This is a genomic window from Paraglaciecola hydrolytica (genome assembly GCF_001565895.1).
GTDB classification, from domain to species: Bacteria; Pseudomonadota; Gammaproteobacteria; order Enterobacterales; family Alteromonadaceae; genus Paraglaciecola; species Paraglaciecola hydrolytica.
The window spans coordinates 1-57,671 of record NZ_LSNE01000010.1 but is presented as its reverse complement, the minus strand read 5'-3'; the positions used below and the strand labels follow the sequence as shown (position 1 = coordinate 57,671).

44 protein-coding genes and 4 tRNA genes (1 of these 48 running past the window's edge) are annotated in these 57,671 nt (G+C 43.4%); 26 read left to right on the top strand and 22 right to left on the bottom strand.

Annotated elements, in window-relative coordinates:
• The 7 genes from AX660_RS18345 to AX660_RS18315 all read right to left on the bottom strand — a co-directional run.
• Positions 1–18, bottom strand: partial view of a glycoside hydrolase family 28 protein gene (locus tag AX660_RS18345; protein ID WP_068380188.1) — the beginning only. 1,287 nt of this gene lie to the left of the window's left edge; 18 of the gene's 1,305 nt are visible here — the first part of the coding sequence; its start codon is at positions 16–18; its stop codon lies off the left edge, out of view.
• A gap of 23 nt (positions 19–41) precedes the next feature.
• Positions 42–356, bottom strand: a complete 315-nt coding sequence (gene rhaM / locus AX660_RS18340) for an L-rhamnose mutarotase (protein WP_068380185.1) — start codon at positions 354–356, stop codon at positions 42–44.
• 13 nt (positions 357–369) lie between these two features.
• Complete coding sequence (locus AX660_RS18335) at positions 370–2,508, bottom strand: beta-galactosidase (protein ID WP_082768998.1); 2,139 nt, start codon at positions 2,506–2,508, stop codon at positions 370–372.
• Between the two features lie 109 nt (positions 2,509–2,617).
• On the bottom strand, positions 2,618–5,596 hold the full coding sequence (locus AX660_RS18330) for a TonB-dependent receptor (RefSeq protein WP_068380182.1): 2,979 nt from the start codon (positions 5,594–5,596) through the stop codon (positions 2,618–2,620).
• A 450-nt stretch (positions 5,597–6,046) separates the two neighbouring features.
• Positions 6,047–7,762, bottom strand: coding sequence for a purine-cytosine permease family protein (locus AX660_RS18325; protein WP_068380179.1), 1,716 nt, complete (start codon positions 7,760–7,762; stop codon positions 6,047–6,049).
• A 20-nt stretch (positions 7,763–7,782) separates the two neighbouring features.
• On the bottom strand, positions 7,783–8,628 hold the full coding sequence (locus tag AX660_RS18320) for a sugar phosphate isomerase/epimerase family protein (RefSeq protein WP_082768997.1): 846 nt from the start codon (positions 8,626–8,628) through the stop codon (positions 7,783–7,785).
• 40 nt (positions 8,629–8,668) lie between these two features.
• Positions 8,669–10,213 (bottom strand): rhamnogalacturonan acetylesterase, encoded by a 1,545-nt coding sequence (locus AX660_RS18315; RefSeq protein ID WP_068380173.1) that lies wholly within the window; start codon positions 10,211–10,213, stop codon positions 8,669–8,671.
• Between the two features lie 382 nt (positions 10,214–10,595).
• Between AX660_RS18315 and AX660_RS18310 the strand changes: the two genes are divergently transcribed.
• A complete protein-coding gene (locus AX660_RS18310) occupies positions 10,596–11,675 on the top strand; it encodes a Fic family protein (RefSeq protein WP_068380164.1) in 1,080 nt (359 codons plus the stop codon).
• Between the two features lie 170 nt (positions 11,676–11,845).
• Here the strand turns inward: AX660_RS18310 and AX660_RS18305 are convergent, their stop codons facing one another.
• The 10 genes from AX660_RS18305 to AX660_RS18260 all read right to left on the bottom strand — a co-directional run bounded on the left by AX660_RS18305 (position 11,846) and on the right by AX660_RS18260 (position 28,926).
• Entirely contained in the window at positions 11,846–14,335 is a 2,490-nt protein-coding gene (locus tag AX660_RS18305) for a glycosyl hydrolase 115 family protein (protein ID WP_068380161.1), read from the bottom strand.
• A 2-nt stretch (positions 14,336–14,337) separates the two neighbouring features.
• Entirely contained in the window at positions 14,338–15,324 is a 987-nt protein-coding gene (locus tag AX660_RS18300; protein ID WP_068380158.1) for a glycoside hydrolase family 43 protein, read from the bottom strand.
• Between the two features lie 84 nt (positions 15,325–15,408).
• Complete coding sequence (gene rhaI / locus AX660_RS18295; protein WP_068380155.1) at positions 15,409–16,698, bottom strand: L-rhamnose catabolism isomerase; 1,290 nt, start codon at positions 16,696–16,698, stop codon at positions 15,409–15,411.
• Between the two features lie 26 nt (positions 16,699–16,724).
• A complete protein-coding gene (locus tag AX660_RS18290; RefSeq protein ID WP_068380152.1) occupies positions 16,725–18,917 on the bottom strand; it encodes a bifunctional rhamnulose-1-phosphate aldolase/short-chain dehydrogenase in 2,193 nt (730 codons plus the stop codon).
• A 671-nt stretch (positions 18,918–19,588) separates the two neighbouring features.
• Positions 19,589–20,374: a DeoR/GlpR family DNA-binding transcription regulator gene (locus AX660_RS18285; protein ID WP_068380151.1), complete on the bottom strand. Its 786-nt coding sequence runs from the start codon at positions 20,372–20,374 to the stop codon at positions 19,589–19,591.
• 263 nt (positions 20,375–20,637) lie between these two features.
• On the bottom strand, positions 20,638–22,080 hold the full coding sequence (locus AX660_RS18280) for an FGGY-family carbohydrate kinase (RefSeq protein ID WP_201027473.1): 1,443 nt from the start codon (positions 22,078–22,080) through the stop codon (positions 20,638–20,640).
• Between the two features lie 124 nt (positions 22,081–22,204).
• Positions 22,205–24,379, bottom strand: a complete 2,175-nt coding sequence (gene katG / locus AX660_RS18275; RefSeq protein WP_068380149.1) for a catalase/peroxidase HPI — start codon at positions 24,377–24,379, stop codon at positions 22,205–22,207.
• Between the two features lie 127 nt (positions 24,380–24,506).
• A complete protein-coding gene (locus AX660_RS18270) occupies positions 24,507–26,072 on the bottom strand; it encodes a tetratricopeptide repeat protein (protein ID WP_068380147.1) in 1,566 nt (521 codons plus the stop codon).
• Positions 26,073–26,251: 179 nt separating this feature from the next.
• Positions 26,252–26,593 (bottom strand): antibiotic biosynthesis monooxygenase family protein, encoded by a 342-nt coding sequence (locus tag AX660_RS18265; protein WP_068380145.1) that lies wholly within the window; start codon positions 26,591–26,593, stop codon positions 26,252–26,254.
• A 185-nt stretch (positions 26,594–26,778) separates the two neighbouring features.
• Positions 26,779–28,926, bottom strand: coding sequence for an alpha-glucuronidase family glycosyl hydrolase (locus AX660_RS18260; protein ID WP_235594786.1), 2,148 nt, complete (start codon positions 28,924–28,926; stop codon positions 26,779–26,781).
• Positions 28,927–29,141: 215 nt separating this feature from the next.
• Between AX660_RS18260 and AX660_RS18255 the strand changes: the two genes are divergently transcribed.
• The 3 genes from AX660_RS18255 to AX660_RS22885 all read left to right on the top strand — a co-directional run bounded on the left by AX660_RS18255 (position 29,142) and on the right by AX660_RS22885 (position 31,636).
• Complete coding sequence (locus tag AX660_RS18255) at positions 29,142–29,327, top strand: DUF2065 domain-containing protein (protein WP_068380141.1); 186 nt, start codon at positions 29,142–29,144, stop codon at positions 29,325–29,327.
• Between the two features lie 91 nt (positions 29,328–29,418).
• Positions 29,419–30,717, top strand: a complete 1,299-nt coding sequence (locus tag AX660_RS18250) for an adenylosuccinate synthase (RefSeq protein ID WP_068380138.1) — start codon at positions 29,419–29,421, stop codon at positions 30,715–30,717.
• 166 nt (positions 30,718–30,883) lie between these two features.
• Complete coding sequence (locus AX660_RS22885) at positions 30,884–31,636, top strand: substrate-binding periplasmic protein (RefSeq protein WP_082769000.1); 753 nt, start codon at positions 30,884–30,886, stop codon at positions 31,634–31,636.
• 73 nt (positions 31,637–31,709) lie between these two features.
• On the opposite strand, the gene AX660_RS18240 is transcribed toward AX660_RS22885, so the two are convergent.
• Positions 31,710–32,897, bottom strand: a complete 1,188-nt coding sequence (locus AX660_RS18240) for a BaiN/RdsA family NAD(P)/FAD-dependent oxidoreductase (protein ID WP_068380136.1) — start codon at positions 32,895–32,897, stop codon at positions 31,710–31,712.
• Positions 32,898–33,070: 173 nt separating this feature from the next.
• Here AX660_RS18240 and glpK point away from each other — a divergent pair, with 173 nt between their 5' ends.
• Positions 33,071–34,555 (top strand): glycerol kinase GlpK, encoded by a 1,485-nt coding sequence (gene glpK / locus AX660_RS18235; protein ID WP_082768996.1) that lies wholly within the window; start codon positions 33,071–33,073, stop codon positions 34,553–34,555.
• A 54-nt stretch (positions 34,556–34,609) separates the two neighbouring features.
• Here glpK and AX660_RS18230 read toward each other — a convergent pair whose 3' ends face one another.
• The 4 genes from AX660_RS18230 to AX660_RS18215 are packed head-to-tail and all read right to left on the bottom strand — an operon-like array spanning position 34,610 to position 38,127.
• Positions 34,610–35,227: a response regulator transcription factor gene (locus AX660_RS18230; protein WP_068380132.1), complete on the bottom strand. Its 618-nt coding sequence runs from the start codon at positions 35,225–35,227 to the stop codon at positions 34,610–34,612.
• A gap of 12 nt (positions 35,228–35,239) precedes the next feature.
• Entirely contained in the window at positions 35,240–36,370 is a 1,131-nt protein-coding gene (locus AX660_RS18225) for a sensor histidine kinase (RefSeq protein ID WP_068380130.1), read from the bottom strand.
• Positions 36,371–36,384: 14 nt separating this feature from the next.
• Entirely contained in the window at positions 36,385–37,173 is a 789-nt protein-coding gene (locus tag AX660_RS18220; protein WP_068380123.1) for an ABC transporter permease, read from the bottom strand.
• 3 nt (positions 37,174–37,176) lie between these two features.
• Positions 37,177–38,127 carry an ABC transporter ATP-binding protein gene (locus tag AX660_RS18215; protein WP_068380120.1) on the bottom strand — a complete coding sequence of 317 codons (951 nt, stop codon included), beginning with the start codon at positions 38,125–38,127 and terminating at the stop codon, positions 37,177–37,179.
• 271 nt (positions 38,128–38,398) lie between these two features.
• On the opposite strand from AX660_RS18215, the gene AX660_RS18210 reads away from it, so the two are divergent.
• The 21 genes from AX660_RS18210 to AX660_RS22880 form a co-directional block, all read left to right on the top strand.
• Positions 38,399–38,968 carry a gluconate 2-dehydrogenase subunit 3 family protein gene (locus tag AX660_RS18210; protein ID WP_068380118.1) on the top strand — a complete coding sequence of 190 codons (570 nt, stop codon included), beginning with the start codon at positions 38,399–38,401 and terminating at the stop codon, positions 38,966–38,968.
• Positions 38,956–40,659 carry a GMC oxidoreductase gene (locus tag AX660_RS18205; RefSeq protein WP_068380117.1) on the top strand — a complete coding sequence of 568 codons (1,704 nt, stop codon included), beginning with the start codon at positions 38,956–38,958 and terminating at the stop codon, positions 40,657–40,659. Before AX660_RS18210 ends, AX660_RS18205 begins: the two co-directional genes overlap by 13 nt.
• 813 nt (positions 40,660–41,472) lie before the next feature.
• The gene (locus AX660_RS18200) at positions 41,473–42,420 is read left to right on the top strand and encodes a hypothetical protein (protein WP_068380113.1); all 948 of its coding nucleotides are present in this window, start codon (positions 41,473–41,475) and stop codon (positions 42,418–42,420) included.
• A 137-nt stretch (positions 42,421–42,557) separates the two neighbouring features.
• Positions 42,558–43,640, top strand: a complete 1,083-nt coding sequence (locus AX660_RS18195) for a hypothetical protein (protein WP_131811830.1) — start codon at positions 42,558–42,560, stop codon at positions 43,638–43,640.
• A complete protein-coding gene (locus AX660_RS18190) occupies positions 43,630–44,799 on the top strand; it encodes a glycosyltransferase (RefSeq protein WP_068380106.1) in 1,170 nt (389 codons plus the stop codon). The genes AX660_RS18195 and AX660_RS18190 overlap by 11 nt, the downstream gene beginning before the upstream one ends.
• On the top strand, positions 44,799–45,947 hold the full coding sequence (locus AX660_RS18185; protein WP_068380103.1) for a glycosyltransferase: 1,149 nt from the start codon (positions 44,799–44,801) through the stop codon (positions 45,945–45,947). Before AX660_RS18190 ends, AX660_RS18185 begins: the two co-directional genes overlap by 1 nt.
• A 1-nt stretch (position 45,948) precedes the next feature.
• Complete coding sequence (locus AX660_RS18180; protein WP_068380101.1) at positions 45,949–46,563, top strand: sugar transferase; 615 nt, start codon at positions 45,949–45,951, stop codon at positions 46,561–46,563.
• Positions 46,556–47,188, top strand: a complete 633-nt coding sequence (locus AX660_RS18175; RefSeq protein ID WP_068380099.1) for an acetyltransferase — start codon at positions 46,556–46,558, stop codon at positions 47,186–47,188. The genes AX660_RS18180 and AX660_RS18175 overlap by 8 nt, the downstream gene beginning before the upstream one ends.
• A gap of 25 nt (positions 47,189–47,213) precedes the next feature.
• On the top strand, positions 47,214–48,389 hold the full coding sequence (locus AX660_RS18170) for a DegT/DnrJ/EryC1/StrS family aminotransferase (RefSeq protein WP_068380087.1): 1,176 nt from the start codon (positions 47,214–47,216) through the stop codon (positions 48,387–48,389).
• On the top strand, positions 48,389–50,242 hold the full coding sequence (locus AX660_RS18165; protein ID WP_068380079.1) for a polysaccharide biosynthesis protein: 1,854 nt from the start codon (positions 48,389–48,391) through the stop codon (positions 50,240–50,242). The genes AX660_RS18170 and AX660_RS18165 overlap by 1 nt, the downstream gene beginning before the upstream one ends.
• Before the next feature lie 135 nt (positions 50,243–50,377).
• On the top strand, positions 50,378–51,565 hold the full coding sequence (locus AX660_RS18160; RefSeq protein WP_068380076.1) for a hypothetical protein: 1,188 nt from the start codon (positions 50,378–50,380) through the stop codon (positions 51,563–51,565).
• Positions 51,547–52,071: a polysaccharide biosynthesis/export family protein gene (locus tag AX660_RS18155; protein WP_235594785.1), complete on the top strand. Its 525-nt coding sequence runs from the start codon at positions 51,547–51,549 to the stop codon at positions 52,069–52,071. The genes AX660_RS18160 and AX660_RS18155 overlap by 19 nt, the downstream gene beginning before the upstream one ends.
• Positions 52,072–52,073: 2 nt before the next feature.
• Positions 52,074–54,185, top strand: a complete 2,112-nt coding sequence (locus tag AX660_RS18150; RefSeq protein WP_068380073.1) for a GumC family protein — start codon at positions 52,074–52,076, stop codon at positions 54,183–54,185.
• 78 nt (positions 54,186–54,263) lie between these two features.
• Complete coding sequence (gene murB / locus AX660_RS18145) at positions 54,264–55,262, top strand: UDP-N-acetylmuramate dehydrogenase (RefSeq protein WP_082768995.1); 999 nt, start codon at positions 54,264–54,266, stop codon at positions 55,260–55,262.
• Between the two features lie 30 nt (positions 55,263–55,292).
• Positions 55,293–56,270 (top strand): bifunctional biotin--[acetyl-CoA-carboxylase] ligase/biotin operon repressor BirA, encoded by a 978-nt coding sequence (gene birA, locus AX660_RS18140; protein WP_235594784.1) that lies wholly within the window; start codon positions 55,293–55,295, stop codon positions 56,268–56,270.
• On the top strand, positions 56,254–56,973 hold the full coding sequence (locus AX660_RS18135; RefSeq protein WP_068380067.1) for a type III pantothenate kinase: 720 nt from the start codon (positions 56,254–56,256) through the stop codon (positions 56,971–56,973). Before birA ends, AX660_RS18135 begins: the two co-directional genes overlap by 17 nt.
• Before the next feature lie 159 nt (positions 56,974–57,132).
• A tRNA-Thr gene (locus tag AX660_RS18130) sits at positions 57,133–57,208 on the top strand.
• Positions 57,209–57,217: 9 nt separating this feature from the next.
• A tRNA-Tyr gene (locus tag AX660_RS18125) sits at positions 57,218–57,302 on the top strand.
• 33 nt (positions 57,303–57,335) lie between these two features.
• A tRNA-Gly gene (locus tag AX660_RS18120) sits at positions 57,336–57,409 on the top strand.
• Between the two features lie 12 nt (positions 57,410–57,421).
• Positions 57,422–57,497 (top strand) — tRNA-Thr (locus tag AX660_RS18115).
• 55 nt (positions 57,498–57,552) lie between these two features.
• On the top strand, positions 57,553–57,671 hold a 119-nt coding region (locus tag AX660_RS22880; protein ID WP_082768994.1), incomplete at its 3' end, for a GTP-binding protein.

Sequence of the window (57,671 nt, the reverse complement as noted above, 5' to 3'; positions counted from 1 at the left end):
GGTTTCTGTAGCAAGCATATTATGACCTTACAAACAGCCGCTTAGGCTAGATGAAACACGTGGTTTAAATCCACCGCCACAGGGCTATTATCGGGGTTGGCCTGCATAATATCGCCCATATAGGCCCACCAGCGTTTCATCACTGCTGTGGCGGGCAAGTCGTTCATGCTGTGATCATCTGTACGCCACAATACGCCAAATAATTGTAAGGTTTGTGGATGTAAAAAAATCGAATAGTCTTCTACACCCGCTCGTTTAAGTTCCTCAACCAACTCAGGCCAGATTTCATCATGGCGTTTTTTATATTCAGCTTCACAACCTGGATTGAGTTGCATCACAAAGGCAATTTTTTCCATGTATTGATGTCCTCTACACTTTGGGATAAATGGCACGCCAGTCATAAGCTGGGATGATAAGTTTACTCTCAGAAAGTTTTTTAGCACTTAGGGCATCTACCGAACCTGCGGGCACCTTAACACTGCCGCCCTCACCGTCCATATTAACGATGATCCAAAATGCCTTACCGTTTTTATCAACACGCGGCGCGACGATAGTGCCTTTACTAACTTCAAATTTACCAGGCACTCCCGCCAGCTCAATACAATGTGTTAATAAGGCATCCACCATGTTTTGAGCCTTGTCACCAAAGGGCTGGGCGCCTAGCACTACAACATGACCTTTGCCAATTTTACGCTGGGTAATAAACGCGCGTTCAGCCACTACACCATCATCAATTTGGCCAATAACTTGCGTGCCGCTTTTTGCTTGCATGGCGGCACACCAGCCACTTAATTCAGCAGTAATACCAAAGGCCGTGCCCTTGGATCCCGTATCGGTCAATGGCACTACAAACTCAGTGTTTACCCCGGCAAATTTATCCAGTAAACCTAATCCAGCAGTGGTTGGCACCGTGTGTTCTTTGTCACGTGTACCCGTCAATGGCCCTACTAACCACACGCCACCATTTTCGACAAAACTCAAAGTGCGCTGCAAAAAGTCTTCACTGACATAGGGCATGGCTGGGGTTATCAATACTTGCAAACCATCTAAGGCGGCATTTTCAAAACGCACGTCACGATGGTAACCAAGCTCCATAATATTAGCTTGCCACATTGCTATCACATCACGGTAACGACTCGGAAAGTCTTTACGTTTATCAAAACCTTCGGTTTCCATCATGGCTCGTGCATGATCCGAATAAGTAATAGCAATTTTGGCGTCTTGCACTTTGCTGTTAATTAACAAAGGCTCCAATTTTTTACGCGTCTCATTCACGTGTTGCACTTCGCTATAACCAACAGATGGCTGAAACCAAGCGCTCATGATGGCACTGTGGGGTAACTCTGCCCCCGTACGTTGTTGGCGCCACAACCAATAACTAAAACCTTCGCCACCCAAGCTATAAATCAACACAGACTCGGCAGCTAAAAAACCTTTGGGATGGGTAGTATGGTGATTTCCCAACCAGCCATTGTGCGCCACACTGGTTTCCATCAGCCAAAATGCTCGACCAGGTATGGCTGAGCGATAAAGATCAGAACGAAATACCAAGGCTGCCCACTGTTTACTGCTTGGATAGGCGTCAAAAGAGGCAAAATCCTGCGCTTCCATTGAGCGTTCGTGATGGATGTTAAACGCGGGGTTGTCATTATGGGTCACCGGCGCATCCGAATTTTGATGCAGAATGTCACTTTGTTCTTTCATAAAATCGGCAATGCTTTCACGGCAAAACATCTTATACGCTGTGATCAACGAAGCACTATGTAAAAACGGGGTTTTAACTGATGCCGGCACTTGCTCAAAGCTTTGATAATACTGGCTCCAGATATGCGTACCCCAGGCATCATTGAGTTTAGCAATAGTGCCAAAACGCTTTTTCAGCCATTGATGCCAGTTGTGAACCGCTGCCTCACTATAATCTTCTGCCACATGGGCTTTCATTTCGTTATCGATTTGCCAGCCGATGAGCGCGGGGTGTTTGCCAAAGCCTTTGGCCATTGCACGAATAATGGTAAAACAGGCCTTTCTGACTTCGGGATGTTCATAACTGGCATGCTGACGCGCGCCATGGCTCATGATCACGCCGTTTTCATCTTTAAAACAACGTTCTGGATGTCCATGTGTCAGCCAGATTGGCGGGGTCGCAGTCGGTGTGCACATAATCACACCAATGCCCGCGGCGTGAAATTTATCCATCACTTTAATAAAAAAATCGAGGGATATTTTACCTTGCTCAGGCTCAATACTCGACCAGCTGAATTCACCGATCCTGATCACATTAATGCCCAGTTTGAGCATTTCCTCAATGTCGCGTTCAATGTCTTGCTCAGGCCATAATTCAGGGTAATAACACACACCGTGAAACAGTTTTTTAATGCTGTGTGGCTGGCGTTGTTTAAAAGGTGTTTGTGCTGCAGACAACAGGGCAGAATGACCTGCCGCTCCCAAACCCAGGGTAGCGACACCTAAACCACTTAATTTAAACATCTCACGTCGGGTGATATTCATAATTTATTTCCTCGAGGATGGGTAAGTTTTACTAAAAGAAAAGAGTGGCATCTTTATCAGACCCACTCTTTAAAATGCGATGGTCATGACTGACCATCTTTTAACTTACTTAGAACTTGTAAGATACGCCGGCGGTAAATTCACGCCCCGCATATTGCAAGTCGGATAAGCGGCCAGGGCCAGCATTGAGGCTATATACTTCTTGAGTTAGGTTACGGCCTTCAAGATAAAACTTCATATTTTCCATGATGGTATAACTGAACTTAGCATCTAAGTAACCTGCATCATCCACAAAGGCAGGGTTGCCAGAACGGTCGTTAGCGTATTTCAAGTATTCACTACGGTAGTTGTAAGCAACCCGCAGACTCCAACTATCAGCTTCATAAAACGCGGCAATGTTATAGCTGTTTTTAGACTGCGTTGGGAAAGGCAACTCTTCACCGGTCAGTTGGTTGAATAAACCCACATCATCAGCCGACATACGGGTATAGTTAACCGTACCGCCTAGGTTGTTAAAGGGTTCAGGCAACATAGTAAAAAAGGTTGATGCTTGGAATTCAAAACCTTTGGTACTGACCCCTGTGCCGTTGATCTTTTGTCTCACGTCCCATAGACGGCCATCACCAAAGAAATCAATATTTTCACGCGTATCGGCATCAATAATCCAAGAGGTAATATCTTTTGCAAAAAAGGCACCAGAGACAATGGAGTTTTCATCTGGGTACCAGCTTAAAGCTAGATCGACTTGGTTAGCACGATAAGGGTTAAGGTCGGGGTTGCCAGCCGTACAATAATTAGGCTCATTATCAATCTGCGCTAAAGTATTTTTATAAACCGTACAGTTAGCATTAACGTTTAAATCACCAATTTTTGGACGTGCCATCACTTTTGCCGCACCAAAATACAAGACTAGTTCATCAGGAATAAAGGCTAAACTTAGGTTTAAACTAGGCAAGGTATCCGCATAATCTTCATTAATGGTTTTACGCCCTAGAAAGGCTTCTGGGTGATTAACATCTTCAATGCCAGCAATGGGTAAGCCGGTATTAGCATCAATGATCACATTGCCGTCAGCGTCAACTTGGTCAACAATAATTCGCTCTCTAACATCACCGTTAGCCGCCGTATCGGTTTGCACATAGCGCACACCAAAATTACCCCATAAAGGTAATCCCGCCAGTTCAGTTTCAAAGTTAGCTTGTATATAAACGGCTTTGGTTTTGACCTCAACATTATAATTACCGGTTTTAGCGTTCAAATCTTCACGAGTGGTATTGTCGGCTGAAACTGCTTGAATAGCGTCGATAAAGGCTTGAGTATCCACGGCCTCAAAGGTATTAATGGTATTTACACCAACATCATAACCATCAAAAAATACTGGGGTTTTAGTTGTGGTACCAGTAATCAAAGCGATTTGATCAGCCATAGTCCAAGGTTGGCCATTATAACTCGTACCTACATCACGAATAATGTTGTATTCAAAATCAGCATTTTCCAAACCTTCATTTCTAAGTTGAACACCAGCACGCAAGATAGTGAAAAAGTCAGAATCAGGAATGTAGGTAGCATCCAACTTCAGCATGTCTTCAGTGGCTTTATCGGTATGTGGAGAATATTTATAACGTGAGCGAGAGTTATAACTCGCAGGATCATTCAAATCAAAGGCATTAGAGGTGTCAGTTAAGTCTGCAGGGTTTCTAATATAGGCACTACTTAAATCAATATCCGGCGCACCTTCAGCGTTTAACGCAACTTTCATCCCCGCTACACCCGCAGCGACTATATGGGTATCACGTGAGTCGATATCCTGATCTGCCGTTGAGTGTGAAGCCAAACCAACCAATCTAAAGCCGTTATTACTGTACTCAAAACCTGTGTCGAATAATGTGGTTTCTTGATCCCAAGCAAAATTCAATACACGATTAGTTACGCTAGCATTAGCGGTTTCGAAATAACTCACGTTATGAGTTTCAGGATTAACAATGACCGAAGCTGGATTGATCCTAGCAGTAGACTGAGTTTCAAACTGTAAGTTGATATCCGTCGCTTCTTTATCACGTTTGTTATAGGTGTAACCCGCGTGGGCAGATAAATTATCGGTAAATTGATACTGCACAATGGCATTAGCACTGACTCGTTTTTCGTCACGGCCCCAGATACCATAACGAGGTAAATAAGGGTTAAAGTCTAACCACTGAGCTTCGCAAGTGGCTTTGTTCGAACTGGTAGCACAATCAGCTTTATTGTTTACTGACGCAAAATTAGGATCGACCACCGTTTTTTCCGCTGAGTTATCATAGTCAGCAAAACGCGCCCACTCAGTATTACGCAAAGCATGAATAACGTTGCTTTTATCCGAACCTGTCACGTTGAGTAATACGCCCAGATCTTCATTGATTTTACGTACACCAGTAATATTAAATTTTGGACTATTGTCACCGGTCAAATCGTTATAGGTATTCTCCAGTGACATGGACAGAAAATGCTCTTTAAACTCATTGGGTTTGCGGGTATTAACCTGAATAGTACCGCCAATACCACCCTCAGTAAGACGTGCCTCCGATCCTTTGATTACGTCCAGCGATTTAACTAACTCGGACGCCATATCACGAAAATCTACACCACGACTACCGCCCATGCCCAAAGCAGACACGTTGTTGACTTCAACTCTTAATAAATCAGGTTCAACACCACGAATACTGACAGAGCTACCTTCACCTATATCACGATCTAGCTGTACACCCGAAATACGTTGTAATGCTTCAGCGATGTTTTTATCGGGGAACTGACCAATATCTTCCGCCACCAGTGAATCCTGCATAGTTCCGGCTTGTTTTTTACGATCTAACGCGCTGCGTTGACTAAAACGTAAACCGGTAACTTCGATGACTTCGGTTTCTTCAGCATTTTGTGTCTCGCTAGCCGACGCAGTGCTAGCTTCTTGCGCATACACAGCAAGCGGCGAGAACAAACTTAACGTGGTGGTTGCAACTAATATTGACGCTATTCGGCGCGATAATATTTTAGGAGTGAAAAGTGGGACATCGCCTTTAATGTCTTTGGCTGTGTGTGAATTGATATGTGTCATTGTCGCCTCTGTGATGTTAGCAAGTTGCCTAAATTGTTACCTAGTAAATTTTTTTATTAATATTTTGTTTACAAGGCAAATGTTAAGCAGTTCTTTTTCCAAGGTCAATACATTTTAATCATATATAATCACATGCACTCATTGACGGTCATTCAAAGTTCAAATATTAATATTTCTGTCTAAGGGATAGTTTAAAAATGAAGATCTCTCAATATTTTTGCTAAAGATGCAAACGACAATCAGCGCCTATCTACCCAATTCACGGACAGGTAAAACTCTTACATACTAGGGCGTAAGAACGAAAAAAAAATGCTCAGACATAAGTTGTGTGGAGGCTTAATTATGGTAAGTAAAAAATTTAAAGCAGAACGACACTAAATTTTCATTTTCCCTAAACTTCAATCAAATTTATATTTTATGAACGAAGATCACCGCGTTTTTTGAATTAGATTAGCGCTTATCTTTGAGTGATATCCATGCCGTGGCAGAAACAAAATAGAGCAGACTAGGATAGATACAAAAAGTTTTGAAAGCGGCCAGTGCCATTATATAACCCTCACCAGCAAACCAAACTTGTAAGGCAAAATACATTATTGAGGCCAAGGACAGCAGCGCTAATAAGCCCAGCATCTGTTGCCCAATAAGACTGCCTTGTGATGGTGCGTGAGTTGTTTGTTTTGTCTGGGCACTTTTTTGATGTGCAGCCTCTTGTGCAGCTAATTCAATTTGATAGGCTACCGCTTGTTCAGCATAAGCTTGTTTGGCTCCCATCTTTGCCGCCAATACGATATACACCAACATCGAAAACAGATAAGTCGGAATAAACAAAAAGAACAAATGCAATAAACCACTTTGTTCAATAACAATGGCAAAAGCCACGCCGGCTATCCAGCTGATCAGTGCAGCTTTATTTAAGCTATTACCTTGATACTTTGACCACAGAGGGGTTAAACCCAAGCGTGCAAATAACCAATGCTCACTGACAATGATGGCGCCAACTGGTGCCAGCAATAAGCCCATATAACCAACAAAATTCAACAAACCGGTAAATACAAAAGGAAAGCAGGCAATGATGGCAGTGGCTATGCCTACCAAAGTCGTGACATAAGCCCTTGATTTGTTTGGCACCAGACTTTGGATTGCTAAACCCGCACGATAAATAGTCGGGTTAGATGTTGTCCAGCCAGCAATGATCACCGCCAATATGCCGGATAAACCTAAGGCAGCGTAGGCGATACCACCAGCGTCTAATGCGGCCATACTGGTATTCAAGGCAAGCATGGCTCCCGCGCCCATAATACCCGCACAGATCCACGCGATATAATGGCCAAAAAACATACCAAAAGCCGAAAAGTAGCCATAAGATTGGCGCTTAGCAAAACGTAGTATAGCCATATCCCCCAAAGAGCCATGCATGGCTAAATTGCATACCCAAGCAAAGGCAGCTATCTGCCAAAAGGTTAAAGAGGCACTGCCATCTGGTGTAGTTCCCGTCCAGATGTATTTGTCGGCTAAAGTCCAAAACTGCGCAAAACCGCTGAAACCCTGACCTTCGCCTAAGACACTTAAACTGGGCAAACTTACCATTCCGCCGGCTACAAACATCACCAATAACCAAGGGGAACAAACCGTGGCAAACTGGGCGCACTTTTTAAAACCCAATACCGCCACCGCTACCACTATTATCCCTACCAGTAGTGCTACACCAACAAAGGCTAAACTGGTGGGATACCACAGGGTTTGCGCAGGTACATCAAATAGAATACGTACTGCAGAGGCCGACACAGTGATCATCGCGCCGCCTAAAGCGCAAAAAAGTACAGCGCTGACCAGATTATAAATTTTGTTAAATCCAGGCCCCGCTACGCGACGCAAATATTCGTAAAGAGTCAAACGAGACTGCACCGAAATAGGTGCGGTGATCAGCGCCCATGTCAGCACAGCCATTAAATTACCAATGAGTAAACCTACCATTACGTCATAGGTACTGGCTCCCCACGCCACAAAAGCTGCACCAATGATAAATTCAGTGCCTGCTACGTGTTCACCGGCATAGGTACCAGCAAAATGCCGCCAGCCTAGTAACTTATGCTGGGGCACTCTCTCCTGCTCAAACTCATTTAACTGGCTAGATACTGATTTTTGCGCTGGCTTACTGGAATGCATGGTGGGTTCACTTTTGCTGATTATTGGCCACTGGCTGCGTTATGCACAAAAGCTAATACTTGGTCGATATTGTGAGGATTAGTATTTTCCAAAATGGTGTGCACGTAAGGTTTATATTGTTTGATGCGTTTAAACAAATGGGCGTGGTTCATCTCGCCTGTGCCAGAGGGCATATCGCCGGCTTTAGTTCCCCCTTCATTAACAAAATCTTTGCAGTGTATTGCTACTATTTTATTGCCGAATAATTCAAAAGCCTGATCGACTAACTCTTCTTGCCGATGACACTGATCGAGTGGGAAAAAATTAACGGGGTCATAAATAATCTGCACATTAGGTGAATCCACCAATTCCAGCATACGTTGCATTTTTTCAACCGTGTGCACGGTATGGTGGTGAGCCACACCTTCAATGCCCACTATGCTGCCGTATTTCTCAGCCGTACGTGCTAAACGTTTAACCGATTCAACGAGTTCGAGAAATGCTGCTTCACTTTGACTATCAGGATGATAGCTACAATCAGCATTACGCGAGCCGGTTTCTGTGCCAACAATGGCGCAGCCAAAATCTCGGGCAAAACGCAGATGTTCTTCAAAACGCTGCAAAGATTGCTCTTTTAATACGGGATCAGGGTGAATGGGATTGATATAACAACCCAGTACCGCAATATTAATGCCCTGTGCAGCAAACACATCCCTAACATGGTTCGCAAAACCGGGACTTAACTGCCCCGCCTGCTCTTTAATAACAGGGAAAGACTTAGCCAGTGCCAGTTGGATGCCACTCACACCATATTGACCAATAATTTCTGCTATTTCAGCCGGTGTACCCTGACCATAATCATGTGCTCTTAAACCAATATTTATCATTATTTATCCACTTATCTTAAAACTAAAATTCATCGACTTTTTATAGGTCGAGCGTCCACCTAAGCTGCTGCGCCACTATGCCAGCGCTTAGCTCTGCGCCTTCTTTACTAGTATGGGTATGAGCATCAGCAAACAAAGCATCAACTTTTTGCGCTCCTAAACTATCGTATTGGTCGGCCACTAAACGATGTAAATCGATAAACATGCTGCCACTTTGACGGGCGACTTGTTCTGCCCATTGCGGATAACTGTCTTGTGCACGGACGATTTGACTGCCCGCTTCATCCCAGGTTTTGCGCGGCACAGGTGAACAGATAATAGGGATAATTCCACGAGCACGAGCGTCGCCAATCATCTTGCGTAAATACCAGCCATAGCTATGTACGCTTTCATCCAGTCCGGTTAGCAAATTTTTGATATCCACTTGCTCCTCACCGACGCCCTTTATCGTGCCTCGAGCACGACTATCGTCGTTGAGCGGAGCAGCATCATTATGGCCAAATTGGATCAGCACATGGTCACCGGGTTTCATCATGCTTAGGGCGCGTTGCCAGTGGCCACCAGTGATAAAAGTGCGGCTACTCAACCCGCCAATGGCACGGTTCACCAAGTTAACTTTTTTACTATTGAGCTTGTCGCCAATAAAATCGCCCCAACCCCACTGACCGCCAGCACCGTCTCCGGCTCCATTACGCACAGTGGAATCACCCACCATAAAAATACTCGGTATTTCAGCATTATTAACAAAGGGTTGGCGTAACCAGGTCCAATCATTGGCAGCAACTTGCTGGCCTTTAGCCGAATACCATTGGGGATCGAGGGTTGGACGTAAACCTTTTAAACCGGCGATAATAGTCTGGGCGTGTAGCTGTGCACCTTCGCCATTAAAGTGGGTATGATCCTTGGTATAAAGTTGTGCGGTTTGTTCCATACCCATAGCTTCGAGTGTATCTGCCACCGGATTAGTGACATCAATAAAGGCCGTATCTAACTCCCAAGAAAGTTGATACATCCAGCCGCCATACTGACCCGAACCTCGCTCGATACCTTGGTTGTTCCAAATATTTCTAGCGGTCAGCGACAACAATACGGGTGTGGCATTTTTAGCTCTGACATCGGCCACCATTTTGCGAATGTAGTGGCCAAAGCTATAAACCGTTTCTTCTTGTTTGGTTAGCAAGTTATGGATATTCACGCTGTCGTCACCCAAGCCCGGAATCGTGCCACGGGCACGGCTATCATCATTGATCTTACTAGCATCGTTGTGGCCAAACTGGATAAACACTAAGTCGCCGGTTTGTACATCGTCTATCAACTTTTGCCATAAACCTTCGCTGATAAAAGTACGAGTACTACGACCACCACGGGCGCGGTTATCGACTTTCACTACACTGCTATCCAAAAAACTGTCCAGCACTGCAGCCCAGCCCTGATGGTCTGGCTGGTTATAACTGGCGGCAGTAGAGTCACCCGCCACAAAAACAGTATGGGGTTGCCAGTCTGATTTTGTCTGCTCAGCCCAAGATCCGTTTGTCATACTCAAAAAACTCAAGGCCAATATTAGTTTGGCGAGGAAATGCTGCATATTCTCTACTCTCGATAAGCCTGTTTATAAAAAGTACTCTACGTGTTGAGTCACCAGACTGGATGGAAACTCACATAAATGATTATTTTTGATTGTATATGAGTGAATATGCTAGTTCAACACTGTTATTACAATCTTGTTAATGAAGTAGCAAAAAGATAAATAAAATTTACACAACACTGCTTATGGTGTGTTTGATATGACAATGAAACGCGGGGCAAGCTATAGTCAATATCGCTTTTTCTATACATCAAAACTGTAACTTGTATAAAAAAAACCATTATCTATACATGAATTGGCAATATGTATAGATATCGCCGTTTTTTATACATATGATGCCTCTCATGTATAAAAATCATCAAAACCTTAGTGGATGTCAGCCATGAGTCAAACACCGCCAACCTTACCCTTGGCTAACATCGAGCAATTCGAAACTCGCGCTGTATTAAAAAAAACCGCCGAAGCCCACCGTTATCTGGCTGAACTTAAAGGCGTTGCGGCCACTATCCCCAATGAAGCCATCTTAATCAATACCCTTACATTACAAGAAGCAAAAGACAGCTCCGAAATTGAAAATATCGTCACCACCCACGACGAAATTTACAAGGCCGCTTTGGTCTCTGAGGCCATGGTAAATGCCGCAGCCAAAGAAGTGCAGGATTATTCCTACGCCCTTAGGGCGAGCTTTCAGACCGTGAGAAAACAAAAAATTATTCGACTACACGACATACTAGGTGTTCAGCAAAAATTAGAAAAAAACCGTGCGGATTTGCGCAAGCTGCCGGGTACCGACCTTAAAAATGCACGTACTGGTGAAATCATTTATACACCTCCACAAAATGCAGACGACATTGAGCGGCTGATGAGCAACTTAGTGGAGTACATCAATAATGATGAACTCTGTGAAGCCGATCCTTTAGTAAAAATGGCGATTATTCATCACCAGTTTGAAAGTATCCATCCTTTTTACGACGGTAATGGCCGCACGGGGCGGATCATCAATATTTTATATTTAGTCGCCAAAGACTTACTCGATTTGCCCGTGTTGTATTTAAGTCGCTACATTATTCAGCATAAAGCCGACTACTATCAGCAGCTTCAACAAGTGCGTGAAACTGGCCAATGGGAACCCTGGTTACTTTATATGCTTGAAGGTGTGGTACAAACTGCGCAATCAACTATCACATTAATTAAAGGCATCAAAACACTGATGCAAGACTACAAAAATAGAATGCGTGAGCAATTGCCCAAAATCTACCGGCAAGAACTGCTCAACAATATGTTTCGCCACCCCTATACCAAAATTGAATTTATTGTCGATGAACTAGGTATTAGCCGCATCACCGCCACCAAATACTTGGAGCAACTGGTCGATTGTGGTTTTTTACATAAAGAAAAAATCGGTCGCGCCAATTACTACATTAATCAGCCACTGTGTAATTTACTAATTAAACACGCGTAACCTTGAGTTAACTTATCTGCGTAAAATAACAAACGTAAATTAAGTTCAGGCCTTAGATTGATTATGTGAGCCGATTAAATTGAGTTATTCGGCTCATAAACCAGTTTGATTCGCGTATTTGTTGTACTGGCCTGATTACCCAGCCAGCTATTCTCCCTTTACAGCAAGCTTTAATGTGCAACGGGAATTTCATAAGCCGGGCTTTGACTAGCCGGATAAACCGCCAGTTGATCTAACACTATGCCGGTCTGATTCAGGCCTACGCGTATGTTATGCAGGCCTTTTTTGGTGGCCCTAAATTGAAAATTCACGATCTGAGCGTTGCGCAGTACGTTAGTTTTCCATTCTTCGCTTCTGCCCTGAGTATTGAGCTTGGCGCTACCTGACGTTTTACCGTTAATGGCAACGCTTACCTGATGCTGGTAGTCGTTGGCGTGGGTGGGTAAAAAGCGCAATTCGAGCTGATAATCGCCAGGCTCTTTAATATTGATATCGTATTCCAACCAGGGTTGTTGCTGGTCAAAATGCTGATTGACAAAAGGGCTTAAGGTTATGGCTGTCGCGCTGTAACCCAGCCCCTGCACCGACTGCCACTGATAATTCTGCTGTTGCGAGTGGCGACTGTATTGACTGGCGGCCCTATAGTGAGTGTGTGACTGCTCAATATCAGCCTCGCCAGTGCGTTTAACAAAATCAAATGTGGGAGGCTTAAACACAGGTAAATTACGTGGTGACATGGACATCATATGCTGCCACTTGCCCTGTTCGAGTTGATTATACTGCAGAGTAAGTTGCTCAATTTGTCCATAAGCCTGCAGCGCTTTATGTTTATACTCAACCTGCTGTGATGGGTGGTCACTGTTAGTAAATAGCTGCTGGTAGAGAAACTTGTTATTCATTGCTGCGGCCGCTTTTAGCGGATATTCCACCAACTGAAACCATGCGCTTCTGCGCTCGGCAGGAATCAGTTTGACCAAAGTATCGACTTGTTCAACTAAGGTGTTATAGGCGCTTATTCTGTTTATTGCTTCACTGTCACTAAAGTCACTGATTTGGGTTTGCGTTGTTGGCTCAGTCTGACTCCAGCCCATGTATTCGGGTTTACGTAACATGGCTAAACGATAATATTCGTTCATCACTGCGGCCACTTTTGTATCAACCTTGTGGCCAAACTCGCGAGCTGCCCACTGCTCAAGATGTTGAGTAATACTGTCAGCCTTAAGGCTATCAACATTCCAGGCTAAGTCTAAAAACAGCTCCATATTGTATTCGGCGGGTTTAATGTCACCGACGTTAGCTATCCACATTTTTTGCGCACCGTTGGCGTAGGCGCGGGACATCTCATACCAAATCAGGCTTGGCTGAGTGGTACTTAACCACAAATAATCATGAGGTCTGCCCCAGTAACTTAAATGATAATACACACCACCACCGCCAGAGCGTTGCAGCTCTTGGCCTTCACTTAAACGTCTGATGTAACCATAGTTGTCATCTGTCCACATCAACGTGACATCATCAGGTATCACTAGGCCGTGTTGATACAACTCCAACACTTCTTTGTAGGGGATCATCACTTGAGGAATGTCACTGATTTTTTGATTTAATGTTTGGCTCAGCATCTGCCTTTGGGTGGCGATAATCTGCTCTAACATGGCAACACTCTGCTCGATTGAGCTCGAACCTTCCATATGACTGTCATGCACTCCGCGCATACCTAAAGTCATGATACTTTCATTACTACCCAGCTCATCAACACGTGTTTGCCAATACGCATTGATCTTTTGGCTGTTAGTAAAGTAGTTATAATCCCCTAATTTCGTGTGATCCCACTCCCCCACATTATTACGCAACATTGGCTCAGCATGAGAGCTACCCAATACAATGTGGTAACGCTCAGCCATTTGCTGATTACCCGCGATGGTAAAAAATGCCTGAGTACTTGGGTGCATGGCAGGCCAAATAGTATTGGCTTTTAAACGCAGCAAGAGCTGAAATATTTTTTCGTAAGTATGAGGGCCAATATCGCCAACTTCTTTTTCAAACGTCTTGGCAGCCCATGGCTGTAATCCCCAGTCTTCGTCATTTAAAAAGATGCCACGATACTGCACCGAGGGAGACTGAAAACTATCGCCATCATTAAGAACTAAAATTAATTCTGTCTGAGTTAGGGGTTTTACATCTGCCCACCAGGTCCAAGGTGAAATGCCTAAACGTTCGGCCAGTTCAAAAACAGCGTAAACGGTGCCACGTACGTCACTGCCGGCCAAGACTAGATTATGTCCGTGAATACTAAGGGAGAAACTTTCCCAAGCAGCATCTAAGTGCTTATGGGTATCGGCGCTTAGCAGTGAAATATCCTGCATAAGAGCATCACTGAAATGACCAATATAGATACCTGAGCCTTGTTTGGTTTGAGTTTCAATCAACTCTGGGCGTGAGCCGGTAATGCCCTTAATATCATTACGTAATTCATCAACTGCCCATTTAATCAAGGGATCGCTGTTGTTATCGATATAGATTTTGCTGAGTTGCTGTTGCTGATAAATAACAAATTGCTGCGCTGAATTATCGACAGGCTCAGCAGCGAAGAGAGGATTTGCGACATAGGCGCTAAGCCATAAAACAACACTTAACCAAACCCTAGGACGATAACTAAACATGACTAATTCACCTGACGTTGAGTTGCGGTAGATAGTTGCATTAAAGATTGCACTCTGGAGGACGTCACCCGCAAAATTGAACCATGGCGACTGCCTTGTGGCATTTGCAATTGGGCTGAGACATCTTGCCAATTGCTAAAATCCTGAGTACGCATGACGCCATAATGATGTTCGGTATAAGCATCAAAATACACGTAATACCATTGGCCAATTTGCAATATTGTTGGGCCTTCCACCCATAAGTCCTGTGGTGAAAAGGGCTGCTCGGCTACTTGCCAAGGGCCAGCCATGGATTGACTAAACGCCACCTTAAGATTTTTGGCCGGTGGATAACGGGTTTCGTCTTTAACTATCATCACATAGCCGTTTGCACGTATCGCAATGGTCGCGTCTATCACGTTAAAATCGGGCTGATAATATAAAAATGTGTCGCTGTAATTTGAGAAGTCTTGAGTGGTGGTGGCGTAAATTCGGTGATCCCAGCCTTTATCCGCAGTTTTTTCAGTTTCAGGATATTTGCCTGCCAGAGTCGATGCCCAGTAAATCAGATATTGCTGTTTGTCGGCATCCCAGGTTATCTCTGGCGCCCAAGCATTCCGTGCCTCAGCAAAAGGTGCCATCACTTCGAGGTACTCTTGCTCAGACCAATTGATCAAATCTTTCGAATGAGCAATGCCAATGCCTTTGTCCTGCCAGCCGGTAGTCCACACCATATGAAATACATTGTCTGGCCCTAGAATAATGCAAGGGTCGCGCATCAGTTTGCCGCCAATCTCTGGCGTCAGCACACTCTTATCCTGATTCAAAGGCAGCCAGCTTAAACCGTCCTGACTAGCGGCCAAATGCAAACCATCTTGACCATTTGCCCGAAAAGATGAAAACAAATAGACATCATCCGCTGGTAACTGACTTTCGAGCATGTCGCAAGCCGCTAAACTGACGATACCAAACAGGATAATCCATAACCGGAAGACCTTAGTTTGCAACATAAGTCATTGCTCCCATTAACAAAAAAGGCTGACCTAGGTCAGCCTTGTAGCACTACACACAAAACGTAATAAACAATACCTGAACTAAACAATACCTGAGGTATTACCGCCGGTAGAAGGGCGTTTAATTGCAGCTTGCTGGCGATAACCCGACTTACGATAAGTCGCGATAGCTTCAATGGCTCCACCAGCACGGTAACGGGTCATGGCTAAAATGGGTGATACATCCAAATTAAAGGCTTTTTTCAGCTCGCTACTCGCCATCATGGCATCGTTAGCGGTTTGATGAGCGTATAAAGCCTCACGATCAATCAATAGTGCTTTAATGTATGAACGTTGCACTTCGGCCGCTGAGTTAATCAAACTTTCAATGGGATCCGTCACATTATGTGATTGATCAAGCATGTAAGCCGGAGAAAAACCTTCTTGCTGACGGGCTTCTGCATCCACCAATTCATTAAAGATCAAGAATTGCTGATAAGGGTGCAAAGAACCACTGTCTAAATCATCATCGCCATATTTACTGTCGTTAAAGTGGAACCCACCCAATTTTTTAAATTGGATCAAGCGCGATACAATCATCTCAATATTAACGTTAGGCGCATGGTGACCAAGGTCGACCAAAGATTTGCACTTAGGTCCCAATTCCATCGCCGCCAGTATGTTGCTGCCCCAATCCTGAATAACCGTAGAATAGAAAGCCGGCTCAAACATTTTATGCTCGATGTGCATTTCCCAGTCAGAGGGTAATTCAGCATAGATCTTTTTCATGCTTTCTAAATAACGTTCAAACGAACGCTGAAAGTGCTGTTGACCAGGATGGTTAGAACCATCACCCACCCACACCGTTAAACTTTTTGCGCCCAGCGCCTGACCGTATGAAATAACATCAAGATTGTGCTCAATAGCCTGTTGACGTGTGGCGGCATCAGTGTGGCTCAAGCTGCCGTATTTATACGAATGAGCCTGATCTTTTTGATCTTGAAAAGTGTTGGAGTTAACCGCAATCCATGACAAACCCACAGCATCAGATTGTTGTTTCAGTTCACTGAAATCATCAACCTTATCCCAAGGGAAATGGGGAGATACGCTGTTAGTACAGGCAGACAAGTCATTGATGGCAGCGCAATCTTCTAACTTTTCAAAAATGTTACGTGGCTCACCTACACCAGGAAAACGTGCAAAACGAGTTCCGCCAGTACCCGTACCCCATGAAGGTACGGCAATCTGAAACTTAACTGCGGCGTCAGTCAGTTTTTCAATGTCCAGTCCGCTGCGCGATAATTTTTCGCCAAGGTAATCAAAATCTTTATTTAAATCAGTAATATATTGCTGATTCTCTTCACTAATAAAACTCTTTTCAATTCTGTGCATAGTCTTTCCTACTATCGCCATTTCTATTAACGCAAGAAGGCTTCGTGTAATCCGCCGTCAACGCTGATTACTTGCCCCGTGGTTTTACTTAACTGGCCTGAAATTAATAAATAGGCTGCTTCGGCCTGGTCTGCCGGGGTAATCGGCTGTTTCGTTAAGGTGCGCTGGGCATAAAACTCAGCGAGTTTAGTACGCAACGAATCGGTTTCTTCGCTTTCATTAAAGGCAATATTATATTTGCTTAAAGATGAAATCACCCTGTCACGAGGAAACATAGTGCTGCCTTGCACCACAGTAGCCGGCGCTAAGGCGTTAACGTTGACTAAAGGCGCAAAACTGACGGCCAATTCACGGACTAAATGGTTGGCGGCGGCTTTGCTAGTATCGTAAGCCAAGGAGCCTTTTTTCGACACAGCGGCATTAACGCTGGTGGTTAATACCATAGAACCTTTGATATTTTGTCTCTGCCAAATCTTGTTGGCTTCTGAACCCACCACATAACCACCTTTAACATTGACCGCAAAACTGAAATCAAAGATTTCATCGTTACGATCGTAATCTTCACCTTCAGCCATAAACACGCCAGCAGTGACTATCACATTATCAATACCGCCATAGGCCAATACCACTTGCTCAAACATGTTTTGTACGCTGTTACGTTTGGTAATATCAACCGATAAGGCAATAGCCGGACCACAGTTAGAAATCCCCGTGCCAGCTACACCAATGCCTTGACCATATTTTTTGGTCAGCTCAGCTGCAGTGACTTGTGCGGCTTCCAAACGCAGATCGGCACACACTACGTGAGCACCTTCGGCAGCAACGCGATGAGCGGTTGCCTTACCAATGCCGTCACCGGCACCAATCACTACAACTACATTACGCGCCAACGTTTTTTCAGCTGGCATACGTTGTAATTTAGCTTCTTCAAGTGCCCAATATTCAATATCAAAGGCTTCTTGTACTGGTAAGGCAGTGTATTCACTGATGGCTTCTGCACCACGCATCACTTCGATGGCACAGTTATAAAATTCTGCGGTAACCCGGGATTCACTTTTGTTTTTACCCCAAGCAATTAAACCTACGCCAGGGATCAAAATTACGGTGGGGCTAGGGTCACGCATAGGCGGAGAATCAGGGCGTTTGCATTGCTCATAATAAGCAGTGTAATCAATACGATATTGCGCTAAACCAGCTTTGAACTTGCTGACTAATGTCGCTAAGTCATCTTTAAGGGGATCAAAGTCTACAAATAAAGGTTTAATCTTAGTACGTAAAAAATGATCAGGGCAGGATGTACCTAGATCGCTCAGTCGCTTAGCATCAAAGCTGTTCACAAAACGCAAAGTGGTGGCATCAGACTGCACAGTGGCAACAAACTTTACTTTGTCAGATAACAAACCACGCGCAGTGGGTAAGAACTGATATAACAAAGCAGTAACATCGTCTGAACCTAGACTTTGATGTTGTTGGCCACCAAAGGTCTTGTCACCTTTGTCATGTTGTTCAATATAACGGGCAGCAGTTTCAATCACCCATAAGGAGGTTTCGTAACAGCTTTTGCTTTCACTTGCCCAGTTAGTATGACCGTGTTGGCCTAACAAGATGCCATCGATATCAGGATTTTTGGCATAGGTATCTTCACAGACTTTGGCCGCTTCCCAGCCTGGGCGCATCCATGGTACATAAGCCAACTTGCCTTGCCATACTTTAGCGGTCAGGGCTTCCTGATCCTTACACGAGGCAATAGCGATAACGGCATTAGGATGTAAATGATCAATGTGTTTTTCGGCAATCATCGAATGCAAAGGGGTATCAATAGATGAGGCTCTTGGGTTTAAACAAAAATTACAATGTTTAAACATGCCCACCATCGTATCTTCACCGGCTGATTTATAACCTTTCTCTGGTTGCTGCTGGTAAAAGGTATCCAACGCTTGCAATTTGCCACTGTATAAAGAAGAGAAATTATCTTTATTAGAGGTACGTAAATCACCACCTGAACCTTTAACCCACAATACCTCAACTTGTTCGCCGGTAAGCGGATCGCTTTCCATCAACTTAGCCGAAGTATTACCACCACCAGTATTGGTAATACGCTGATCTGCACCGAGTACATTCGAGCGATAAACTAAGTTATCTACTGGGTCGAGTTTATCCGCGACATCATCTTCCCACAGATAATTGACATGTTTATATTCAACTGGTCGGTAGCCCATTTATGATTCCTGATAAGTTTGACGCAGATAAAACTGCAAAAAGAATAACACAACACATTAACAATCAATATACATCCACTTCAATCTTTGTCAATCATATTCAAGCACTATATGATTAATTTATTTAACTCTGAATAATTATCACATGGCGAAAAAAGATCGCAGGGCGACCATGTATATCTGTTATTAAAGCCAAAGAGTTTGAACCACAGAGGGCATAGAGAACACGGAGGGAAAGACAAAAAATACGCACAGTTAAGGTAGCAAGCCACTGATTATCATGATTATTTTAACACTCAAAACTTATTGCTGCTCACTGTGCAGCGCAGCGCTTTGTGCCCTCTGTGGTGATAATTTTTTGACTTCTTGTAGCTCGCTTTACCCTTTAAAAAGAGTGATGTGACACCCTAAAGGCCGACTCACAATTTATCAATATGGGCTTTATCTCGCCGTTCGTAGCTCGAAACTGCGCTTCAAATCAAAGCCATAAAAAAACGCCTCAAGTGAGGCGTTTTTGCAAAGCTTATCCAGAATACAGAATTTATACCCAAAACCATTGGAATTGCAGCTAGGCGGCAAAGGAACTCAGCCCCATGAGCTTAGCCGTACTAAGTGATTGGGATGAGTGAGAGCAGCCAACAACGCTGCAGTTTCAAGGGTGAAGGGTATTGTCAATCTAGGGCTTCAACTACTATCACCTCTATACCGGCGTGGCGGAAAGTATTCAAAATGATGGGATCGGCATGGCTGTCAGTAATCACAATATCTACATCAGCTAAGGTGCTGAAAATCAGATTACCTTTAACACCAATCTTTGAACTGTCGGCCAATACGATGAGCTTTTCAGCCCGTTTACGCAGCTTTTGTTCAGCACGAATAAGTAAAGGATCGGTTTCCATCACCCCATATTCACTGATACCTGGCGTACCCATAAACATTTTGCTGCCATGATAATTTTGGATCGTATCATTTTCAAAAGCGCTCAAAATAATGCTTTGTTTGCGGTAAATCTCACCACCAGGCAGAGTAATTTGGTTGTCACTGTTTTCGAGCAACTCTTGAGCGAGCACAAAGGAGTTGGTCAAAATATTCATACGACGATGACGTAAAAACTCGGCCATCATATAGGTTGAACTACCACCATTGATAATAATGGATTCATCTTCCGCACACAGCTCAACGGCCTTTTGCGCGATAAGACGTTTGGTATTGGGGTGACGTTCTTTAGACGCTAAAAACGCGCTGCCAGAAATTTTCCGAGCGGGTTTTTCTGGAGCCACAAGGACTTCGGCGCCGCCACGGATTTTTCTGATCTGTTTATTTTCGGCCAGTTTATTTAAATCACGGCGAATGGTGGCCTCTGATGAATTCAGTTGATCACATAATAACTTAACACTGGCAAAGGTATTTTCTTCTAGCAGATCTAAAATAAGCTGTTGTCGCTGCTTTTCTAACATCCATACACTCCCTAAATAATACTAAATGCACCTGACTCTGCGCCAGACGACTGATTTTTATTAAGCTAGGGAGTTTGGCTCTCATCCCTTAAAAGACCCATAAACTGACAAACCATTCAGTTACTGTCTTAAAAATTCATATCCCCGCCACGCATACACAAGCACTAACTTTCAAACTTCAATGCCAACGTTAAACAAAGTTACACTCATAATCAATCAAATTATGTTAGTTGTGATTGAATTAACGAAAAAGCGTTAACCCTTCACGCAACTTCGTTATTAATCATTGCTAACCAGTGTTGTTTGTATGCTAATAATTCTTCGAATTGACTGGCTTCGCAGCATGTATGTTCGATGTCACCTTGTTTATCTTGCCAACGACTCAAAAGTGCGGCGCCTTGCACCGTGCCACTGCCGTCGGTAGATAGATAAACAGTTTGACCAAGACGTAACTGCGCTATCAATTGGCACATTAAAGGATTTTGCAAAAATGCTCCTTCAATAAAAATCGCGCCCTGGGCATTTAGCTGACTTAATTGGTAATCAATCATTAATGCGCAATACAGTGTGGCAATTGCACCAGCATATTCAGACTTTGCAGGTGCTTTTATCACTGGAATCAAGCCCCCAAAAGGGCCATTACCGCCACTAAAATCGGGGGTCACCATATATTGTTGTGCAAGCACATACTGTAAAGCCTGAGCTGAATTATCCTGCTCACATTCACCAGCTAGTGTTGCGCAAATAGTTTCATACTCACGTCCGCCCATAAATCGGGCACAAGCCACTGGGTTGCCCTGCACATCCACATTGGCCAGCATATCTTTATGCTCATCTAAAGCTGCAACCGGCGAGCCTGAGGACATCATAATGGTCCAGGTTCCGCTAGATACAACAGTAAAAGGCTGATTATTCTGACTGCGTAAATAACGCAAGTAACTGGCGTTGCTGTCGTGTACACCAGCATAGACTTTACAGTCTGTCTTAAGTCCGGTTTGCGCGGCCACTTTAGCCTGCACTGTACCTATTTGCGCCCAAGCCGGACTTAATTCACCTAGGAGCTCACGCCACTGCAGTTTGCCAACTAGCGAGGAGTAATCTTTTAAATCCGGTGCCCACAGGTCAGTATGACAACCTAAAGAGCTGACTTCGGTACTGCAAACACCTGTTAAACGCCACGCCCAATATTGTGGGTACATAAGGATGTGGCTAACCTGAGCAAAGTCAGCAGGGTAAGATTGGCTCTGCCAATATAACTGGCGACCTAAATTAAGACCGGCGGGCAAAGCAGGTGAACAAGATTCACTAAAAGTTGGCCTGAGTTTGGAATATTGCTGAGCAAAATCATTTATTTCGCCGTATTCATAATCCAATACAGGCAATACCAAACCATTGTCGTGCTCAACACTATTACTGATTAAAGCCGCTGTGGCGCCATGGGTAGTTACCACTATGGCAGCTATGTGTTCAGTCACATCCCAGTTTTTTAAACTGCTGGTAAACCACTGCCAAATTCCATTCACATCAGCCTGCGGATAGGGCGCTTTATGACTTACTTTATTTTTACCTTTTGCGTCAGCGATGGGCACTAAATTAGCGTCCAGCACTTGCAGTTTTACGTGAGTTTTACCTATGTCAAACACCAGAGTGCAGGCTTTACTCACCTTATCACCAACCATCAAACACCAACCATTAACAATCAACATCAATCATTCGTGAAATGTTTACATTGTTTTCACACTTTGTCTATTGAATATATCAATTTGCTTGTGTGGTGCATAAAAAAGCCTCCTGCACTGAAGTACAGGAGGCTTTAAACGTAAAATATAATTAAGCTAAATCAAAGCGATCTAAATTCATCACCTTAGTCCAAGCTTTCACAAAGTCATTGATAAAACATGACAGAGCATCACTGCTTGCGTACACCTCAGCAATAGCACGTAACTGGGAGTGTGAGCCAAAAAGTAGATCAATCCGTGATGCCTGCCATCTAACTTCACCGCTTTTACGATCCTTACCAACAAATTCATCTTCGTCTTTTGACAAGGCAGTCCATTTGGTCGACATGTCTAATAGATTAACAAAAAAGTCATTGCTTAATGTACCCACTCGTTGGGTGAACACACCATGTTGATCCTGTCCAGCATTGGCACCAAGCACCCGCAAGCCACCTACTAACACTGTCATTTCGGGGGCAGACAAGGTTAACAATTGAGCCTTATCAATTAAAATTTCTTCCACAGAAGCCGAGAATTTACTTTTGGCATAATTACGGAAACCATCAGCCTTAGGCTCCAATACTTCAAAGGCTTCAATATCAGTTTGTTGTTGTGAGGCATCCATACGACCTGCAGAAAAGGGTACACTTACCACTACACCAGCATTACTGGCGGCTTTTTCAACTGCGGCGCAACCACCTAGTACAATTAAATCAGCCAGTGATACTTTTTTGCCCGTGCCATTAAACTCTGCTTGAATGGCCTCCAGTTTACTCAAAACTTTTGCTAATTGTTGGGGCTGGTTAACCGGCCAATCTTTTTGCGGAGCTAAACGGATCCGCGCTCCATTGGCGCCACCTCGTTTGTCAGAACCACGAAAAGTAGACGCAGATGCCCACGCGGTAGAAACCAATTCAGAGAGTGATAATCCACTGTTAAGTAACTTATCTTTTAATGCCGCGAGATCTTTTTCATTCACCAATTCATGATCCACAGCCGGAACAGGATCTTGCCAAATTAACTCTTCACTCGGTACTTCGGCGCCTAAATAACGAGAAACTGGCCCCATGTCTCTGTGGGTTAATTTGTACCAAGCACGAGCAAATGCATCAGCAAATTTGTCTGGATTTTCATAAAAATGCCGAGATATTTTTTCATAAGTAGGATCAAAACGCAGAGCCAAATCTGTGGTTAACATAGTGGGCACTTTACGTTTTGCTGGATCATGAGCATCTGGAATGAGCCCTGCACCAGCGCCATTTTTAGGCTGCCATTGATGAGCACCCGCTGGACTTTTGGTTAACTCCCATTCAAACCCAAATAGATTTTCAAAAAAGTAGTTACTCCATTGAGTCGGTGTTTGGGTCCAGGTGACTTCCAAACCACTGGTAATAGCATCACCACCCATTCCTGAACCGTGAGTGCTTTCCCAGCCCAATCCTTGTTGAGCAAGACCAGAGGCTTCTGGATCTGTGCCTACCAATGCAGCATCACCAGCACCGTGAGTTTTACCAAAGGTATGTCCACCAGCAATCAGTGCCACGGTTTCTTCATCATTCATGGCCATACGCGCAAAAGTCTCACGAATATCAATAGCCGAAGCGATAGGATCAGGTTTGCCATCCGGCCCTTCAGGGTTGACATAGATCAGCCCCATTTGCACAGCGGCTAGTGGATTTTCGAGGTCACGCTCACCTGAATAACGTTTATCACCGGCTAACCAGGTGGTTTCTTTGCCCCAATACACGTCTTGCTCAGGCTCCCATACATCGGCTCGTCCACCTGCAAAACCAAAGGTCTTAAAACCCATAGATTCGAGTGCCACATTGCCTGTGAGGATCATCAAATCAGCCCAGGATATTTTATTTCCATATTTTTGTTTAATTGGCCACAGTAAACGACGTGCCTTATCTAGATTGCCATTGTCTGGCCAGCTATTAAGAGGTGCAAAACGCTGTTGACCGGCACCCGCGCCACCACGGCCATCACCAGTGCGGTAGGTGCCTGCACTGTGCCACGCCATACGAATAAACAAAGGGCCATAATGGCCAAAGTCTGCAGGCCACCAGTCTTGTGAATCTGTCATTAACGCATGTAAATCTTTTTTCACTGCCGCCAGATCTAGGCTTTTAAACGCCTCGGCGTAGTCAAAATCCTCACCCATGGGATTAGACTTGGATGAGTGTTGGTGCAAAATATCCAGCCGTAATTGCTTAGGCCACCAGTCCTGATTAGAGGTACCCTTGCTGGCGGTGTGATTAAATGGGCATTTACCTTCATTAGACATAGTTAACTCTCCTGTTGCAGAAACGAGTACAAAAACTGTGCACTAGTTATAGCCCTTCACAGGGTATCTGGCTAATTGAGTTACACTATGGCCTTAATCGACAAAAGCGATAATAACTAACCCATTTTTAGTTTATACAAAGAGTAAAATTATGAGTGGCTCCAAAATAGGCTCTAGGCTCAACTATGGTTACCGAGCCATTGGATGTCCAATTAGCTAATAAGCTTTGCCACTCGTTGGAGTCCCAATTAAATCTATCAGCTAAACTGATCGCCTCACGAATGTGCTCCACTGCAGAAGGTAGGTTTCTCGGCGTGACCAGATAATTCTGCATGGCCAATAAGTATTCATATTCGGGATTATCAGACTGTGATTCTGCGGCCTGACTTAAGTAAGTTTTTGCGCTTTCAAAATCATGTAAAGCTTTATCACTCGCCAGCAATAGAAGTTCAGCGGCTTTCAAACCAGCCACTTCATGACCATTTTTAGCGGCTTTTTTAAGCCAAATCAGGGCTTTTTTTTCGTCTCTTTCGACCCAAGGGCTGTCGAGTAATATCCGCGCTAAACGATACTGAGCTTTAGCCACTCCATATTTACTGGCCTCACTCAACCAATGCACAGCGAGAGGAATATCGCGTTGCTCACGATACAGCTTGGTACCGTATTCATATTGCGCCAACGGAAAACCCGACTCAGCTAAACCAGTTAATATTTGCTCTATTTCATTGTCATTTTGTGACAACCAGTTGAACGACATCAGCAATAATGCCAGATTAAATTGATGTTCCGCGTCGGGATTATTTCTGAGCTTTCTAGCTTTACGCTCAAAGGCAACATAAAACTGGAAATAACTTTCACTTCGTATTTTAGCGCGGGTATAACCAGCGACTCCTAAATAGGCACGGTTTAAAAAGGAGATATTTTTTTCTGCAAATTGTGGGGACGGCCCACCATTTATCGACAAATTGGATAAAGCTGACTTGGTATAGCCAATTTCATGAGATGTTTGAAAGTTTCTGGCGGAACCATCGGCGCCCACATCAAAGTCAACTACCGCTGAATAAGGACGCATCCAAACGGGAACCATCCTACCGCGGGGGAAAAGCATACTGGCAGCAAATCGCCTTCCATCACCCTCTCGCTCGGCTTCATCCTGAACTTCCTGTAGTCTGTCAAAATCCACTGTATCAATATACTCATAAGAAAGGCTGGCGTGTTGTTCATCCTGACCTTCTTCAGCAAAATAGATTTTATGGGGCAATGCGGCAGAATTAATAACTGGATAATATTTTTCAGCCAAGGGTTGCACACCATAGTGCTCGCGAAATGTAAGCAGTAATTGATCCACGTCAGCCTGATTATCAGTTGGCACTAGTTCCAGCAAGTCTGCAACAATACTGGGCGCATCATTAAATTTTTGCTCAGCCGCCAAGTTAAACCACACCAAGGCTTTGATGGAATCCTGTGGCACCCCCAAACCTCTATAATGCATTACGCCAAGTTGATAAAAAGCATGAGCACTGCCTACATTGGCCGCATCAATATAAGCCTCGCGGGCGAGTTCATAGCTAGCTTGCTGAAAATGGCTATCGGCCTGATACAAATCACTGGCCACAACTGGATGGCATAAGCACAATAAACTGACAATTAAGTTAGTGAAGCGTACTTTCTGGTGGACAAAAATCCCTGTCATATTTGCTCTCACATTAATCTATGACTAATTTTGCTTATTATTGATTAGTATTAGTTGTTCGACAGGTAAAAGAAAGCAATAAGTAAATAATATGTAAATTGATTTACCATATGAATAAAAAGGTCTTGGGTGATTTTTATATACAAGCACCTGAGCTGGCTGCTTAAAGCTGTGGATAGTTAACTTCCATCATGGCTTATCATGCTGTATTGACCCGGCGATACCACTATTGGCTCAGGAAAGCCTTTGCCAAGCACCCGCATTCCTTCGCTGTTTTCACCTTCTGCATTTTGAAACCCTTGATTAACCACTTGTTCAAAATGCGCATAAGATGCCCATACCACAGTATTGACATACTTAAGTGAGCCGTCTTGCTCTCTGTTAAGGGACCTATAAAAAGTAGAGCTAACAAAACCAGCTTGTTTACTGAAGTATTTGACATATTCAGCACGGACTAACTCCGCTTCAGCTTCCATTCCTTGCGGCACTATTATGGTATTGATAACACTGACTTGTTCCATAGATAAAATTCCTTATTTGACATAATAAAGAGTTTAACTGCAGTTTGGCGCGCTGTCGTTGATAGTGAATAACGTTACGCTCTATTCAACAAAGTCAGAAACAGTTTCCTAATGATCGGCACCCAGTCTTCACATCCATGTGAAGTCGTTCCGTTGGGCGGAGTTGTGTACCTATAGAGCCCGGCTCAACCTTGTCCTGGTGCATAGGGGAATTTCAGTGATTGATAATATTCCAAGCTATGTTTGGGCTTTTCAAACCCCATTGGCAAGGGCATTTTTGAATAGCTTTGAAAATACAATACACAGGCATCACGCCACCACTTTGCCTCTTTAACTTGAATCGCCAAGGCCATGCGTACTTGGTTAAATTGATTGGGCTCTATGTTGTTTTTCAGTGTCAACCAATCTTGCTGCATTTGTTCAGCCGCCGCTGCACCGGTGTAATAATGCGCGACAAGTTCTTGCCACAGGGTTTGGCCTGAACGCATTTTGTAATCCCACGGCAGGTGATGAAACCACAATAATAATTCATCTGGGGTCTTAGCCGGATCGCTGAAAATTTCCTGCCAATATGGCGCGTATTGCGAAACCCCATTAGTGCCTTTGCTGGTGCGATCAAGCCCTATACCGAAGTCATCGGCACGATGATAATAAGTGGGGTTCCAATCCGCTCGGCCTAAGTTATCGACCCAAGGTCCTGGGCCGTAATGATGACCTGTATCCATTAGATGATGTAAACCTAGGGGCGTCATGTAATTCACTATGTTTTCCCGCGACGCCATCATCATTGCCACTATTTGCTCACTGCTTTTTACATCGTGAGTTAAGGTCATGGCCACCCACTCATGGGCGATTTGTTCTGCACTTAGTTCATGATCCCAAGCTAAACGGCCTAATACATACCAGTTGGCTTGACCAAAGATATGGCCAGTCCAATTTCTGTCGGCGCCGATATTGGCCACGCCAGCCATCACTGACAAACTATGTCCCTCTAAACTACCATCAATGACTTTAGCCACGCTTGAGCCCGTGCCTTTAACATGAGTATCGGCATCTAAAACTTCTTTATACATAGTGCCCAGGTAGGCTAAGTGAGTACTAAAACCAAGGTATTCTTGGGTAACTTGAAACTCCATGGCTAAAGAAGTTTGCGGCATGGCGCCAAACAAAGGGCTGAAAGGCTCACGAGGTTGAAAATCTATCGGGCCATTTTTAACTTGTACACTGACGTTATCCTCAAATTGGCCATCCAGTGGCACAAACTCGGTATAGGCTTGCAACGAACGTTCGTGTTCAGAATCATGGGCATAAACAAAGGCGCGCCATAATACATTGCCACCAAAAGGTTTAAGGGCTTTGGCTAACATATTGGCACCATCAGCATGTGTGCGGCCATAATCCCCTGGGCCCGGTTGGCCTTCTGAATTGGCTTTAACTAAAAACCCGCCAAAATCGGGGATGAGTTTATAAATTTCAGCCGTTTTATTTTGCCACCATTGCTGCACTTGCTTGTCGAGAGGATCAGAAGTAGCTAAACCATCTAGTTGCTGGGGCGAACTGAATTTAATCGACAAGTACACTTTGATGCCGTAGGGGCGAAAAACATCGGCCAAGGCTTGCACTTTTTGCAAATAGGCTGGGCTTAAAATTAAGGCGTTAGAGTTAACGTTAATCGGCACTATGCCGTTGATGCCGATTGAAGCATTAGCGCGAGCATAATCATAATAACGCTGCTCTTTATAATCAGGTAACTTGTGCCAATCAAAAATCGACTCGCCGGCAAAACCGCGTTCGGTGTGGCGGTCAAGATCATCCCAATGATTAAGCATACGTAACTGAATTTTAGGTGACTGAGTGATATCCAGCTTGGCCAATGACTGCTCGGTTTGCACTAAACGCAAAAAATGAAAGGTGCCATATAACAAACCCACTTGAGTATTGGCAGTGATGTTGAGGTGTTTACCTTGGGATTGAATACTAAACCCATCACCACTTATCAAAGCCGAGGGCGATTGATTCAGTTGAATGCGTAAACTGGCATTATCTGCTTTAGTGTTAAAAGTCAGAGGCTTGCCTAACAGCGCCGGCAGGGCTAACTCCAGTTCTTGTTTGATCACCTTGCCGGTAGCAGAACTCGCATCCAGATAAACGCCACTAAGTTGTTTGATATACGCTTTTTTGAGTTTAGTGTTGTCTAGTTCGTCATATTTAAGCCATAAGCGATAACCATCTTCACCACTAAAATCCGCTGGTGTGGCTAAGGTATAAAGGCTTAATAAGCCTAGAATTAAACCACAAAAGAACGGCCGTATTTTGATACACATTTGATTCATTTCACTTTCCAAATACTCAAACCGCCACATTGCGGATTTACATTAATTTAACTTAAAGACGAGCTTAACCTTTAGTGCTGCTTGGTAAAATTACCCAATTTATTAATCAGTTACTGAAATATGCTAATTATCAACGACAAAGCCGCAATGCCATGCACCTCACCAATAAGTTTACATGCTACTATGTTGCCCAAGTTTACTTAGCAGGATAGCCCGTGCTTAATACCTTATTAGTGGCCTTAGCCTTATTACTTATCTTTGAAGGCCTTGGCCCTATGCTGTTTCCCAACAAATGGCAAAAGTTTATTCAGCAAGTTGCCCAACAGCCTTTAAACCAGTTACGCAGTATGGGCGGAGTCATGGTAGTCATCGGGATCGTCAGTTTAATTTACCTGCTGTGACTTTTTACTTCTAACTCCCTTTATTTTGCTATTTAGATGCTGGTTGTTTTTTGTTAGAATCCCCGCCTAATTTTCTGACTCCCTCCAATTCATGGCTAAAAATGTTGTTGTACTCGGAACCCAATGGGGTGATGAGGGTAAAGGTAAGGTTGTTGATCTTCTTACGGATCAAGCGGTTTATGTGGTTCGATATCAAGGCGGTCACAACGCTGGCCATACCTTAGTAATCGACGGTGAAAAAACCGTATTACATCTAATTCCATCTGGTATTTTACGTTCTAACGTTACCTGCGTTATCGGTAATGGCGTAGTGCTAAGCCCTGAGGCTTTGCTTAAAGAAACTGCCATGTTAGAAGCCAAAGGCGTGCCGGTTAAAGAGCGTTTACGCATCAGCGAAGCTTGCCCTTTAATTTTGCCTTATCACGTTGAGCTTGACTTAGCCCGTGAAAAAGCCCGTGGTAACAAGCCTATCGGCACCACAGGTCGCGGTATTGGACCTGCTTACGAAGACAAAGTCTCGCGCCGCGGTTTACGCGTAGGTGATTTATTTAATCCGCAAGAATTTGCCATAAAACTCAAAGAAATTCTCGAATACCACAACTTTGTACTGACTCAGTATTATAAAGTTGAAGCCATCAGCTACGAAAAAGTCTTAGCCGATGCCTTAGCGGTAGCCGATATACTTAAAGCTATGGTTGTGGATGTGACTGACGTACTCGATAAAGCGCGTCTACGTGGTGATTGCATCATGTTTGAAGGCGCCCAAGGCACCTTGTTAGATATCGATCACGGTACTTATCCTTATGTGACATCATCTAATACTACCGTTGGTGGCGTAGCCACTGGCTGTGGCTTTGGTCCTCTGCATTTAGATTATGTATTAGGCATTGTTAAAGCCTATACCACTCGTGTGGGTTCAGGTCCTTTCCCAACAGAATTAAGCTGCGCCGTTGGCGAACACTTAGGTGTTAAAGGTCACGAGTTTGGTGCCACTACTGGCCGAAAACGTCGTACTGGTTGGTTTGATGCCGTAGCCATGAAACGTGCCGTGCAAATTAACTCTATCACTGGTTTTTGTTTAACCAAGTTAGACGTAATGGACGGCCTTGAAACCATCAAAATTTGTATTGGCTACAAACAAGCTGATGGCAGCGTTAAAGACGTACCACCAATGGCAGCCGATGATTACGATGTGATCACACCCATCTACGAAGAAATGCCAGGCTGGAGTGAAAACTCTTTTGGTGTAACTGACTATGACAAGTTACCCCAAGCCGCTAAAAACTATATCAAACGTTTAGAAGAAATCACTGGCATACCCATTGATATCATCTCAACTGGGCCTGATCGCAACGAAACTATCGTCTTGCGTCACCCTTTTGATGCCTAAACTTAACGTTTAGCATTAACTCAAAAAGCCAATCACCAGATTGGCTTTTTTGTTTAAGCCCTTCGGCCCGTTTGACTCAGTCATTGCTGCCCAAATCAACCTGTCGCTCATTGATTAGATCAGGGATAGCGTTTATTCTCCCCTCTAGTCACTAATGAGAGTTTTTATGTATTTAACAATAATCTCACTTGTATTATTTTTATGTCTCAGCCCCTCTCTCAGTACTTTTGCGAAGGCAAGCCAAGAAACTAATTTACTCGCTGTAGCCAATGACAACAACCTATTGCAATATTATGAAAACGGCGAGAGCAAAGGTCCTTCCTTTGAAATTCTGCAAGCCGTCCTAAAAGAAGCACAACTTGAAGCCAAAGTTGAGTTTATGCCTTGGGTACGTGCTTTTTCAACCGCAAAAAATAATCCCAATACCTTGATTTTAAGCATGATAAAAACACCTGACCGCGAGGCTGATTTTCATTGGATAATAAAAGTCAGTAATTTATCTAGAGTGTTTATTTCTTTGGCCAGCAAGCCAGAGAATCATGTCGATCATATACAGCAAGCCAAAAATAAATTGGTTGCGATAGTGTTAGGCTCTGCAAATTACAACGAACTCACTGCTCATGGCTTCTCAGAGCAAAAAAACCTGTATATCGTGCCTGATTCCGAACTCATGGTTACTTTACTCGCCAATGGTCGAGTTGACTTAGTTTATGAAGATCCGACGAATATTCGAAATATCTTAAATAAACAAGACAAAAAAGATGTAGATATTAGGTATAAAGAAATAAGCGCAGAAAACGAACGCAGTAGCTATATCGCCATTAACAAAAATTCAGATATGGCGATAGTTAATCGCTTACAGCAAGCCGCTCGCAAGTTTGAACAAACACCTGAATACGCAGAACTGCTTATAAGATAAAAAGTGGTGATGATGTGAATTTGGGTTTACCTAGGTTTAATGTCGCCACACATGGCTTGACCGACACGCTCAATCAAACCACCTGCCCCGCTACCCAACCTGAACTCCATGCCCACTGAAAATTAAAGCCCCCTAGCCAGCCCGTTACATCCATGACTTCGCCGATAAAATATAAACCTTCGACGTTTTTGGCCATCATGGTTTTAGATGATAGCTCGTCGGTATCGACCCCACCTAAAGTGACTTCAGCGGTGCGATAACCTTCGGTACCATTGGGTTTAAGTTGCCACTGATGAAAGGCATCGGCAATCTGTTGCAGTTGTTTGCCTTGGTATTGCTTCAGCGGTTTATTGTCGAGGCCTAAATAAGGCAGTACGGTTTGCACATAACGTTTGGCGTAGTGGGCAGACAGTGCGGTGCTTAATAGTATATCGGGCTGTTGTTGCAGGGCTTTTTGTAACTCAGCGTGTAAATCGCCATGGGGAAAAAGATCAAATTCCACAGGCTGACCCGGCAACCAGAAAGAGGATATTTGTAATACCGCTGGGCCACTTAAACCGCGATGGGTAAACAGGATACTTTCGTTAAAGCTGGTATCGTTGCACGTGGCACGGGCATCGAGTGATATACCACTCAGTTCGGCTAATACGTCTTTGTCTTGTTCATGCAGGGTAAAGGGAACTAAACCAGCTCGGGTTGGTTTAACTTTGAGGCCAAACTGTTCAGCTACTTTGTAACCAAAGGGGCTAGCGCCGAGTTTGGGCATCGACAAACCACCTGTGGCGATAACCAAAGACTCACATTGATATTGCCCTTGGTTAGTGTCGAGCTTAAAACCCTTGTCGAGCTTTTCGATGCTAAGAATTTCACATTGACTGGTGACTTTGGCGCCAGCCTTTTGGCATTCACCGAGCAGCATATTGAGAATGTCTTTGGCGCTGTCGTCACAAAACAACTGGCCGAGGGTTTTTTCGTGGTAGGCAATGCCGTATTCGGCTACTAAACCAATAAAATCCCACTGGGTATAGCGGCTTAAAGCTGACTTACAAAAGTGTTTATTGTCGGATAAAAAGTTTTCGTGGGAGGCGTACATATTAGTAAAATTACAGCGTCCACCACCGGACATTAAAATTTTACCGCCTATGCGTTTAGCATGGTCGAGCACGGCTACTGTGCGCCCACGTTTACCCGCCTCTGCCGCACAAAATAAACCTGCGGCGCCTGCGCCAATCACAATAACATCTAGTTGTTTACTATTCAGAACTCATACTCTTGTTGTTCGCCCACTCTTAAGCGCAATTCTAACAGCATCTGCAGGCAGCATGTTTAACAAGTTGAGCTCTCGCCACAAAATAGCCTGAATTTTCAATGCCGAGATTGTTATCAGAATGTGAATGTTGCAGTATCACTTAGGTAAACGTTGAGGAGATAAAGGTGCAAAACTACATATTAGCCATAGATCAAGGCACAACCAGTTCGCGCGCGATGCTATTTTCTTTAGATGGCAAACCGTGTTTTAGTGCTCAGCAAGAATTTACTCAGCATTATCCCAACAATGGCTGGGTTGAACATGACCCCGAAGAAATTTGGCAAAGCGTAGTAAGCTCGTGCCGAGATGTGATCAGCAAAGCCAATATAAAACCCAGACAAATTATCTCCATCGGCATTACCAACCAACGGGAAACAACCTTGGTATGGGATAAAACCACCGGTACGCCTATTTACAATGCCATAGTGTGGCAAGACAGGCGCACCGCAGCGCTTTGCCAAAAGCTCAGCCAAGATAACAAACTAGTCGAGTATATAAACGACACTACGGGCTTATTACTCGACCCTTACTTTTCAGCCAGCAAAATTAATTGGCTGCTCGATAATGTTGAAGGTGCGCGTGACAACGCTAACTCAGGCCAACTGCTGTTTGGCACCATAGATACTTTTTTGATTTGGCGCTTTACCCAGGGGGCAGCACACGTCACGGATGCAACAAATGCATCGCGCACCATGCTGTTTGATATTCACCAACAAGCTTGGGATGACACTTTATTAAATACCTTTGCCATTCCTGCAGCCATGTTACCTAAGGTACTTAATAGTGCGGATGAGTTTGGCCTGACTGCAGCTGATATTCTGGGCGCTGCTATTCCCATTCAAGGAGTGGCGGGTGACCAACAAGCCGCCTTATTTGGCCAAACTTGTTTTAAAGCAGGCATGGCCAAAAGCACTTATGGTACCGGTTGTTTTATGGTGCTCAACACTGGCGACAAACCCATCAAGTCAAAAAATCGTTTGCTCACCACCGTGGCTTATCGATTAAAGGGTAAAACCACTTATGCCTTGGAAGGCAGTATCTTCATGGCGGGCGCAACAATTCAATGGCTACGTGATGGCTTAAAACTCATCAGCGACGCCTCACAAACAGAAACTTTAGCTAAGATGGCCAATACCAACAGCAGCGTATTTTTAGTACCGGCTTTTACTGGTTTAGGCGCCCCTTATTGGGATCCCGACGCACGTGGTGCGATCTTAGGTTTAACCAGAGATACCGGAATTAACGAAATTGTCGCAGCGGGCTTACAGTCAGTTTGTTATCAAACCAAAGATCTGCAAAAAGCCATGGAAAGTGACGGAGTAAGGCCAACCAATCTACGTGTCGACGGTGGCATGGTTAAAAATAACTGGTTGATGGGATTTCTTGCCAACATTCTGGGCGCCGAAGTTGATCGCCCAGCAATAACGGAAACAACCGCATTGGGAGTCGCTTATTTGGCTGGGCTGCAAGCTGGTGTTTACCCCTCGTTGGAAGATATCAGTTTGCTGTGGTACTGCGAAACGACCTTCAAACCTAGCTTATCTAAAGATGAGCGGGACGTACTGTATGCTCAATGGACTAATGCGGTCGAGCGAATTTGCACGACTTAGCTGGGGGTTGAAAAGCCCTGTATTCAGTTGAGGTGTTAGCTCAGCTAATACTTATTACAACCAACCATTTTGATGGGCAATTCTGGCGGCTTCTATACGATTTTTGGCATTGAGTTTACTGGCCGCCGACGACAAATAATTACGTACTGTGCCGGGTGATAAAAATAGTTTATCGCTGATCTGTTCTGTACTTAGTCCGTCTTTGGCTAAACGCAGAGCGGCACGTTCTTTGTCGCTGAGGGGATCTTTTTCCATCCATGACTCGACCATCAGTTCGGGCGCAATGGCCGTGCCACCAGCATGGACTTTGACTATGGCTTTGATCAAATCATCTGAGGGTGAATCTTTGAGTAAATAGCCTTTTACCCCTGCATCCATGGCACGGCGTAAATAACCACTGCGCGCAAAGGTCGTCAGTATGATGGTTTTAGCGCTAAGTTTAGAATCAAAAATATGTTGGGCCAACTCAAGGCCTGTAACGTCAGGCATCTCAATATCGGTGAGTACGATATCTACCCGCTCTGCATCAGCTGCCTTTAAGTAAGTAAGGGCATGTTTACCATTAGTGCAGCGTTTAACAACATGAAAATTATCTTCTAGTTCTAGAATGGTCGCCAAAGCATCCAACAACATGGTTTGATCTTCGGCGATTAATATATTGATTTTTTGCATGTTCGATCTGCTTTATTGAGAAAGAGGCACGTAGATTTCGCTTAAGGTGCCTACCTGTTTTGATTCGGCATCCAGTTTCACCCAACCATGTAGTTTGTTTATACGTTCTTGAATACCTTTTAAACCAAAGCCCAAATTAGCGCTTTGCATTTCAGGCATGCCTTGGCCATCATCTTGCACTAATAAAACCAGACCTTGACCTTGCTTTTTAACTTCAACATTCACCTTAGTTGCCTTGGCGTGTTTGATAATATTGGTGACTAATTCACGCAATACGATGGCCAGCTCTTTATTCGCTTGCATATCCGCTTCAAGCTGGGTTTCAGTTAAATCAAATAAGTGGTAATCAAACTGGATACTAAGGCTGGCAAACACGTTTTTAGCATTGGCCAGTTCACTGAGTAAATCACTGCTGCGATAGCCCGATACCACCTCGCGTACTTGACTTAAGGCCGCACGAGAAATGTCTTCAATTTGTTTAATTTCCTGTTTGGCCTTGGCGAGATCTTTATCCAGAATACGCCCCGCAAGATCAGCTTTTAAGGTGATCACTGAAAAAGTATGGCCAATTAAATCATGCAAATCTCGGGCGATACGCTCACGTTCAGCCACTTTAGCCAGCCGTTGAGCCTCTTTTTGTGAAAGGATAAGTTCTTGTTTTTTCTCGTTTAAAGCTTGTTGATAAATAGAGGTCACACCCGTTAATACAGAAAAAATTAAGGCAGGCAGATAAAAATACACACCGTAGTCAAACAACAAACTAATCAAAACGATAGTAACAATAATCCCTGTTAATACTTGATATGCCAGTTTGATGCTTTTTAGACTATGGCACATGGCGGCGGCGTAAATAAACAAGGTACTGGCAGTAGGTGTTAAATAGGCCGCTATTACTCCCAATACAACGATGCCGACTAAATGCCATAACTTAGCCTCAAGACTCACCCAATAATAATGAAAATACAGGGCTAAAAACACTATACAGATCAACCCAGTCGCCACAAACTGCCATGTACTATGAAAATAAAAAAACACTGGCACAAAAAACATCGGCAAATAAATCAACCAAACATAAGGCGAGTAAGGCTCTTCTAAATTTCGTGGCAACAGCCAATAATCTATAGCTTTCAACAACTTCAACATGGACTTGATTCCGCTTAACGAGCTTTTTTATTAAAGGCGAGGCGTGATAATACAAAAAATATTACAGCATAAATCAATAATGCCAAGATATGCTGCCAACTATCCTGCCCAGCATCCAAATCGACTACCTTTAAAGCCAGTTGTGCAAGGTGATAAGGCGGTAAAAACTGCGCAAAATTTTGCATAAAACCAGGCAACATGCTTATTGGCATCCATAAACCGGATAAAAATGCCAAGGGCAGATAAATCAAGTTAACCACTGCAGGTGCACTTTGCGCTTTTAATACCAAACCCAAAGCTAAACCCAGCAAACAAAAGGGTAAACCACCTAATACCCAAATCGCCATCAAGGTTAACCACTGCCAAAGCTGTAACTGCACTCCGGCCATGGTCACTGCAACTACACTCAAACTAATGACTATGATCAAGGAAAATAGCATAGCCACAACTAAACGAGAGATTAGTTGAGCACTGGCTGGCATAGGTGAGGCTTCTTTAATATCCAACCAACCTTGACCACGTTCAATGGCAAGCCCAGCACCAAACGAAAACAGCGCTGGCCCCATCACGCCAAACACCCCATAAGTACAGAGCAAATAACTCGAAGCCTGCACATTACCGTGATTAAACAATACGCCAAAAAACAGATAAAAAATCACCGGAAACGACAAGGCCGGTAGGGAAAATGCCGGATTGCGAATCGTTTTAAGCCACTCAAATTTGGTTTCTAGCCAATAGAGTCGGGCTAATTGCACATAGTCCATGTCGTGTAGAGCATTAAGGTTTTGATTGGTGTTAAGCATGGTTTAGGCTCCCACTGCGGTTTGCAAGTTGACTGCTTGTTTATTTTGATTGAGATGCAAAAAGGCCTCTTCTAAACCTGCACCTTGTACCGTTAAATCTTCAATACCTGGCGCAAGTGTTAAAAGAGCCTGCAAGGTTTGGTTAGCATTGGTGCTTTGCAAACTAATGTATTTACCACTTTGTGAAACCATGGCCACAGCAGGTAAATTAGCAAAGTGAGTTGATGCCAGCTTGCTAGCAAAACGAATTAACTTGTGGCTCACGCTCGCTCTGAAATCATCGTTGTTACCCCGCTTGATGATTTCGCCATTTTTGAGCAATACAATCTGGTCGGCTAAGCTTTCGGCTTCCTGTAAATAATGGGTGGTTAATACTATGGCAGTTCCCTGATTTTTTAGGTCACGAATGGCTTGCCACAAACCCTGACGAGCTTCGACATCCATGCCCACACTGGGCTCATCTAAAAACAGTAGCTTGGGATTTCCGCAAATGCTCAGGGCAAACAACAAACGTTGTTTTTCACCACCGGATAGTTTACGAGAATAACGTTGTTGCAAATCTTGCAATCCGGCGTAGTCCATCACTTTCTGGTAGTCCATGGGTTTGGGATAATAGCTTTGAAAAAGTTGGATATGCTCTTTGATTTTTAGCGTCTCGGGCAAATTAGCCACTTGCAACATTGCACCCGTTTGACGTTTGGCTATCAGGCTGCCCGCTGGTTGACCTAGTACACTAATTTCGCCGTCGTCTGCTTGTAATCTACCTAACAAAATATTGATCAAGGTGGTTTTGCCTGCGCCATTGGCGCCTAATACCGCAACCACCTGATTTGCCTCAATGCTCAGATTAAGATTATTTAAGGCTACTTTTCCCGCAAAGGATTTATTGAGATTGCTGACTTGTGCAACGATATGTTGGCTCGATTGAATATCTGCCGAAGCTTGTATTTGCATCTTCAAAACCTGAGTAACTATTAGTAGACTCTATGATGGTCTACTCCCTGCAATTTGGTCAGGCCCAAGTGTCATTAATCTAAGATGACAATTGTCATGAGTTAACACTTCGATTGGCAGGCAATCGCTGCTTACTTGGCACTTTTTCAGATAAATATTATCTGCTTTACGTTTTGTCTTATGTTGAATTTGCTGTCCTGATTTGTGGTAAATTTGCCAACTATTTGTAATAGATTTGTTATAACACTCCACATTTAAACAGGCCTTGATAATGAACAGACGCGATATTCTGAAATACACTGCCATGCTCACAGGTACCGCACTATGCGCGCCTCTGACTAGTGCCATGTTATCCGGTTGTAGCCCACAACCCGTTGTTGCTACAGCAGGTTCAGCGACACCTAACTTGCATTTTTTTAGTCAGGATGATTTTCAACTAATTAGCCACATCATGGACGTGATTTTACCCAAGACTGATAGCCCATCAGCTACTGACGTAGGTACTAACCTCATGATGGATCAGATGTTTGGTGTGGTATTTATGCCTGACTATCAAGCTAAGTTCGCTGATTTGTTTGCCGATCTGCGCCAGTACTTAGCCACCAACAAATTTGCAGAGCTGTCAAAGGATCAACAAGTGACCTTATTGCAAAAGCTAGAATTGGAAGATAAACAAAGCAAGGCTTACTGGGCTTATATGGATATCAAACAGCAAACCGTTGCCTACTTCTTAAGCTCAGAGCAAATCGCTGAAAACTTTTTAAATTACCTGCCTATTCCGGGCGAATACAAACCTTGTGTGTCATTAGCAGAATTAGGAGGAAAGGCATGGGCGATATAAATAAGCCAAATCATTTTGATGCCATCGTTATAGGCTCAGGCATCAGTGGTGGTTTTGCTGCCATGGAATTGTGCACTAAAGGTTATAAAACCCTAGTGTTAGAGCGTGGCCGTATGGTTAAACATGGCGAATATCCTACCGCCCACATGGACACTTGGGATTTACCTAATCGTAACAAAGTATCCCTTGAAGAACGTGAGCAACATTTTGAGAAACAAGACCGCTTAAACTGGTGGGTGAACGAAGACAACAAACACTGGATCAATAAAGACGATGTTAATCCTTATAATGAGGATGAACGTTTTGACTGGATCCGTGGTGATCATGTTGGTGGCCGCTCAATCATGTGGGGTCGCCAATGTTACCGCTGGAGTGATATCGATTTTGAAGCCAACCTTAAAGAAGGAGTCGCCGTTGACTGGCCAATTCGTTACCGCGATATCGAACCTTGGTACGACTATGTGGAAACCTTTGTAGGAGTCAGCGGCCAAGCCGAAGGCTTAAAACAGATACCCGATGGCAAATTTTTGAAACCTTTTCCACTTAACTGTGCCGAGCAAGGTTTCCGTGAATCTGTGGCTAATGTTTATCCTGATCGCGTCGTCACACCAGGGCGCGTAGCCCATTTAACCGAATATAACCCTGAAGTACACAAAGGTGCCCGCGGGCAATGTCAAGCCCGCGATCGTTGTTGGCGTGGTTGTCCTTTTGGTGCTTACTTCAGCAGCCAATCAGCCACCCTACCCGTCGCCACTGAAACCGGCAATTTAACCATTCGTGCCGACAGTGTGGTCATGGAAATTTTGTATGACGCCACCACTAAAAAAGCCAGCGGCGTTAAAGTCAAAGATGCCAACACAGGTGAGATACTCGAATATACCGCACAAATTATCTTCTTAAATGCCAGCTCAGTGGCGAGTGCTTCAATATTATTAAATAGTCGTTCAGAAACCTTCCCGAACGGTTTAGGTAATACCAGCGGCGAAATTGGCCATAACTTAATGGATCACCATTATGGTATGGGTGCTTCTGGCATATTGCCAGGCCACGAAGATGACTATTTTCAAGGGCGTAAACCCACAGGATTCTATATCCCACGTTTCACTAACATTGATGAAGAATCAAAACAAAGTGGCTATACCCGTGGGTTTGGCTATCAGGGCAGCGCACGGCGCATTCAAAATAATCCTGAAGGCTTAGTAGGTGATGCCTTAAAAGCGCAGGTCTTTAAACCCGGTCCTTATCACATAGGCATGACCTGCTTTGGTGAAATGCTGCCTTATCACGAAAATCGCATGTACCTTAATTTTGAGCAGCAAGATAAACACGGCTTTCCGCTAATTACCTTTGATGCCAAATTACGTGAAAACGAAAATAAACTGCGTGAACACGGCGTTAAATGTGCAGTAGAAATGCTCGAAGCTGCAGGTTGTACCAACATCTCTAGCTACAATAGTGCCACTGCACCAGGCGCCTGTATTCACGAAATGGGCACTGCCCGCATGGGCCGCGATCCCAAAACCAGCGTACTCAACCAATGGAATCAAATGCACGATGTACCTAATGTATTTGTCACCGATGGCGCGTGTATGACCAGTTCTGGCACCCAAAACCCCAGCATTACTTATATGGCACTGACCGCCCGCGCGGTGGATTATGCGCATAAGCAAATCCAAGCAGGTAAGTTGTAAAACGACCAGCAATAAATAACAAAAGCCCCGCATAAAGAAACCATGCGGGCTTTTTTATCGTTTAATATATTGCTGCTCTATGCAACCTACGCGCTGCTTACTTTTAGTCGTCATTGCTAAAAAATATGACTCGCACAGAATTTTAAAAACCAATAGGCAAGCTGTCTATGGCCGTATTAGCTCTGAGCTCTTTACTGCACCCTATATACCCAAACAACCTGAAGATGCAGGATTCAGTGGGAATTAAATCCGTTTTAGACAAGGCGAATGCTTGAAGGTCTAGTGGGCTAAATCGAAAGCATTTAACGCGGTATAAAACGGATTTAAACCCACCGGCATGGCGCTTCTGAGGGGGCTTATTTCGGTGTTGAACTGATTTGAAAGGGTAATGCCATTCCTACATCAGTTCGCCTAGAACTAAGCTCCCTCAGAAACGCTGAAACTCGTATCTTAAGGTTGTTTGGGTATATACCCAAGCAACCTGAGATGAACAATGCCCATAGTAAACATTGTCGTTATGACGGCTTTAGGTGATACTGGCAAAAAAATAAAAACATTGCCGTTAAAAATTTAATGCCACTTTTCACACGATTATTATTCAATACGACAAGTATATTGTTGTCATTTCAGGTGAGCACTTTCCTGATCCCTTGGCTCTTAATCATTTGGTTAACTTACAATGAAAGTCCTGAAATTGTCGGGCAATTTGGCTACATCTTAGCTGTCGTTTCACCACTTTGTATGTTGCTAGCCAGTCCCTCCCGTAATTTCTTACTATCGTGCGAGCATTACAGCGACAAACAATCCTTGGATATGCGTAAAGTACTTGCTATTGCAGGCGTTTTTATTGCTTTTGCCATCGGACTGGTGCTTGATGCGCTGGTATTAATTAGCGCTATTTATCTTGCCAAAATCACTGAGCTGTTTTTCGATCTGAAGATAGCGACTTTGCTAAAACAAAATAATAAAACCGCCTTGTTTAAGCTTAGTATTTTAAAGTGGCTGTGTATTTTTTTGGTGTTACTGTGTTCATTATTTATTAGCAACATCACCTTGCTGTTACTGCTGCTTGCTGCGCTTTTTATCCTAGTCACCCTTGGTTTTACTCTGTTTCAAACTATTCAGTTTAATGGCTTACAGGGTATGTTATTGAATGTTTTACCTCTGTCGTCGAGTGCCTTGGTGTTTAGTTTGTATTTTAATATTCCCCGTTATGTTTTGGGACAAGCTGATCAGAAAGCCATTCTTGGGGTGTTCACTATTAGTAGTTTTATATTGATGGGCGCTCTCGTCTTTGTTAATACCCTAATGCAATCTAGGCTGCATGCGCTATCTAGAGATCTAGTTTCTCGGCACATGGATAAATTTATTAAGTCAGCTGTGTCGGCATTTCTTTTTGTTGCGGCCGTGTATGCACTGCTGCAGTTTTTTCGTTTAGATTTTTTCTCTATACCATTTTGGCAGGTACACAATAACCTCAATACCGAAAACCCACAGTTTAATAGGATTTATCAATTAGTCTTATTGATGAGTTGGGGACCATTACTCTTTTCTTTTGCTAATTACTTTTTAATCGTGCAACAAAAATATAAATCTTTGTTAGTACTAAGCAGTTTTAATGCGCTTATCTCCTTAGTATTGTGTTCCTATGCCTTTGATTATGCTGGATTTGAAGGGCTTATGTGGGTTGTTAATCTGAGTGGCCTAGTCCAATTTTTTGTGGTTATTATGCTCTGTTGGCATAAACGAGAAACGGCTTAATGGAGCATCTTTTTTTCTATTTATCTGCACTTGTTTTGATAATCAAACTCGTGCTTGAGATCACCCGTTTTGAAGGAAAAATTAGCCCCTTAGCGATTTATATCTTTTGCTATTTCTATTTCTGTTTTGGTCCCTATATGGCAAATATGTTGCTGCTACCCATCTATAGTGGCATCAAAGTCGACTATTTATTTCAGTCTTCTTTTGCTTTTTTTCTGGCAATCGCGACCTTGAGCCTGTTCCCTGCCAATGTAGTGGCCAAATTAGACTTAGGCTTTTCTTTGGTAATTAAAGAGCCCATCTTACTTAGGCAACTGGCAATGTTTTTTATGTCAGTCCCCATCATATTGTTGTTTATGTTTGCTTTCGCCAGAATAGGCTTTGCCCCCTTAGATAAAGTTCAACGTATTCAATCTATAGGTATCGCTCACTATGTCATATTAACGCTATGGCCTTTATTTCTTTTCTGCTACCTGACCGTTTCTCCTAAGATAGACATGTCGCGTAAAACCTTGTTTAAATTTAGCGCCATCGTTTTTCTCTATTTTTCATATTGTTATTATATGGGAGAGCGGGATTTTGCCTTGCTGATTGTGCCCTTATATTTTTGGTTATATAAAGACAAAACCATCGCCTTATGGAAAATTCTGCTTGGTGGTTCATTAGGAGCCTTAGGTTTTACCATGATGTCAGCAGGGCGAAGCAGCGAGTTTGATGGTGGAGGACTTGAGTCCTTTTTAAACCAAGGCAGCAATTTAATGGTAACGTCAAATCTACTTTCTTGGTTGGATAACGGTATGCTTATTCAGTTGGGCGAAAGTTATTTTTCTGGTTTTGTTAATATGATGTCCCTCGGCGCTATCAAGTTGACAACGCCATTATCTATCTGGTTCAGTCGTCAATATTCTTCAGCAGCAAACGATGGAGCTTACGGCTTTTCTATTGAAGGTGAAGCCTTATTGAATTTTGGCTTTGCAGGAATACCTGTTTTATTTTCACTAATTGCGATTTTCATGGCATGGAATTACCACGGTTTTTTAAAAAATAAACCCTTTGGTATTTTGATGACCTATTTTAACTTGTTCTATTTTGTCTATGCGATAAGGGGGGAGTCACTGATATTATTTAAAGCTTTTATCTACTGCTGTGTGATATTTTTTGCTTCTATCCTAATCTCACAGCGCGGACGTATGTATTTTAAGGTGTCACGTGATAGTTGATGTCGTTATAGAGCAGCGCTTTTATCGTTGTGCAGAGCATAAATTTTGGACAGACAATGCCTTCCCTTATGATTTTTGGACGCGCTATTTACACGTATTCCAATCCGTCAATATTGTTGCCCGGGTAGCACTGGTAGACAAACCTCATTCTGACTGGAAACGAGTGGATGGTCAGAACGTTAATGTTGTTGTCTTGCCCAGTTATATTGGTCCGTGGCAGTTTTTGCTCTCGTTAAGCAAAATTATTCGCGTTTTGCGCGCGCGTAAAACCCTCACACGAGCCGTTATTTATCGCATTCCAGGGATTTTATCTACGCTTTACCATTTTACTGCCCAAGCTAACAATAAGCCCTACGCAGCTGAAGTTGTAGGGGATCCCGCCGATGTGTTTGCCAAAGGTGCCAGTAAAAGTGTTATTCGGCCCTTAATAAAAAGCGTGTTTGTAAAGATGTTAAAGTGGCAGTGTCTTGGTGCTGCAAGTATTTCTTATGTCACTGAAGTGAGTCTACAACGACGTTATCCCCCCAACCCATTAGCCTTTCATACACATTATTCGTCGATTCAATTAGAGGACAATGATTTCCACATTCGGCCTCAATATGCTCTTACTCAGCCTCTAAAGTTAATTTGTATTGGCAACCTAACTCAACCCTATAAAGGTTGTGATTTTATGCTTCAAACCTTAGCTCAACTTAAACAACAGGGCTTAGCGTTTACGTTGCGCTGGGTGGGTGGTGGTTATTTACAGGCCCAAATGCAAGAGTTGGCAAAACAACTTGGTATAGCGCAATACGTGACATTTGTTGGCAACCTCGCCGATAGGCAAGCTATTCGAGATGAATTGGACAAGGCGGATATATTTGTATTGTCTTCACGTCAGGAAGGTTTACCCAGAGTATTGATCGAAGCCATGGCGCGCTCCTTAGTATGTGTGGCGACCAATGTGGGCGGCGTACCAGAATTATTACCGGAAAACTTCATTGTTGAACGCGATAATCAGGCTCAATTGGGCCAAGTGTTAAGCGCGCTGGCAGGCTACTCAAGTACACAATTATTAGCCAGCTCTGCGCAAAACCACCAAAAAGCCCGTCAGTATGAAAACTCAGCTTTAGTCGCACGGCGTAACGCCATGTATCAACATTTATTGGAAACGATGTAATGCGCATTTTGCATTTATTAAAAACCGCCGTTGGCGCAAGTTGGGCCCTACGACAAACTTCCGAGCTGGTTAAACTTGGAGTAGAGGTGCATTTGGCCTTACCTGAAGGGCCTATGGTCAGTAAGTACCAACAAGCTGGGGTTAAAGTCCATATTTTTGATCCCAGCATAGAGCTCAAAAAACCGTGGAAGAACGTCGCGCAAATTAAACGACTCAGAGCCTTAGTAGACGAGGTGCAGCCGGATATTATTCATAGTCACTTTGTGGCGACTACTTTGTTAATGCGTTTAGCCCTGCGTAAATATGCAATTCCTCGGATTTTTCATGTGCCCGGCCCTTTGCACCTTGAGCATCTCATATTCAGAAACGTGGAGCTGGGTTTAGCCCAGCCTCAAGATTTTTGGTTAGCCTCGTGTTTGTGGACTCAAGGGCGTTATGAACGTTCCGGTATTGCCAGTGATAGAGTGGGCTTGGCTTATTACGGGGTTAATGAAGAAGATTTTTTGTTTCAGCATTCGCCTAAAGTTGATCTCAGAAAACAGCTTAATTTACCCAATGATAGTTTTATTGTGGGCATGGTGGCGTATTTTTATGGACCCAAAAGGTATCTTGGCCAAACTCGGGGTTTAAAGGGCCATGAAGACTTGATTGATGCTATCGCCATCGTTAAACATCGCCATCCTCAGGTTAAATGTATTTTTGTGGGCGGACCTTGGGGTAAAAGCCATGATTATTTTAATACCGTTAAAGCTTATGCCCAACAAAGGGCCGGTGATGCCTGTGTCTTTTTAGGCTTACGTAATGATGTGCCTTTGTTGTATCCCCAGTTTGACTTAGCGGTGCATCCTTCTCATTCTGAAAATGTTGGTGGCGCGGTTGAATCTATGTATGCTCAGGTTGCTACTTTGACAACTAATGTTGGGGGCTTTCCTGATCTAGTGATTGATGGTCAGACGGGATATATGGTTGAACCCAAATCACCTAGCCAATTGGCCGCCAAAATCATTCAGGCCATTGAACAACCCACTGACAAACAGCAGATGATCGCCAATGGTTTACATAAGGTGTCACAAGTCATGAATGTTGAACATAACGCTAAACAAGTATTTGATTTTTATCAGCATATACAGCGATTGAAGGCCAAATAACATGCTTAAACGCAGTTTAGATATATTGGTATCCGGACTAGTTTTATTATTGGCCTTGCCAGTATTACTGTTATTGGCGCTGTTGATCCGGCTTAAATTAGGTAGCCCGGTGTTATTTATGCAAAAACGCCCGGGCAAGGATGCTATTCCCTTTAACATGTTGAAATTCCGCAGTATGACCAGCGAAACGGATGAGCAAGGTGAATTATTATCTGATGAACGACGTTTAACCCGCTTTGGCCAGTGGCTGCGAGCGAGCAGCTTAGACGAGTTGCCCGGTTTAATTAATGTGCTTAAGGGGGACATGAGCTTAGTGGGGCCACGCCCTCTATTGGAAGATTATTTGCCTCTGTATAATGCCAAACAACAAAGACGCCACGATGTTCGGCCGGGTATCACAGGCTGGGCACAAGTGAATGGCCGCAATGCCCTGAGCTGGGAACAAAAATTTATTTATGACGTATGGTATGTGGATAACCAATCTTTTTGGCTAGATTGTAAAATATTGGCAATGACAGTGCTAAAAGTCATTAACAGAGCAGATATTAGTCATGCCGGTGAGGCCACTATGTCTAGGTTTACTGGCAGTCCCATTGAGGCAGACAAACATGACTAAACATTTAATCATCTTAGGGGCTGGAGGCCATGGTAAAGTGGCGGCAGATTGCGCCGCATTGCTGGGCCGTTATAGCCGTATTAGTTTTTTAGATGCCCTTTATCCGCAGTTACAACAAACTGGTCGCTGGCCGGTAATTGGTAAAGGTGAGGATGTTAGTCAATTTAAACAAGCAGATACCGAATTTTTTGTGGCGATAGGTAGTAATCAAATCCGCCAAAAAGTCACCCGTCAATTACTTACACAAGATTGCCAACTGGCGACGTTGATCCATCCTATGGCCTATGTCAGTCAACCTGAGCTTATCGGTGCGGGTACCTTGGTGTGTGCTAATGCGGTGGTGAACATCGACAGCAAAATTGGTTTGGCCAATATCATTAATACCGGTTCCAGCGTGGATCACGACTGTGTATTGGGAGATTTTGTGCATATTGCCCCTGGCGTGAGGCTCGCTGGTGCAGTTTGTATCGGAGAAAGTAGTTTTATCGGCATCGGCAGTGTTATTATTCCTGGCAAGATAGTCGGTAGCTCTTGCATTTTAGGTGCAGGAAGCACCTTATTAACCGATTTAGCTGATTATGCAGTAGCAGTGGGTAGCCCCGCTAAAGTAATAAAACAACAATAACAAGTTTACTTAAGAGGTAATAAACATGCTGAATGGCCCATTCTCTCCTTGGCCGTGTTTCGACGCCGCAGAAAAACAAGCCGTATTAGAGGTACTGGATTCCAATAAAGTGAATTATTGGACCGGTCAACAGTGCCGTGAATTCGAAAAGAAATTTGCCGCTTATTTTGAATCTGATTATGCCGTTGCTGTTGCTAATGGCACAGTGGCACTGGATCTTGCTTGGCAAGCATTAGCCTTGCCCAAGGGCTCTGAAGTCATCGTTACCTCACGTACTTTTATCGCCTCGGTTTCCTCTATTGTATTGGCTGGTTTAACGCCGGTATTTGTTGATGTCGAGTTAGATAGTCAAAATATCAGCGCCGACACTATTGCCCCACATATCACCACTAATACCTCTGCGATATTATGTGTGCATTTAGCTGGCTGGCCCTGCGAAATGGACGGCATTATGGCTTTAGCCAAGCAGCATGGTTTGTTTGTGGTTGAAGATTGCGCCCAATCTCATGGTGCAAAATACAAAGGTAAATCCACAGGTAGTATTGGCGACATCGCCGCTTGGTCATTTTGCCAAGATAAAATCATGACCACTGCCGGTGAAGGTGGCATGGTCACCACTAATCGTAAAGATTTGTGGGAAAAAGTCTGGTCATTTAAAGATCACGGCAAGTCATTTAGCGCAGTATATGAAAAACAGCATCCTCCTGGTTTTCGTTGGTTACATGAGTCTATCGGCACCAATTGGCGTATGTTAGAAGTGCAAGCGGCGGTAGGCTTAAAACAACTGGAAAAAATGCCCGACTGGACAGCTAAACGTCAGGCTTACAGTCAACAAATATGGACTATCGCTGGGCAATGTAAAGCTCTACGGGTACCAAGCATCCCCGCTTACATCGAACATGCAGCTTACAAATGTTATGTATTTGTCGAACCTAGTCAGTTAAAAACCGGTTGGAATAGAGACCGCATTATCGACGCAATTAATCAGCAGCAAGTACCGTGTTTTTCTGGTTCTTGTTCAGAAGTTTATTTAGAAAAAGCTTTTGACGATACCCCTTACCGACCCAAGCAGCCTTTAGTTAACGCCATCGAACTTGGCCAAACCGCCTTAATGTTTTTAGTTCATCCTACTTTGCAACAGTATGAAATTGATAAGTGTTGTGAGGTACTTGCCGAGGTCATGTTAGAGGCCAGCTTATAATGCAGTTTAAACAGCTGTTTGAATTAAGCCCCCGTGCCAAGCTGATACTTGAGCTCTGCTGGGATTTTTTAGCTTTAGTAACAGCAACTTTTTTTGCATATTGGCTGAGGCTAGGTATCGACGCTTGGCATTTTGAACAAAATGAATGGCTGGCGGTTAGCGCTAATATTGGTTTTACTTTGGCTCTGTTGGCTTTTTTAGGTCACTACCGGCAGATTATTCGTTATATCGGCGGTCGGGCAATTTATATTGTATTGCTCGTCTTGAGCCTATCTACCTTGTATTTATTTGCCGCACGTTTAGCCCTAAATATCCAGATCCCCACCACAGTGCCCTTTATTTATTGGATGTTAAGTGCCCTTTTAATTATTACGCCACGCTTTTTAATTCAGGCTTCATCTCAGGCACAAAGTTATAAATTGCGCGAAAAATGTCTCATTTACGGCGCTGCCCGAGAAGGACGCTTACTCGCTCAATCCCTTAGGGCTGGTAACGATCTTCATCCCGTGGCCTTTATTGACGACAAAGGTAAATACCACGGTAGAACAATCTCAGGTTTGCCGGTGGGGAGTTTGGCCGATATTCCCAAGTACGTTAAACAACATGGCGTGAGTAAGATGTTGTTGGCCGTGCATAATACCTCGCCAGAACGCCGTAAAGAGTTGATTACTGAACTCGAACCTTTTGCTATTGAGTTACTCAGTATCCCCAATATTCAGGACATACTATCCGGTAAACACAAGATTGATGAACTGCGCGAAATCCGCATTGAGGATCTCTTGGGTCGTGAACCTGTGCCTCCTATTACAGAGTTGCTGGATATCAATATCAAACTCAAACATGTGATGGTAACGGGAGCGGGTGGCTCCATCGGCAGTGAATTATGCCGTCAGATCATCAAATCACAACCTGCTTCACTGATCTTGTTTGAACTGTCTGAATTTAATTTGTACCAGATTGAAAACGAGCTGAAAAGCCAATATCCAGATATTCCACTGATCCCAATATTGGCGAGTATTCAGGATAATGAGGTCTTACGCAGTACCATTCAGGAGTACCGTATTCAGACTATTTACCATGCAGCGGCCTATAAACATGTGCCCATGGTCGAAGCAAATCCTTTGGCTGGTATTCGTAACAATGTTTTTGGTACGGCTAACGTGGCCTTAGTGGCTGCCGAGTTTGATGTGGAAAAATTTGTTTTGATCTCCACCGATAAAGCGGTGCGCCCCACCAATATCATGGGGGCCACTAAACGTTTTGCCGAACTTTATATTCAGGCGATTGCTGAATTAAGCTCGGGTACTGAATATGCGATAGTACGTTTTGGTAATGTACTGGGTTCATCTGGCTCGGTAGTACCACTGTTTACCAAACAAATTCAAGCGGGAGGGCCAATTACGGTTACTCATCCCGATATTATTCGTTATTTTATGACCATCCCAGAAGCTGCCCAATTGGTGATCCAAGCCGGCGCCATGGGCACTAAAGGTCAGGTGTTTGTGCTCGACATGGGGCAGCCGGTCAAGATTGTTGATTTAGCACACAAAATGGCGCATTTGATGGGGCACAGCTTAAAAACCTCAGATAATCCCAATGGCACTATCGAACTCAAATTTTCGGGCTTGCGCCCAGGCGAGAAACTGTTTGAAGAGTTGCTGATTGACGATGCGGATACCCAAACCCAGCATCCACGGATCATGGGAGCCGATGAAGCCAAATTACCCTTTGAAGATGTGGTGTTGTTATTTGATGAGTTAAATCGATTATTGCTCAACCATAATGCCAGTGGTGCCAAAAAACTGCTGCGCAAGGCTCCATTGGGTTATGCACCTAGTTCCAATAGCAACTAACTAGTGCGTTGTGGCCATGGCTAATTGTTATAGAAAGCTTCAAATCTGCCGATAGAGGTAGTTAACGGAATTAACTAACACATTTGTCAGCTTGTCATTCTACGTTAATGGACAGCCTACTGTGCGTCGAGACTAATGAAAAATAATACTTCTAAATACGTTATGGTATTTTTGTGCTTGTGTTGCACGACTAGGGCTTTTTCACAGGTTGAGAGCATAAACAAAGACGCTAGCATTTTAGAAATATCAAGCTCTGCCTTATACACTGACAATATTAATCCTACTGTGAATGGACAATCCGCAGCTACGGGCGTGTCTATTACTCCACATGGACAACTGATTGCAACACCAACTTACGTTTGGTTTGTATTGGATTATCGCGCAGAGCTTCAGCAATATCGTTTAAATGACAATTATTTACTGAGCAAAAATCAACGATTTAATGGTTATCAGGGCAGTCTATTAGCTCGTGTATTTTTAGCGGATGCTTGGCACGTGGACGCGAAGTTCGAACACAATAATCAAACACAGCAATATGGCAGTGGTATTTCTCGCCTAAAAAGTAATGTCTTAGAGGCAGATCAATTGCAAACCAATACAGCCAGTGCCCGTTTGGTTTATGGGAGTGATACCTCTACCCGCTTTGTCTCAGTGAATGCAGGAATTAAACAAGATACCTATCAAGAAAATAACAGTTATTCAGCGTTATTTAATGCTAAACAACAGTTTGTCGAAGCAAATTTATCCTATCGCTACTCTGAAGCGTCAAAAATAGCGATGCAAGTTACGAGCAAAAAAGATGATTACGAGGCGGTATCTAGAGACGATAGTGAGTTAATTGAGGCTTTAATTGGTGTGGAATGGAGCCCAAGTGGAAAAAGCCGTTTGCAGCTAATGATTGGTAAATATCAGCGAACTTTTGACACCGCAAAAAATTCCTCCGGTGTGGCTTGGAATGGTGTTTTTGATTATGCCCCTCGGGAAGATCTACTTATTTCACTTGGCACTTCGCGTACATCAGGCTCTTCAATTAGCGAGACTACCACAGATAGCGTAACTCAGACTGTGCGAGCTAAAGTGGCCTATATGTACAGTAATCAATGGCAGTTCACGCTAGGTGCCTCTTCAGCAAACACCCAATTTAAGAACAATGAAGGGGTATTTGAACTGGATGAACAACAGGGGCAAGCGGAGCTCATATTAGAAATGAATGATCATAGTAAGGCCACGTTAGCGTTTGCTCTGCAAGATGTGGCGACCAATGATCCGGCATTTTCTTTTAGGCAAAATAAAGTAGGAATGACATGGCACTACAGTTTTTAAATTGGATGCTGGTCGCTATCTTCTTATTGCCTGCAACATTGTTGGCAGAAGAGGAAAAAATCACTATTGGTAGCGGCGATGTAGTGATCATCGATGTATATAATGAAAAAGATCTCTATGTCAAAGCACAAGTCCCTAAATCTGGCTTATTACGTATTCCCTTGCTGGGTGACATTGATGTTGTAGGTAAAACCCCCGTTGAGTTAAGTCAGTATTTAGAAGAAGCTTATTTAGACGGGTACTTAGTCTTACCCAGTGTGACCGTGTTAATCGATAGTTTTCGTCCCATCTATGTCAAAGGCGCGGTTAAATCAGCGGGCTCGTTTAAATTCGAATTGGACTTAACTGTCGATCAAGCGATCGCAATTGCGGGTGGTTTGAAGGATAGAGCGTCAAATTCCAACTGGTACGTCATCCGAGGTAAAGACAAGGAACGTATTAAAGTGACTAAAGAATCACGCATATTCCCAGGTGATATTCTCGACATTGAAGAAAGCCTGTTTTAATCATGTCAGACAAAAAAACATCTCAATCCGCTAATGAAATTACGTTTGAACTAGCAGACCTTTTTTCTTTTTTATGGAAGAAAAAGTTTCGCTTAATTTTTACCTCTGCGCTAATTATTGTTGCTACTGGTTATTATGTTTCCAAGTTACCTAAAGTGTATAGCGCCAGCAGTACTATTCTGCTTGGTAAAGGCGAGCAGAGCTTGGGGCTGCCGAGTGCATTGAGTAATTTCTCCAGAGGCAGCAATAGTGAAACGGATACCTACTTAGAATTTATTCGTTCTCGGCAATTTCTCAAAGGCATAGTGGATACACTATTTTTAACTAAAGTTGCTGAATTCAGACCTAAACGTAATGAGAGTAATGAAGAAAAGGTCAGTAATTATGCCATCGGCATATTATTAAATAATTTAGTGTTAACTAAAGTTGGCTCTACCGATTTAATAAAAGTGACTTATTATTCTCAAAACCCAATGATCGCTGCTGATGTTGCCAATTTAATTGGCCCTGCTTTTTTTAGTTATCATGCGGATATGACCAAGAAAAAGGCCGGAGATACCTCTGTCTGGCTTAATAATCAATTAGCAGACTTACAAGATAAATTACTTAAAGCAGAAAATGCTATGCAAGTTTTTATCGAAGAGCATAAATTGATCGGTGCGAATACCGAAATTGAATTGGCTAAAGCAGAACTGGCGACTTTATTACAAGAGCGCATGGCAACAGATAAAGCTTTATCAGACATTCAGGCGACGGTGCAAAGTATAGAAGTCGCGAATGGTGATGTTGCAATTATGATGCAAATTCCGTGGGTTATGAATAATCCTATGGTCGAAAATTTACGTAACAATATCTTATCTAAAGAGCAGAATTTTGCGGAATTGAAAAAACGCTACAAAAGTAAACACCATAAATTTATTGTCGCCCAAGGGGCTATAAACGATTTAAAAACGGAACAGAAAAATTTACTGAACCGCCTTGCTGTTGGTCTAAAACAAAGCATGGCTACCTTAGTTCAACGTTTGCAAGATTTACAAAAAAAGATTGAGGTAACAAAAGCTCGATTTAGTGGGCTAAGCCGTTACGAAGTTGAGCTTGTCAAATTAAAACGTGGAATAGAAACTACACAAAACTTGTATCAGGTTTTTGTATCTCGTTTACAAGAAACAGAACTATTGAAAGGCTTGGATAAAAATAAAGAATTTGCAGTAATTGATTATGCGGTGATTCCGCAAAATCCCACTAAGCCACGAGTAGTAATGTTGATGTCGGTTACCGTTTTATTAGCCGTCGTTTTTAGCAGCGGTTTTTGGTTGATTTTACATCTTGTGAGCGACCGTAAAACACGTCTAAAACAATTACTCAGATCATTAGACGTCCCCTTGTTGGGCGAAATTCCAAAGTTAAAAACGAAAGCTAGTGCCAAGTCGATTGCGAATGTTGTTGATATTGGACAACTTGACCGCCAATTTTCTGAAGCGATACGTTCACTGCGTACTGAGGTTTTGGTTAGGTCAGACAATCTTGAAAATAGGATCATCGCACTCACTGGTATCAAAAATGGTGATGGGAAGACAACATTGAGCATCAGTTTAGCCTTGGCGTTTGCGAAGTTAGAGAAAGTCATTTTAATTGATAGTGATTTGCGATCTCCGGCAATAGCAAAGTCTTTTGGTTTAGACAAAGATCACCCAGGGATTTCTAATTTGATCAGTCGCCAAGTTCCTTTTTCAGAGTGTGTTTTTCGCCATCCAGATTCTAAGTTACGTGTATTGCCCAGTGGCCCTATTCCAGCTGATCCGATGATTTATATTTCGACATCACGTTTTGCCCAATTAATTAAAAAGCTCGGAGTCGTTTACGAACGAGTAGTATTAGAAACTCCCTCTCTAGATACAGTCAGTGATACCTTTGTATTGTCTCGTTTGGTGGATGGTATTATTTTGGTTTGTGATGTTGAAAATACGGATAACGATAGCCTAATTGAAGCAATACAAAGATTAAGAGAGATGGGGGCGCCACTGTTGGGTGTGGTTTTCAACAAAGTCAAAGACGTTAAATCCAGATTTTCTAAACACCAAGTGAAGGCTCTAGCCGTTAAAAAGTCTACTTAGCTTGGCTGGTAATAATACCCAGCTTGGTTAAACTAAACACCTGATTCAAAACCGTCTTTTAATATAGAGTAACATTTTTTGCATCCTTTACAGACACTGCATACCTTTGGCTTTCCTGCCTTCGCTCAGCAACTTGAATATATTCATACCTTGGCAGAGGCTAAACAACTGCTAACTAACTTAGGTGAGCGCGCTCACTATATCTTAGGGGAAGGCAGTAATACGGTGTTCTTAGAAGATTTTGCTGGTAGCGTGTTTAAAATCGCGATTAAAGGTATCAGCCTACATGAACACCCTGACTATTATGAGTTGCATGTTGGTGCGGGTGAAAACTGGCATGCTTTGATCGAATGGTGTTTGGCTCGCAACATCAGAGGTTTTGAGAATTTAGCGCTGATCCCAGGCACGGTAGGCGCAGCACCTATTCAAAATATTGGGGCTTATGGGGTAGAGATAGAGCAGTTTATTCATCGTGTTGAGTATTTGTGTTTATCCACGGATGAGCTTAAAAGTTTGAGTCGTGAAGAATGTCAGTTTGCTTATCGTGACAGTATTTTTAAACATCAGTTAGCCGGTAAGTTTGTTATTGGCATGGTAACGTTTCGCTTGACAAAAAGCTGGCAGGCTAATGCCCGTTATGCTGAACTGAAAGAACTGAGCAATCCAAGCGCACAAGACATTTTTGCCAAAGTTGTACAAGTACGGCAGGCCAAATTACCTGATCCTAAAAAAATCGGCAATGCTGGCAGTTTTTTTAAAAACCCTATTATTCCTTTAGCTTTATATCAGCAGTTGCAGCAGCGTTTTGCTGAACTACCCAGTTACCCAGTTAATGAACAGCAGGTTAAAGTACCTGCTGCATGGTTGATTGACCGATTGGGTTTTAAAGGCAAACAGCTTAATGGTATACATTGTCATGTTACTCAACCGCTGGTTTTAACTAATGATGGCAGTGGCACGGGTGAGGCATTATTGACACTGGCAAGGCAAATCAAACAAGCCGTTAAACAAGACTTTGCTATCGAATTAGAAAACGAGGTGCAGCTTGTTAACAATCAAGGTTTGGTCCATGTATAAATTAGAGACTTGTAATAGGGATAAATGCCATTGAATCAACTCAGTAGTGACGCAATCCGCACCCGCATAGTGGAATACTTAGCACCGGGGCATTTTTGTTCAGGTGAAGTATTAGGGGAACAACTCGGGATTTCGCGAGCCGCAGTATCAAATCATATTAAATGCCTGCATGACCTTGGCCTTGATATTTATAGCGTGCAAGGCAAGGGTTATAAACTTGCTCAGCCGCTTATTTTACTTAACAAAAGCACTATTGCCGCTCAGCTAAGTAATCCGGGTAACGCCAATTTAATTGTGCTCAATGTGATTGATTCCACTAATCAATATATTAAGGAGCATCAAACAGAATTACCAAATGGTTTTGTTTGTTTGGCAGAAGCCCAAACGGCGGGGCGCGGACGTCATGGTCGGAAGTGGGTCTCGCCTTATGGCGCGAGTATGTACCTGTCCATGCACTGGACTTTTGCCTTGGGTTATCAGGCTTTAAATGGCCTGAGCCTAGTCATCGGCGTAGCTGTGGTAGAAGCATTGAAAAAACTCGGCATAGTAGAAGCGCAAGTTAAATGGCCTAACGATATTTACGTACAAGGTAAAAAACTGGCTGGAATTCTAATCGAAGTGGAAGGCCAAATGGGCGCGACCTGCCAATGTGTGATAGGTATTGGCCTTAACGTTGCTTTACCCACTTCAGTGACTCAAATCGACCAACCCTATACCGATATGCAATCAATACTAGAGCAAGATATTGATCGTAATCGCTTTGCTGCCACCCTGATTAATGAGTTACATACCACCATGGAAGTCTTTGAAAAATCTGGACTGCAACCCTTTATTGCACCTTGGCAAGCAGCTGATGTTTATGCCAATAAAGCCATTAAACTCATTATCGGCCAAAAAACAATTGAAGGTATTGGCAGAGGGATTGATAACAGCGGCGCATTATTAATCGAAACTGCAGAAGGTGTGCGTGCTTATCAGGGAGGCGAAATCAGTGTCAGACCAGGCTAAGTATTTATTAATTGATATAGGCAATAGCCGGATTAAATATGCACTGGTCAGTGAAGGGCAAGAAGATCTTGCCGTATTGCATTGTGTGCATACGACTGAGCTGACTCAAATTATTAAACAAGTCGCTAAAGTGTTGGTTGCCTCAGTAGGCAAAACCCTACTTGTTGAAGAGTTACAGTCACTCTGTCAGCAACATAAAGTCGAATGTCAGCTAATTCATACTCAAGCACAACAATTTGGCATCCACTGCGCCTATGAACAATTTACCACTATGGGGGTAGATCGTTGGCTGGCTATACTGGCTGCCAGAAAAATAACGTTGTTACCTGTCGCTATTGTAGATTTGGGCACAGCTAATACCTGCGACATAGTCATCGAAAATCAACATATTGGTGGTTGGATCGCACCGGGTTTTAATTTGATGAAACAAGGTTTATTGGCTAATACCCAAAAGGTTTTTGCAGATAATAACGTTTCTCACCATCTTAGCTTGGGAGTGTCGACGCCAGAATGTGTGAATTTAGGTTGTTTGGCGGCGGTGCAAGGCTTAGTTTTGATGGCAGAATCCACCCTCGCAAAATACGCCACAAGTTATGAAATATTGATTACCGGTGGTGACCAGAACCTAATTACTGATCTAAAACAGCCATATTTGCATTATTTTCCCAATTTAGTACTGCTTGGTTTAATGCGTTTTATATAAAGGCCATGGTCTTAAGCATTGAATATTAGGTGTTTTGTGCACGAAAAATATTCACATCGACGTTAAATTAAGCAAACGATACAAAAACTTAAATTTTTTCAATATCACCTCTTGCACCACATTAATCATTACTCTAGAATGCGCCCCTCTTGATGTCGTGCCGACTTAGCTCAGTTGGTAGAGCAACTGACTTGTAATCAGTAGGTCACCAGTTCGATTCCGGTAGTCGGCACCATCAATCTCTGGAGGGGTTCCCGAGCGGCCAAAGGGATCAGACTGTAAATCTGACGGCTCAGCCTTCGAAGGTTCGAATCCTTCCCCCTCCACCACTTTTTGCTTGATATGGTATGAGAGCAAGGTGTGCGGACGTCGTATAGTGGTAATACCTTAGCCTTCCAAGCTAAAGCTGCGAGTTCGATTCTCGCCGTCCGCTCCATTTTTGTGCAATGCTGATATGGCTCAGTTGGTAGAGCGCACCCTTGGTAAGGGTGAGGTCGGCAGTTCGAATCTGCCTATCAGCACCACTTCTCACCCCAGCTCAAGAATTTTTTTTTAATACAATTTGCTGGGGAATATACAATGGCAAAATCAAAGTTTGAACGTACTAAACCGCACGTAAACGTAGGTACTATCGGCCACGTTGACCACGGTAAAACCACCTTAACTGCAGCGATCACCACTGTATTGGCAAAAACCTA

What these genes read in the sequence shown, in the direction of transcription:
- rhaM (WP_068380185.1), bottom strand. Translation starts at nt 356, where the DNA reads ATGGAAAAAATTGCCTTTGTGATGCAACTCAATCCAGGTTGTGAAGCT.
- AX660_RS18335 (WP_082768998.1), bottom strand. Translation starts at nt 2,508, where the DNA reads ATGAATATCACCCGACGTGAGATGTTTAAATTAAGTGGTTTAGGTGTC.
- AX660_RS18330 (WP_068380182.1), bottom strand. Translation starts at nt 5,596, where the DNA reads ATGACACATATCAATTCACACACAGCCAAAGACATTAAAGGCGATGTC.
- AX660_RS18325 (WP_068380179.1), bottom strand. Translation starts at nt 7,762, where the DNA reads ATGCATTCCAGTAAGCCAGCGCAAAAATCAGTATCTAGCCAGTTAAAT.
- AX660_RS18320 (WP_082768997.1), bottom strand. Translation starts at nt 8,628, where the DNA reads ATGATAAATATTGGTTTAAGAGCACATGATTATGGTCAGGGTACACCG.
- AX660_RS18315 (WP_068380173.1), bottom strand. Translation starts at nt 10,213, where the DNA reads ATGCAGCATTTCCTCGCCAAACTAATATTGGCCTTGAGTTTTTTGAGT.
- AX660_RS18310 (WP_068380164.1), top strand. Translation starts at nt 10,596, where the DNA reads ATGAGTCAAACACCGCCAACCTTACCCTTGGCTAACATCGAGCAATTC.
- AX660_RS18305 (WP_068380161.1), bottom strand. Translation starts at nt 14,335, where the DNA reads ATGTTTAGTTATCGTCCTAGGGTTTGGTTAAGTGTTGTTTTATGGCTT.
- AX660_RS18300 (WP_068380158.1), bottom strand. Translation starts at nt 15,324, where the DNA reads ATGTTGCAAACTAAGGTCTTCCGGTTATGGATTATCCTGTTTGGTATC.
- rhaI (WP_068380155.1), bottom strand. Translation starts at nt 16,698, where the DNA reads ATGCACAGAATTGAAAAGAGTTTTATTAGTGAAGAGAATCAGCAATAT.
- AX660_RS18290 (WP_068380152.1), bottom strand. Translation starts at nt 18,917, where the DNA reads ATGGGCTACCGACCAGTTGAATATAAACATGTCAATTATCTGTGGGAA.
- AX660_RS18285 (WP_068380151.1), bottom strand. Translation starts at nt 20,374, where the DNA reads ATGTTAGAAAAGCAGCGACAACAGCTTATTTTAGATCTGCTAGAAGAA.
- AX660_RS18280 (WP_201027473.1), bottom strand. Translation starts at nt 22,080, where the DNA reads ATGTTGATTGTTAATGGTTGGTGTTTGATGGTTGGTGATAAGGTGAGT.
- katG (WP_068380149.1), bottom strand. Translation starts at nt 24,379, where the DNA reads ATGTCTAATGAAGGTAAATGCCCATTTAATCACACCGCCAGCAAGGGT.
- AX660_RS18270 (WP_068380147.1), bottom strand. Translation starts at nt 26,072, where the DNA reads ATGACAGGGATTTTTGTCCACCAGAAAGTACGCTTCACTAACTTAATT.
- AX660_RS18265 (WP_068380145.1), bottom strand. Translation starts at nt 26,593, where the DNA reads ATGGAACAAGTCAGTGTTATCAATACCATAATAGTGCCGCAAGGAATG.
- AX660_RS18260 (WP_235594786.1), bottom strand. Translation starts at nt 28,926, where the DNA reads ATGAATCAAATGTGTATCAAAATACGGCCGTTCTTTTGTGGTTTAATT.
- AX660_RS18250 (WP_068380138.1), top strand. Translation starts at nt 29,419, where the DNA reads ATGGCTAAAAATGTTGTTGTACTCGGAACCCAATGGGGTGATGAGGGT.
- AX660_RS22885 (WP_082769000.1), top strand. Translation starts at nt 30,884, where the DNA reads ATGTATTTAACAATAATCTCACTTGTATTATTTTTATGTCTCAGCCCC.
- AX660_RS18230 (WP_068380132.1), bottom strand. Translation starts at nt 35,227, where the DNA reads ATGCAAAAAATCAATATATTAATCGCCGAAGATCAAACCATGTTGTTG.
- AX660_RS18225 (WP_068380130.1), bottom strand. Translation starts at nt 36,370, where the DNA reads ATGTTGAAGTTGTTGAAAGCTATAGATTATTGGCTGTTGCCACGAAAT.
- AX660_RS18220 (WP_068380123.1), bottom strand. Translation starts at nt 37,173, where the DNA reads ATGCTTAACACCAATCAAAACCTTAATGCTCTACACGACATGGACTAT.
- AX660_RS18215 (WP_068380120.1), bottom strand. Translation starts at nt 38,127, where the DNA reads ATGCAAATACAAGCTTCGGCAGATATTCAATCGAGCCAACATATCGTT.
- AX660_RS18210 (WP_068380118.1), top strand. Translation starts at nt 38,399, where the DNA reads ATGAACAGACGCGATATTCTGAAATACACTGCCATGCTCACAGGTACC.
- AX660_RS18205 (WP_068380117.1), top strand. Translation starts at nt 38,956, where the DNA reads ATGGGCGATATAAATAAGCCAAATCATTTTGATGCCATCGTTATAGGC.
- AX660_RS18200 (WP_068380113.1), top strand. Translation starts at nt 41,473, where the DNA reads ATGCGTAAAGTACTTGCTATTGCAGGCGTTTTTATTGCTTTTGCCATC.
- AX660_RS18195 (WP_131811830.1), top strand. Translation starts at nt 42,558, where the DNA reads ATGGCAAATATGTTGCTGCTACCCATCTATAGTGGCATCAAAGTCGAC.
- AX660_RS18185 (WP_068380103.1), top strand. Translation starts at nt 44,799, where the DNA reads ATGCGCATTTTGCATTTATTAAAAACCGCCGTTGGCGCAAGTTGGGCC.
- AX660_RS18180 (WP_068380101.1), top strand. Translation starts at nt 45,949, where the DNA reads ATGCTTAAACGCAGTTTAGATATATTGGTATCCGGACTAGTTTTATTA.
- AX660_RS18175 (WP_068380099.1), top strand. Translation starts at nt 46,556, where the DNA reads ATGACTAAACATTTAATCATCTTAGGGGCTGGAGGCCATGGTAAAGTG.
- AX660_RS18170 (WP_068380087.1), top strand. Translation starts at nt 47,214, where the DNA reads ATGCTGAATGGCCCATTCTCTCCTTGGCCGTGTTTCGACGCCGCAGAA.
- AX660_RS18165 (WP_068380079.1), top strand. Translation starts at nt 48,389, where the DNA reads ATGCAGTTTAAACAGCTGTTTGAATTAAGCCCCCGTGCCAAGCTGATA.
- AX660_RS18160 (WP_068380076.1), top strand. Translation starts at nt 50,378, where the DNA reads ATGAAAAATAATACTTCTAAATACGTTATGGTATTTTTGTGCTTGTGT.
- AX660_RS18155 (WP_235594785.1), top strand. Translation starts at nt 51,547, where the DNA reads ATGGCACTACAGTTTTTAAATTGGATGCTGGTCGCTATCTTCTTATTG.
- AX660_RS18150 (WP_068380073.1), top strand. Translation starts at nt 52,074, where the DNA reads ATGTCAGACAAAAAAACATCTCAATCCGCTAATGAAATTACGTTTGAA.